At 72.6% G+C, this 55,968-nt stretch carries 52 protein-coding genes and 2 pseudogenes (1 of these 54 only partly in view); 35 read left to right on the top strand and 19 right to left on the bottom strand.

All coding sequences use genetic code 11. The annotated features are described in order from the left end of the window. Positions 1–607: the 3' portion of a dephospho-CoA kinase gene (coaE, locus tag TNCT1_RS25650; protein WP_143636265.1), read on the top strand. It extends 41 nt beyond the left edge of the window; the window shows 607 of its 648 coding nt (coding positions 42–648); its start codon lies off the left edge, out of view; the stop codon is at positions 605–607. 49 nt (positions 608–656) lie between these two features. Then, the gene (locus TNCT1_RS25645; RefSeq protein ID WP_143636263.1) at positions 657–1,037 is read left to right on the top strand and encodes a M48 family metallopeptidase; all 381 of its coding nucleotides are present in this window, start codon (positions 657–659) and stop codon (positions 1,035–1,037) included. A gap of 24 nt (positions 1,038–1,061) precedes the next feature. Here the strand turns inward: TNCT1_RS25645 and TNCT1_RS25640 are convergent, their stop codons facing one another. Beyond that, a complete protein-coding gene (locus TNCT1_RS25640) occupies positions 1,062–1,358 on the bottom strand; it encodes a DUF6343 family protein (protein WP_174266450.1) in 297 nt (98 codons plus the stop codon). A 64-nt stretch (positions 1,359–1,422) separates the two neighbouring features. Here TNCT1_RS25640 and TNCT1_RS25635 point away from each other — a divergent pair, with 64 nt between their 5' ends. The 3 genes from TNCT1_RS25635 (at position 1,423) to TNCT1_RS25625 (ending at position 3,620) form a co-directional block, all read left to right on the top strand. Then, entirely contained in the window at positions 1,423–2,331 is a 909-nt protein-coding gene (locus TNCT1_RS25635) for an acyltransferase domain-containing protein (protein WP_143636259.1), read from the top strand. 63 nt (positions 2,332–2,394) lie between these two features. Then, on the top strand, positions 2,395–3,087 hold the full coding sequence (locus tag TNCT1_RS25630) for a bifunctional 2-polyprenyl-6-hydroxyphenol methylase/3-demethylubiquinol 3-O-methyltransferase UbiG (RefSeq protein ID WP_235902891.1): 693 nt from the start codon (positions 2,395–2,397) through the stop codon (positions 3,085–3,087). An 83-nt stretch (positions 3,088–3,170) separates the two neighbouring features. Continuing rightward, positions 3,171–3,620: a DoxX family protein gene (locus TNCT1_RS25625; protein ID WP_143636257.1), complete on the top strand. Its 450-nt coding sequence runs from the start codon at positions 3,171–3,173 to the stop codon at positions 3,618–3,620. Positions 3,621–3,828: 208 nt separating this feature from the next. Here TNCT1_RS25625 and TNCT1_RS25620 read toward each other — a convergent pair whose 3' ends face one another. Then, positions 3,829–4,521: an RNA-binding S4 domain-containing protein gene (locus TNCT1_RS25620; protein WP_143636255.1), complete on the bottom strand. Its 693-nt coding sequence runs from the start codon at positions 4,519–4,521 to the stop codon at positions 3,829–3,831. A gap of 225 nt (positions 4,522–4,746) precedes the next feature. On the opposite strand from TNCT1_RS25620, the gene TNCT1_RS25615 reads away from it, so the two are divergent. Next, complete coding sequence (locus TNCT1_RS25615; protein WP_143636253.1) at positions 4,747–5,442, top strand: uracil-DNA glycosylase; 696 nt, start codon at positions 4,747–4,749, stop codon at positions 5,440–5,442. Positions 5,443–5,586: 144 nt separating this feature from the next. Here the strand turns inward: TNCT1_RS25615 and TNCT1_RS25610 are convergent, their stop codons facing one another. Both TNCT1_RS25610 and TNCT1_RS25605 read right to left on the bottom strand, forming a co-directional pair. After that, a complete protein-coding gene (locus TNCT1_RS25610; RefSeq protein ID WP_143636251.1) occupies positions 5,587–6,054 on the bottom strand; it encodes a GNAT family N-acetyltransferase in 468 nt (155 codons plus the stop codon). Beyond that, a complete protein-coding gene (locus tag TNCT1_RS25605) occupies positions 6,051–6,467 on the bottom strand; it encodes a RidA family protein (RefSeq protein WP_143636249.1) in 417 nt (138 codons plus the stop codon). Before TNCT1_RS25605 ends, TNCT1_RS25610 begins: the two co-directional genes overlap by 4 nt. A gap of 266 nt (positions 6,468–6,733) precedes the next feature. On the opposite strand from TNCT1_RS25605, the gene TNCT1_RS25600 reads away from it, so the two are divergent. The 3 genes from TNCT1_RS25600 to TNCT1_RS35900 all read left to right on the top strand — a co-directional run bounded on the left by TNCT1_RS25600 (position 6,734) and on the right by TNCT1_RS35900 (position 9,806). Further along, complete coding sequence (locus tag TNCT1_RS25600; protein ID WP_143636247.1) at positions 6,734–8,593, top strand: FUSC family protein; 1,860 nt, start codon at positions 6,734–6,736, stop codon at positions 8,591–8,593. Positions 8,594–8,783: 190 nt separating this feature from the next. After that, positions 8,784–9,428, top strand: coding sequence for a DUF899 domain-containing protein (locus tag TNCT1_RS25595; RefSeq protein ID WP_143636245.1), 645 nt, complete (start codon positions 8,784–8,786; stop codon positions 9,426–9,428). 204 nt (positions 9,429–9,632) lie between these two features. Next, the gene (locus TNCT1_RS35900; RefSeq protein WP_174266446.1) at positions 9,633–9,806 is read left to right on the top strand and encodes a hypothetical protein; all 174 of its coding nucleotides are present in this window, start codon (positions 9,633–9,635) and stop codon (positions 9,804–9,806) included. Positions 9,807–9,987: 181 nt separating this feature from the next. Here the strand turns inward: TNCT1_RS35900 and TNCT1_RS25590 are convergent, their stop codons facing one another. Further along, positions 9,988–10,428, bottom strand: a complete 441-nt coding sequence (locus TNCT1_RS25590) for a hypothetical protein (RefSeq protein ID WP_143636243.1) — start codon at positions 10,426–10,428, stop codon at positions 9,988–9,990. Beyond that, positions 10,425–11,129: an ATP-binding protein gene (locus TNCT1_RS25585; protein ID WP_373920505.1), complete on the bottom strand. Its 705-nt coding sequence runs from the start codon at positions 11,127–11,129 to the stop codon at positions 10,425–10,427. Before TNCT1_RS25585 ends, TNCT1_RS25590 begins: the two co-directional genes overlap by 4 nt. Positions 11,130–11,320: 191 nt before the next feature. On the opposite strand from TNCT1_RS25585, the gene TNCT1_RS25580 reads away from it, so the two are divergent. From TNCT1_RS25580 to TNCT1_RS25570, 3 genes are all read left to right on the top strand, one after another. Then, a complete protein-coding gene (locus TNCT1_RS25580) occupies positions 11,321–12,181 on the top strand; it encodes a helix-turn-helix transcriptional regulator (RefSeq protein ID WP_143636239.1) in 861 nt (286 codons plus the stop codon). Further along, on the top strand, positions 12,182–12,436 hold the full coding sequence (locus tag TNCT1_RS25575) for a DUF397 domain-containing protein (RefSeq protein WP_143636238.1): 255 nt from the start codon (positions 12,182–12,184) through the stop codon (positions 12,434–12,436). An 88-nt stretch (positions 12,437–12,524) separates the two neighbouring features. Next, the gene (locus tag TNCT1_RS25570) at positions 12,525–13,334 is read left to right on the top strand and encodes an SAM-dependent methyltransferase (RefSeq protein WP_143636236.1); all 810 of its coding nucleotides are present in this window, start codon (positions 12,525–12,527) and stop codon (positions 13,332–13,334) included. Between the two features lie 37 nt (positions 13,335–13,371). Here the strand turns inward: TNCT1_RS25570 and TNCT1_RS25565 are convergent, their stop codons facing one another. Both TNCT1_RS25565 and TNCT1_RS25560 read right to left on the bottom strand, forming a co-directional pair. Continuing rightward, complete coding sequence (locus TNCT1_RS25565) at positions 13,372–14,859, bottom strand: glutamate synthase subunit beta (RefSeq protein WP_143636234.1); 1,488 nt, start codon at positions 14,857–14,859, stop codon at positions 13,372–13,374. Between the two features lie 316 nt (positions 14,860–15,175). Next, entirely contained in the window at positions 15,176–15,868 is a 693-nt protein-coding gene (locus TNCT1_RS25560) for a DUF2293 domain-containing protein (RefSeq protein ID WP_143636232.1), read from the bottom strand. A gap of 68 nt (positions 15,869–15,936) precedes the next feature. Between TNCT1_RS25560 and TNCT1_RS25555 the strand changes: the two genes are divergently transcribed. Then, on the top strand, positions 15,937–16,581 hold the full coding sequence (locus TNCT1_RS25555) for a uridine kinase (protein WP_143636230.1): 645 nt from the start codon (positions 15,937–15,939) through the stop codon (positions 16,579–16,581). A gap of 83 nt (positions 16,582–16,664) precedes the next feature. On the opposite strand, the gene TNCT1_RS25550 is transcribed toward TNCT1_RS25555, so the two are convergent. Further along, the gene (locus TNCT1_RS25550; RefSeq protein WP_143636228.1) at positions 16,665–17,792 is read right to left on the bottom strand and encodes a magnesium and cobalt transport protein CorA; all 1,128 of its coding nucleotides are present in this window, start codon (positions 17,790–17,792) and stop codon (positions 16,665–16,667) included. 188 nt (positions 17,793–17,980) lie between these two features. Between TNCT1_RS25550 and TNCT1_RS25545 the strand changes: the two genes are divergently transcribed. Then, positions 17,981–18,778, top strand: coding sequence for a methyltransferase (locus tag TNCT1_RS25545; protein WP_143636226.1), 798 nt, complete (start codon positions 17,981–17,983; stop codon positions 18,776–18,778). 112 nt (positions 18,779–18,890) lie between these two features. Here the strand turns inward: TNCT1_RS25545 and TNCT1_RS25540 are convergent, their stop codons facing one another. Further along, on the bottom strand, positions 18,891–19,868 hold the full coding sequence (locus TNCT1_RS25540) for a PfkB family carbohydrate kinase (RefSeq protein ID WP_174266448.1): 978 nt from the start codon (positions 19,866–19,868) through the stop codon (positions 18,891–18,893). After that, positions 19,853–20,761, bottom strand: a complete 909-nt coding sequence (locus TNCT1_RS25535) for a pseudouridine-5'-phosphate glycosidase (protein ID WP_143636224.1) — start codon at positions 20,759–20,761, stop codon at positions 19,853–19,855. Before TNCT1_RS25535 ends, TNCT1_RS25540 begins: the two co-directional genes overlap by 16 nt. 99 nt (positions 20,762–20,860) lie before the next feature. Here TNCT1_RS25535 and TNCT1_RS25530 point away from each other — a divergent pair, with 99 nt between their 5' ends. Further along, positions 20,861–21,289, top strand: a complete 429-nt coding sequence (locus tag TNCT1_RS25530) for a VOC family protein (protein WP_143636222.1) — start codon at positions 20,861–20,863, stop codon at positions 21,287–21,289. 15 nt (positions 21,290–21,304) lie between these two features. Here the strand turns inward: TNCT1_RS25530 and TNCT1_RS25525 are convergent, their stop codons facing one another. Both TNCT1_RS25525 and TNCT1_RS25520 read right to left on the bottom strand, forming a co-directional pair. Next, a complete protein-coding gene (locus TNCT1_RS25525) occupies positions 21,305–21,859 on the bottom strand; it encodes a methylated-DNA--[protein]-cysteine S-methyltransferase (protein WP_143636221.1) in 555 nt (184 codons plus the stop codon). Between the two features lie 53 nt (positions 21,860–21,912). Beyond that, positions 21,913–22,782: a glycerophosphodiester phosphodiesterase family protein gene (locus TNCT1_RS25520; RefSeq protein ID WP_143636218.1), complete on the bottom strand. Its 870-nt coding sequence runs from the start codon at positions 22,780–22,782 to the stop codon at positions 21,913–21,915. Between the two features lie 281 nt (positions 22,783–23,063). Between TNCT1_RS25520 and TNCT1_RS25515 the strand changes: the two genes are divergently transcribed. From TNCT1_RS25515 to TNCT1_RS25490, 6 genes are all read left to right on the top strand, one after another. Then, the gene (locus TNCT1_RS25515) at positions 23,064–23,942 is read left to right on the top strand and encodes an MHYT domain-containing protein (protein ID WP_143636216.1); all 879 of its coding nucleotides are present in this window, start codon (positions 23,064–23,066) and stop codon (positions 23,940–23,942) included. Positions 23,943–23,982: 40 nt separating this feature from the next. Further along, on the top strand, positions 23,983–26,130 hold the full coding sequence (gene uvrB / locus TNCT1_RS25510) for an excinuclease ABC subunit UvrB (protein WP_143636213.1): 2,148 nt from the start codon (positions 23,983–23,985) through the stop codon (positions 26,128–26,130). A gap of 182 nt (positions 26,131–26,312) precedes the next feature. Beyond that, entirely contained in the window at positions 26,313–26,891 is a 579-nt protein-coding gene (locus tag TNCT1_RS25505; RefSeq protein ID WP_143636210.1) for a TerD family protein, read from the top strand. A 59-nt stretch (positions 26,892–26,950) separates the two neighbouring features. Beyond that, entirely contained in the window at positions 26,951–28,927 is a 1,977-nt protein-coding gene (locus TNCT1_RS25500; RefSeq protein WP_143636206.1) for a TerD family protein, read from the top strand. A gap of 221 nt (positions 28,928–29,148) precedes the next feature. Further along, positions 29,149–30,150, top strand: a complete 1,002-nt coding sequence (locus tag TNCT1_RS25495) for a TerC family protein (RefSeq protein ID WP_143636203.1) — start codon at positions 29,149–29,151, stop codon at positions 30,148–30,150. Between the two features lie 136 nt (positions 30,151–30,286). Further along, positions 30,287–31,387 (top strand): calcium:proton antiporter, encoded by a 1,101-nt coding sequence (locus TNCT1_RS25490; protein WP_143636200.1) that lies wholly within the window; start codon positions 30,287–30,289, stop codon positions 31,385–31,387. Here the strand turns inward: TNCT1_RS25490 and TNCT1_RS25485 are convergent. After that, a complete protein-coding gene (locus TNCT1_RS25485) occupies positions 31,377–32,684 on the bottom strand; it encodes an MFS transporter (protein ID WP_143636197.1) in 1,308 nt (435 codons plus the stop codon). The genes TNCT1_RS25490 and TNCT1_RS25485 overlap by 11 nt on opposite strands. 208 nt (positions 32,685–32,892) lie before the next feature. On the opposite strand from TNCT1_RS25485, the gene aroQ reads away from it, so the two are divergent. Further along, the gene (gene aroQ, locus TNCT1_RS25480; protein ID WP_143636194.1) at positions 32,893–33,366 is read left to right on the top strand and encodes a type II 3-dehydroquinate dehydratase; all 474 of its coding nucleotides are present in this window, start codon (positions 32,893–32,895) and stop codon (positions 33,364–33,366) included. Positions 33,367–33,650: 284 nt separating this feature from the next. Here the strand turns inward: aroQ and TNCT1_RS25475 are convergent, their stop codons facing one another. After that, the gene (locus TNCT1_RS25475; RefSeq protein ID WP_143636192.1) at positions 33,651–34,307 is read right to left on the bottom strand and encodes an MBL fold metallo-hydrolase; all 657 of its coding nucleotides are present in this window, start codon (positions 34,305–34,307) and stop codon (positions 33,651–33,653) included. Positions 34,308–34,352: 45 nt separating this feature from the next. After that, complete coding sequence (locus TNCT1_RS25470) at positions 34,353–35,039, bottom strand: maleylpyruvate isomerase family mycothiol-dependent enzyme (protein WP_143636190.1); 687 nt, start codon at positions 35,037–35,039, stop codon at positions 34,353–34,355. A gap of 226 nt (positions 35,040–35,265) precedes the next feature. On the opposite strand from TNCT1_RS25470, the pseudogene uvrA reads away from it, so the two are divergent. Then, positions 35,266–38,299, top strand: a pseudogene (gene uvrA, locus TNCT1_RS25465) (excinuclease ABC subunit UvrA). A gap of 90 nt (positions 38,300–38,389) precedes the next feature. Here uvrA and TNCT1_RS25460 read toward each other — a convergent pair. After that, a complete protein-coding gene (locus tag TNCT1_RS25460) occupies positions 38,390–39,301 on the bottom strand; it encodes a carbohydrate kinase (RefSeq protein ID WP_143636188.1) in 912 nt (303 codons plus the stop codon). Next, positions 39,298–40,467, bottom strand: coding sequence for a LacI family DNA-binding transcriptional regulator (locus tag TNCT1_RS25455; protein WP_143636186.1), 1,170 nt, complete (start codon positions 40,465–40,467; stop codon positions 39,298–39,300). The genes TNCT1_RS25460 and TNCT1_RS25455 overlap by 4 nt, the downstream gene beginning before the upstream one ends. A 409-nt stretch (positions 40,468–40,876) precedes the next feature. Here TNCT1_RS25455 and TNCT1_RS25450 point away from each other — a divergent pair, with 409 nt between their 5' ends. Then, complete coding sequence (locus TNCT1_RS25450) at positions 40,877–41,299, top strand: Rieske (2Fe-2S) protein (RefSeq protein ID WP_143636184.1); 423 nt, start codon at positions 40,877–40,879, stop codon at positions 41,297–41,299. A gap of 20 nt (positions 41,300–41,319) precedes the next feature. Here the strand turns inward: TNCT1_RS25450 and TNCT1_RS25445 are convergent, their stop codons facing one another. Beyond that, positions 41,320–42,267, bottom strand: coding sequence for a hypothetical protein (locus tag TNCT1_RS25445; protein WP_143636182.1), 948 nt, complete (start codon positions 42,265–42,267; stop codon positions 41,320–41,322). A 347-nt stretch (positions 42,268–42,614) separates the two neighbouring features. On the opposite strand from TNCT1_RS25445, the gene uvrC reads away from it, so the two are divergent. From uvrC to TNCT1_RS25390, 11 genes and pseudogenes are all read left to right on the top strand, one after another. Continuing rightward, a complete protein-coding gene (uvrC, locus tag TNCT1_RS25440) occupies positions 42,615–44,831 on the top strand; it encodes an excinuclease ABC subunit UvrC (protein ID WP_143636180.1) in 2,217 nt (738 codons plus the stop codon). After that, entirely contained in the window at positions 44,828–45,853 is a 1,026-nt protein-coding gene (gene rapZ, locus TNCT1_RS25435) for an RNase adapter RapZ (protein ID WP_143636178.1), read from the top strand. The genes uvrC and rapZ overlap by 4 nt, the downstream gene beginning before the upstream one ends. Continuing rightward, complete coding sequence (yvcK, locus tag TNCT1_RS25430; RefSeq protein WP_143636176.1) at positions 45,850–46,944, top strand: uridine diphosphate-N-acetylglucosamine-binding protein YvcK; 1,095 nt, start codon at positions 45,850–45,852, stop codon at positions 46,942–46,944. Before rapZ ends, yvcK begins: the two co-directional genes overlap by 4 nt. Further along, on the top strand, positions 46,935–47,924 hold the full coding sequence (gene whiA / locus TNCT1_RS25425; protein ID WP_061919442.1) for a DNA-binding protein WhiA: 990 nt from the start codon (positions 46,935–46,937) through the stop codon (positions 47,922–47,924). Before yvcK ends, whiA begins: the two co-directional genes overlap by 10 nt. Positions 47,925–48,076: 152 nt before the next feature. Then, complete coding sequence (locus tag TNCT1_RS25420; protein ID WP_174266447.1) at positions 48,077–51,031, top strand: M14 family metallopeptidase; 2,955 nt, start codon at positions 48,077–48,079, stop codon at positions 51,029–51,031. A 296-nt stretch (positions 51,032–51,327) separates the two neighbouring features. Next, the gene (gene gap / locus TNCT1_RS25415; protein WP_143636174.1) at positions 51,328–52,335 is read left to right on the top strand and encodes a type I glyceraldehyde-3-phosphate dehydrogenase; all 1,008 of its coding nucleotides are present in this window, start codon (positions 51,328–51,330) and stop codon (positions 52,333–52,335) included. A 144-nt stretch (positions 52,336–52,479) separates the two neighbouring features. After that, positions 52,480–53,691 carry a phosphoglycerate kinase gene (pgk, locus tag TNCT1_RS25410; RefSeq protein WP_143636172.1) on the top strand — a complete coding sequence of 404 codons (1,212 nt, stop codon included), beginning with the start codon at positions 52,480–52,482 and terminating at the stop codon, positions 53,689–53,691. 3 nt (positions 53,692–53,694) lie between these two features. Further along, positions 53,695–54,471: a triose-phosphate isomerase gene (gene tpiA / locus TNCT1_RS25405; protein ID WP_143636170.1), complete on the top strand. Its 777-nt coding sequence runs from the start codon at positions 53,695–53,697 to the stop codon at positions 54,469–54,471. Between the two features lie 114 nt (positions 54,472–54,585). Next, positions 54,586–54,816, top strand: a complete 231-nt coding sequence (secG, locus tag TNCT1_RS25400; RefSeq protein WP_268894183.1) for a preprotein translocase subunit SecG — start codon at positions 54,586–54,588, stop codon at positions 54,814–54,816. 210 nt (positions 54,817–55,026) lie between these two features. After that, positions 55,027–55,362, top strand: coding sequence for an RNA polymerase-binding protein RbpA (locus TNCT1_RS25395; protein ID WP_003976875.1), 336 nt, complete (start codon positions 55,027–55,029; stop codon positions 55,360–55,362). A gap of 246 nt (positions 55,363–55,608) precedes the next feature. After that, positions 55,609–55,968, top strand: a pseudogene (locus TNCT1_RS25390) (glucose-6-phosphate isomerase); the annotation flags it as partial.

Below are 55,968 nucleotides of genomic sequence, written 5' to 3'. Positions count from 1 at the left end.
GAGCGAGGTGTCGCGGCTGCTCGTGGAGCACGGGGCGGTACTGATCGACGCCGACCGCATCGCACGCGAGGTCGTCGCACCCGGCACCCCCGGGCTCGCCGCCGTGGTGGACGCCTTCGGCACGGACGTCCTCACCGCCGACGGCAGCCTGGACCGGCCCAGACTCGGCTCCGTCGTCTTCGCCGACCCCGGGAAACTGGCCGTCCTCAACGCGATCGTGCACCCCCTCGTCGGCGCCCGCTCCCGCGAGCTGGAGGCCGCCGCCGCCGAGGACGCCGTCGTCGTCCACGACGTCCCCCTGCTCACCGAGAACGGGCTGGCCCCCCTCTACGACCTGGTGATCGTCGTCGACGCCGGCCCCGCCACCCAGCTCGACCGCCTGGTACGACTGCGCGGCATGACCGAGGACGACGCCCGCGCCCGCATGGCCGCCCAGGCGACCCGCGAGCAGCGCCGGGCGATCGCCGACATCGTGATCGACAACGACGTACCGCTGGACACGCTCAGAAAGCGCGTCGCGGAAGTCTGGGACGACCTCGCGCGCCGGGCGCACGAGCCCCGCACACCGCCCCCGGACGGCGGCCCGCGGCAGGGCGGCGCGGAATAGCGGACCATGCCCGGGCGTTGAAACGCTGCAGTGAGGAAAGGACTCTGCCGTGCCCGAGACCAGTGGTTCGTCCGGACGTACCCCGGAGACGCATGTCATCGACTTCCGCGCGGCCGAACAACTGCTCAACGCGCGGGACCCGCGGGGCGCGGTGAAACTCCTCGACGGCGTCATCGCCGCACACCCCGAGAACACCGCCGCCCGCCTGCTGCGCGCCCGCGCCTTCTTCGCGGCCGCCCAACTGCGCCCCGCCGAGCTGGAATTCACCATCGTGCTGGAGCGGGAACCCGACAACGCCTACGCCCACTTCGCGCTCGCCCGCACCTACGAACGCCAGGGCCGCCCCGACCAGGCAAAACGGCACTTCCGGCTGGCCGCCGCCCTCGACCCCAACCCCCAGTACCTCAAGGCCGCCCGCTTCGACACCTGACCCCGCGCAGCCCGCCGGCACCCCTCACGGACGGCGGGACCACGGCGGCCCGGGCCCCCGGGGACCGCCCTCCGGCGGCGAGTACGGAGGAACCCCGGGCCCCGGCTGATAGTGCGGGCCCTGCCGCATGTGCCTGACGATCACCGCCAGGTCCACCGTGGCCACCAGCCACAGCACCCCGCACGCGGCCGCCCAGCCAGGACGCCCGACCAGCGAGAACACCGCCGTCCCGAAGACCGCCCAGAGCACCCCCCACAGGCTCAGCCAGAACCGCGCCCGCAGCGCACTGCGCGCGGTCACCGGCTCACTGCCCGTACGCATCCGGACCACCACTCCTGACTTGCAACGTACTCTTCGAGAGGACACACACCAAGGGGGTCACCGCGTGCTGCCGGACGCCGACGAACTGGCCGAGGAACTCCTCGACCTGGCCGTACCCCTCGAAGACGTCGACGACCTCGTGCGCATGGCCCGCCGCGTGCGCGACGACCCCGAACTGCGGCAGTCCCTCGAGAACGCCGTCGCCGGCCTGGTGCACGACCTCGGAGAGATCCGCGGCGGCGCCGACCTGCCCGACCTCGACTGGCCGGCGGGCCCGCTGCAACGCTGCTTCCCCGTCTACGTCCTCGTCGCGGCCCTGCCCCACCTCCGCCGCCACCACCGCGAGCGCGGCATCCCCGCCGACATCACCCGGCGCACCCTCGCCGACCTCGGCCGCAACATGACCACCCACCGCAGACGCCACGGCCGGGCCGGCCTCGCGGCGCCACGCTGGCTCACCCTGCACTGGCGCGGCGAGCTCTACCAGCTGGGACGCCTGCAGTTCCAGCGGGCCCCGCTCGGGCCCGGCACCGCAGCGGCACTCGCGGCGGCCGGACTGGACGTGACCGAACGGACGCCCTGCCTGAACCTCCACATACCCGCCTACACCGGCCCCCTCACACCGGCCGCCTGCGACCGCTCCCTGGCCCTGGCCGCGGACTTCTTCGCCCGCCACTACCCCGACGAGAAGCACCCGGCCGCCGTCTGCCACTCCTGGCTGCTCGACCCCCAGCTGAAGCAGTACCTCCCCGCGCACTCCAACATCGTCCGCTTCCAGGAACGGTTCCGCACCGCCCACGACGACCCCGAACCGGCCGACACCACACCCGTCAGGTTCGTCTTCGGCGACCCGGACCTGCCGATCACCGACCTGCCCCGGCACACCCCCGTAGAACGAGCGGTCGGCGACCATCTGCGGTCCGGAGGCCACTGGTACATCGGGCACGGATGGTTCCCGTTCCCCAGCACGTGACTCGAACGAGTGAACCACCGCCCCCTCAGGAACGCCCCTCCCCACCCCACCCGTTCTCCCGGCATGACAGTCGAAATGCGTGAGGGATACCAAGGAACCGGACCCGGTGCGATCACCCCGGACGGCTGCGCGGTCGAGCTGTACACACGGCTCCCTGTCGGCGCCGAACCGGACATCATCGCGGGCGCCGTACCCGCCGGAGCGCACATCCTCGAACTCGGCAGCGGAGTGGGCCGGATGACCCACGCCCTGCTGCAACGCGGCTTCACGGTCACGGCGGTGGACGAGTCCGCCGAGATGCTCGCCCACGTCCGCGGCGCACGCACCATATGCGGACCGATCGAAAAGCTCGATCTGGACGAGAAGTTCGACGTGGTCATGCTCGCCTCCTTCCTCGTCCACGCCGGGGACATCGAGGTGCGCCGGGGCCTGCTGCGCACCTGCGCCCGACACGTGGCGGAGGGCGGCTGCGTGCTCATCCAGCGAGAGGGCGAGGACTATCACACCGACATACCGAGAGAGCGGGTCGACCCGAGCGGCTTCACCGTACGGATCGCCTCCGACGAACCGGTCGGCGACGGAGTGCGCTCGGTGCGCGCCGAGTACGTGTTCCCCGACGCGGTCTGGACCCAGACGTTCCTGAGCCGGCCCCTGACCCAGGAGCAGTTCCAACAGGCGCTGGCGGAGACGGGACTGGAGGTGGACGCCTGCCTGACCCCGGACGGGACCTGGGTGAGGGCGGTATCGACGGCGTAGCGGCGAACCACCGATGAGTTCTCGGCACGGTGCCCGTCTACCTCTGTGACAGCAATCGGGACCGCTTCACACAGGAGACCACCATGTCCGAGACCGCCGCCCGCGTCGCCTCCAGCGCCTCCCCGACCGCCCGCGGTCGCTTCGCCCGGATCGCCCTGCGCTCGGTGCAGGTGCTGCTCGCCCTGTTCTACGCGATCGCGAGCGCGCTGCCCAAGCTGATCGCGCATCCGTCGGCCGTCGAGTCCTTCGACAAGATGGGCTGGGGCAGCGCGGGCATGTACGCCATCGGGGTGCTGGAACTGGCCGGTGCCGTCGCGCTGTTGGTGCCGGTCCTGCAGTCGGTGGCGGCGATGGCGCTGAGCGCGCTGATGGTGGGCGCGTTCATCGTCCAGCTCACCGCCTTCGACGGTCAGAACGCGGCGACCCCGCTAATCCTGATCGTGCCGCTCGCGCTGATCGCCTGGGCCCGGCGTGCCCACAACAAGGACCTGCTGCGACTGCTGCGGGGCGCAGGCGGCGGCCGCCAGGCGTGACCTGAGCGGCAGACGGCCAGTGACGTCGGTGAAGGGCCGCGGCCGGCACACGCCGGACGAGGCAGGCCGCACGTCCGACGTGCGGAGGCCGCGCGTCCGACGTGTGCGGGACATGGTCCGACATGCGCCGAACCTGGGCAGCGGATCGTGTACGAACGAGGGGGAGGGGTTGGGGGGGTGGGGGGGAGGGGCCCCCGCGGAGGCGAACTCACCGCCCCCGTGAACGCCCGCCCGATCCTCCGGCCCCGCCCGCCCTGCCACGCCCGCCGGTGCCCTGTGACCGTCCCGGACCACCGGGCCCACCGGGGCTACCGGGACCACCTGCTCCGCCCAGCGCCCCCGGTGCGCCAGGGGCGCCCGGTCCACCGAAGCCGCCCAGGCCGCCCAGGCCGCGCAGCCGTTCCAGCTCACGGCGGTCCCGCTTGGTGGGACGGCCGGCGCCCCGGTCGCGGAGGCCGGCCGGAGCGACGGCCTCGCGGGGCGGCGGGGGCGGGGAGTTGTCGATGTAGCACTGGACGGCCACCGGGGCGCCGACGCGTTTGCGGATCAGCCGCTTGACGATGACGACGCGCTCCCGGCCTTCGTGCCGCAGACGCACCTCGTCGCCGACGCGCACGGAGTACGCGGGCTTCACGCGCTCGCCGTTGACGTGCACGTGCCCGCCGCGGCAGGCGGTGGCGCCCAGCGAACGGGTCTTGATCAGACGGACCGCCCAGATCCAGCTGTCGATCCGTACCGTCTCGCCCTTGCCCGGACCGGCCGCCTCGGCGGCGGCCACCGCGGCGGCGATCTTGGGTTCGAGCGGCTGGGAGCCCGTGGCCCCGGCACCCTCGGCGCCTGCGGCGGGGCCCGGTTCGCCGCCGTCACGGTGCACGTTCTCGTCCGCATCCTCGGAAGCCATGCCCCGACCCTAACTCCCCGGGCAGTCAGAGCCGGGCTGGTTTTCCGGCGACAGCCCGGACCACGTACCCGCCTCCCCGCCCCGCCCCCGCGTACGTTCCCGTAGCGGCCGGCCACCCGCGGTCCGCCGGCGCGGGGCCCGTGAGCCGGACCGGCACAGGGGCCGCGGTCCGTCGGCGCCAGGCCCGTGAACCGGACCGCCACACGGCGGGCTTACGGTGGCGGCATGGACGACAGCAGCGACCTGACCCGGCTGGACCGGCGCGTCGCGGAGTGCCGGGCCTGCCCGAGGCTGGTCGAGTGGCGTGAAGAGGTGGCCCGCACCAAGCGGGCCGCGTTCGCCGACTGGACCTACTGGGGGCGGCCGGTGCCCGGCTTCGGCCCGGCCGACGCCCGGCTTGCGATCATCGGACTGGCCCCGGCGGCGCACGGGGGCAACCGCACCGGCCGTATGTTCACCGGTGACCGCTCCGGCGACGTGCTGTACCAGGCGCTGTACGACGTGGGGCTCGCCTCGCAGCCCACCTCGGAGCGGCTCGGCGACGGCCTGGAGCTGTACGGGGTCCGCGTCACCTCACCCGTGCACTGCGCCCCGCCCGCGAACAAACCCACCCCCGCCGAGCGCGACACCTGCCGGCCCTGGCTGGTGGAGGAGCTGGGGCTGCTGCGGCCGACGCTCAGGGCCGCCGTCGTGCTCGGCGCCTTCGGCTGGCAGGCCGCGCTGCCCGCGTTCGCCGAGGCGGGCTGGCCCGTGCCCCGGCCGCGCCCGGCGTTCGCCCACGGCGCCCGGGTCGCCCTCGACGGCCTGGACGTCTTCGGCTGCTTCCACGTCAGCCAGCGCAACACCTTCACCGGCCGGCTCACCGCCGAGATGCTCCGCGAGGTGCTGCGCACGGCCGCGGACACGGCCGGGCTGCCGTGACCGCTCCTCCCGGCCGCGCGGCACACGCCCGCCCGAGGAGGAACCGACCGTCCCCTGGACGAGGAGCACCGCCAGCCACCTGCCCCGCGAGAGCGACCCGCCGCCCGGCCCTGGACGCGGAGCCCGCCCGCCGCCGAACGGTCCTCAGGGCCGCCACTCGTACCGCACGTCCGGCTCCCGTTCCTCGTTGCCGCTGCCGTCCGTGTGCTCGGCGGCGACGAATCCGTGCCGCTCGTAGAAGCGGTGCGCGGGCTTGTTGACCTGGAAGGTCCACAGCGTGAGCCCCTGCGGACTGCGCTCCTTGGCGAGGGCGACGAACCGGTCCCCGACACCCCGCCCGCGCCACCCGGGATCCAGGTAGAGCTGGGACAGCGAAGTGCCGTCCAGGACCATCACGCCGACGATCCCGTGCCCTTCCTCGGTCGCCTCAGCGACCCAGGTCTCCCGCAGCGGCACCACCACGTCGCGGAAATAGTTCCGCACGTCGTCGTCGGTGCGGGGCCGGACGACCGTGGGCAGCGCGGCCGCGAACGACCGCAGCCAGACGCCGGCGGCCGCAGCGGCGTCGGCCGCCACCGCCCGCCGCAGCACGACACCGTTCCCGGACGTCATCGGTCCGCCCCCGTTTCCGGCACCACGGCCGTCGCCGTGATCTCCACGAGCTGACCGGTGTAGCCGAGGCAGGCGACACCGAGCAGCGTGGACGAGTGGGGGCCACGGCTCAGCCCGGAGGCCTCGACGACCTCCCACACCGCGGACAGCACGGAGGGCTCGGCGCTGACGACGTACACCTCCGTCCCCAGCACGTGTTCCAGACCGCTGCCGACGGAGCGCAGCTGTTCCGTCAGGTTGGCGATCACCTGCTCGGCCTGCCGCACCGGATCCCCGGGTCCGACCACCTCGCCCTTCTCGTCGAGCGGCACGGCCCCCGCCAGGAAGGCGAGCCTGGTGCCCGCCTCGACGACGGAGACATGGGAGTAGGTGGGCGGCGGGAAGAGGGCGGGGGAGGTCACTCGCCGGATCATGGCGGCTCCTGGTGTGGTGGGCGGACAACTTCCCGATCATCCGGGGGCAGCCCGGTCCCGCGCACCCGAATTTCCGCCCCGGCGGTCTCCCTGGGCGGGCCGGGTTCCGTTCATAAAGAAGCCGCCCGATCCGGGGCATATTTCACCTCGCCGAAACGTCATGGAACAGGGCCTTCGGGGTACGCCGCTTATCCTGGGAACCGCACCTCACCGCTCGGCCACTGTCGTCCGAAGGCCCAGATCGCCCTCGTATGGACAGGAGCCCCGTGTCGCGCCCCGCCGCACTGTCACTGCCGCCCTGGTTCGCGCACGCCCTGCGCACCCAGCGTGGGCCCGTCCCGTGGAGTGCGCTGATCCGCGGCGCGCTCGCCGCCGGGCCGCTGCTGCTGACCGGGATGCTCGCCGGCCGCACACCGCTGGGGGTGCTCGCCGCCATCGCCGCGATGCTCGCCGGGATCAACGACCGGCCCGGCAGCAGGCGGGCCTCCGTCGAACGGCTCGGGGTGCCCGCGCTGGCCGGGACGCTCGGGCTGCTCGTGGGCACCTGCGCCGGGCAGCAGTTGTCCGCGGTGCCGCTGACCCTGCTGTTGACCTTGCTCGGGCTGGCCGCCGGGGGCATCAGCGCCGTCGGGCCCGTCGCCTCCGCCGCCGGCACGCAATTGCTCGTCACCGCCGCCATCGGCGCCGGGATGCAAGGGGACACGAGCGCCTGGCAGCAGGGCCTGGCCTTCCTCGCCGGAGCGGGCTGGCTGCTCCTGCTGCGCCTCGCCCTGCCCACGCCCGGGTCGATCGCCGGTGACTTCCGCTTCGACGGCGAGCGGGCGGCGGTCGCCGATGTGTACGAGGCCATCGCCGGGCTGCTCGACGCCACGGGCGGCGCGGCCGCCACGGCCCGGCGGGCCGCGCTCACCGCCGCCCTGGACCACGCCCAGGACGCCCTGGCCGGACCCCGGCTGCGCCGCCGCGCCAGCTCCGCCGCCGAGCGCCGGCTGCACGCCCAGTTCACCGCCGCGCTGCCCCTCGCCGAAGCCGCCACCGCCCTGGCCTGGGCGGGCGAGCCGGTCTCCGCGCGGGCGGCCGAAGGACCCCGGCGGCTGGCCGCCGCCGTCCGCGGCAACACCGGCACCGGCCCGCTGCCCGCCCCCAACCGGTCGGCGCCCGCCCTGCGCGCCCTCGACGACGCCCTGCTGCGCGCCGCCGAGGCCTTCGACCGGGCCGGGAACGGCGTGCACCGGCTGGCCGCCCGGCGGCGCGGCGTCCGGGCCGCTGTCCGGGACGCGGTCAAGGCCGCGTTCGGCACCGGCGGCCGGGAGTACGGACTGCGGGTCGCCCTCTGCTTCGGGGCCAGCGCGGCCGTCGCCCAGGCGCTGCACGACGCCCGCTGGTACGGGCAGCACCAGCACTGGTACTGGCTGCCGGCCACGACCGTCTTCCTGGTCAAGCCCGACCTCGGTCCGCTCGCCTCGCGGGTGCTGTGCCGGGCGGCCGGAACCGTGTTCGGCGCCCTCTTGTTCGCCGGTCTCGCCGCGCTGCTGCCCCGGCCGGAGGGCCTGGTCGTCCTGGTGACGGTGTGCGGGGCGCTCGTCCCGCTCTCCACCCGGAACTTCGCGGCGCTGACCGCCGTCATCACCCCCCTGGTGCTCGCCCTGGTCATGATCGGCGGCGAGCCGCAGGCTTCGCTGAGCCGTATCGGCGAGACCCTGCTGGCCTGCGCGATCGTGCTGGTCGTCGGGCATCTGCCGATGCCCGGCGAGCGGGGCGGCGGAGTACGGGCCCGGCTCGACGCCGCGGGGAGCGCCGCGCACGCCTACCTGGTGCACGTCCTGAGCGAGCCCGGCGACCGGGCCGAACGGTGGGCGCTGCGCCGGGAGGCCTACCGCACCCTCGCCGAGGCCCGTACGGCGATCGCGGTCTCGGCCGCCGAGCTGCCCGCCCTGGCCCGGCACACCGAGGGCACGGACGGCGTCGCCGTCGTCCTGGAACGCCTCGTGGACACCACCACGGCCTGCGCGGTGCACCTCGACGACACCGGACGGCTCACCCCCCAGCACACCGGCCTGCTGCGGGACCTGCTCGACGAGCTGGAGCGGCGCGAGGGATGGGCCGCGCCGCCCGTCGCCGCGTAGCCCCGGACCGGCCGGCCCGGAGGACGCCGGCCGTCGGCCGGAAGGAGCCGGCTGCCTACGGAGGACGCGCGCCTCGCCCCGGCCGGCCGGACCGCGAGAAAAAAATCTTCGTGGGCTCCGATGAGTTCCGCGCCCGACGGCGGTCACCAACCGGAACCGACTTGGTACAGGCCGTAGGACAGGAGGGCCCATGTCGCTTCCGGAGATCGTCTCGCGCGAGCGGTGGCGCGCGGCACGGGAGGCGTTGCTGCTGAAGGAGGAGGCGGTTCGCAGAGCGCGGGAGGCGCTGGCCGCCGAGCGCCGGCGACTGCCCAGGGTGGAGGTCGACCCGGAGTACGTGTTCGAGGGCGGCGACGGCAAGGCCACCCTCCTGGACCTCTTCGAGGGCCGAAGCCAACTCGTGGTCCACCACTTCATGTTCGCCCCCGAGTGGCAGGCCGGCTGCCCCTGCTGCGCGGCCTTCCTCGACCAGGTCGGCCACCTCGCCCACCTGCACGCCCGCGACACCTCGTTCGCGGCCGTGTCCCGGGCGCCGTTCACCCGGATCTTGCCGTTCAAGGCGCGGATGGGCTGGGCGGTGCCCTGGTACTCGTCCTGCCACAGCGAGTTCAACCTCGACTTCGAGGCGACCGTGGAGCGGGACGGGGAACCGGTCGAACGCCCGGGTCTCAGTTGCTTCCTGCGGGAACGGGACCGCGTCTTCCACACCTACTCGGTCCACGACGACGCCTTGGACACACTGGGCACCACCGCCGGCCTGCTCGACCTGACCGCGCTCGGCCGCAACCCGCTGGGCGGCGACCGGCTCCGCTACCACGACGAGTACCAGGACTGACGTGTCCGCGCCGGGCGCGAGGTACTGACACGTAGAGCACGGCATCCGTCGCGGAACGTGCGGTTCGTGTCGCAAGGTGAACGGATCCTCACGGTCCGCGCTGAACGGGTGTCAAGAAGGTCTCAGTCGGGTCACTGGGCGAGGCGTTCGCCTTCCTCAGAGCGTTAACTCTCACGAGTACAACGCTTCTGGAGGTGCGAGATGGTGAACGGGCGAACAGTGCTCGAACGCTTTCCCGCAGGCGGCCCGCGAGGATCGTGGCCCGCCGAGGAGTTCGCGCACGCGCGGCGTCTCGAAGGTCTGCCCGCCGAGGTCGTCATGGATCTGGCGACGGACACGTTCCTGGTGATCGTGCGGGGCGGCGACGGTGTCGAGTGAGACGGCCGCGGCCGGCCCCGGGACCGGCGCCCTCACCTTGCGCCGCCTGGCCCGCGGCGCCCTCAGCGTGCGCCGCCCGGCCCGCGGCGCCTTCCCCGCGCTCCGCCCGGCCCGCGGCCGGTACGGCTCCATATAGCGGTCGCCTCCGGTCGGTGGTTCCCCGGGAGTGCCGAGGGGCGTGTCAGGCGGATACGGCCCGGGACCAGTCCGGAGTGGTGCCGGTCACCCGGCACAGCGCCAGGTACAGCGGGATCGGCGGGGTGTACGGGACCGTCCCCTCGGGCCGGTTGATCAGGCGCGCGGTGCCGGGGACGGGGGCGCCGGCGGCGTAGTGGGCGGGGGCGGGCCAGGGCAGGGCGTAGTCGGAGTCCGACGGGACGATCCACCACCAGTGCGTCTCGTCGGCGTACACGCAGCCCACGCGGGGCAGCCGCGGCACGATCAGGGGGCCGAGGCGGTCCGGTACGGCCACGGCGTCACAGCCGAGCGGGGCCGTCATGCCCTCGGGGACCGCCGGGCGGCGGACCTGGGCCGGGACCGGGGCCGGGGTCTGCCGGTGGCGTCCGAGCCGGACCAGGGTGTCCAGGCCGAGTCGGCGGCGGCACTCGTCGGCGCCGCTCACAGGTGCTCCCACGTCCGGCGCCGCTGCGCCGGGGCCCGGTGCCGGGCCTGCGCTTCCTCCTCGTCGCCGGGGCCTGGCTGCGGGCCGCCGGGCTTGGGGCGGGTGCCCCAGCCCAGGTCGTTGCGCGGTTCACCGGCATCGTGGGCCGCGTCGCTCTGACGGGGCAGCTCGGCCCAGACCAGCAGGCCGGGCCCGTGCTCCTGGGCGCCCCAGGCGCGGCAGAGCGCGTCCACGAGGAGCAGTCCCCGCCCGTGCTCCTCGTCGGGCCGCTGCGGTGACGGGTGGGGTTCGCCGGGTGCGCAGCCCTCGTCGTGCACGGCTATGCGCACCGTGTCGTCGTGGTCGTGCAGCTCGCACACGACCCGGCTGCTCGCGGTGTGCACGATCGCGTTGGTGACCAGCTCGGATATCACGAGGGCCGCGGTGTCGCAGGTGTCCTCGCACACCGACCAGCCGGTCAGCCGGGCGCGCGCCAGGCGTCTCGCCCGGGCGGGGGATCCCGGGTGCGCGGCCAGCTCGAAGCGGAACCGGCGGCCGGCGGCGCTCCCGTCACGGGTCGCCGCGCCACCCGCACCGGAGCCTGCCCGAGCGGGGGAACCCCCATGGGCGCCGGGCCGCAGAGGGGCTGCGGCGGCGTCTGTTCCTAAGGGCGCGGACGGAATCACGCTTGCCACTATCTCCCCGGCGTGAACACTTGGCAAGTGTCACTCTGAAAAGTGCAGAGTGCTGTGTGACGGGGTCGGCGGGCGTGGCACACTGCTCGCAACGACATTTCGTGCGGCGCCAATTGGGACCGTCGGCGATCCAGCGGATCCTCGAACGAGTCTTCGATCGGCGCCGCAGGGCTGTCGGGAATCTTTTGCCGTGGCGGACGTCGTGTCGGAGGTGGAGCGTGAGCGAACCGCGGTCCGCGCCGACCGTGGGCCAGGTGGTCCTCGGCAGGCGCCTGCTCGATCTGCGGGAACGCGCCGGCCTGAAGCGCGAGGAGGCCGCCCGCGTCCTGCGTGTCGCCCCCGCCACCATCCGCCGGATGGAGATGGCCGAGGTCGCCCTCAAGATCCCGTACCTGCAACTGCTGCTGAAGGCCTACGGCGTTCCCGACGACGAGGCCGAACTCTTCGTCCAGCTCGCCGAGGAGGCCAACCGGCCGGGGTGGTGGCAGCGGTTCCACGACATCCTCCCGGGCTGGTTCTCGATGTACGTCAGCCTCGAGGGCGCGGCCGCTCTCATCCGCTCCTACGAGCCGCACTTCGTCCCCGGTCTGCTGCAGACCGAGGACTACGCGCGCGGCGTGCTGAAGTCGGGCGCCATCGGCCAGACCAGCCCCGACGACATCGAACGCCATGTCGCGCTGCGCATGCAGCGCCAGAACCTGCTCACCCGCCCCGACGCCCCGCGCTTCTGGGCGGTGACGGACGAGACCGCCCTGCGCCGGCAGGTCGGCGGTCCCGAGGTGATGCGCGCGCAGATCGACAAGCTGCTTCAGGTCACGGAACTGCCCAACGTGACGCTCCAGGTCGCCCCGTTCGCCAACGGGCCGCACCCGGGGACGTACGGGCCCTTCGTGATCTTCCGGTTCGCCGTGCCCGAACTTCCGGACATGGTCTACAGCGAGTACCTGACCGGCGCGGTCTACCTGGACGCGCGCTCCGAGGTGGCGACCCATCTCGAGGTCATGGACCGCATGGCGGCGCAGGCCGCCACCGCACAACGCACGAAGGAGGTCCTCCTGGATCTCCGCAAGGAGCTGTGAATGGATCGCATCATGCCGCGCAGTGGCGTCTACAACGGCATGCCCGCGCGGGAGCTGGGCAGCGAGGGGTGGCACAAGCCCTGGAGCGGCGGCAACGGCGGCAACTGCCTGGAGGCGATGAAGCTCGCCGACGGCCGGATCGCCGTACGCCAGTCGACCGACCCGGACGGACCCGCGCTGATCTACACCTCGGACGAGATGACCGCCTTCATCGAGGGCGCCAAGGCGGGGGTGGCCGACTTCCTCCTCTCCTGAACCCCTGCTGATTATTGTTTGTCACTCAACTTCCTTATGGTGAGGCCGACTTGATTCCCCGACGCGTCAGACGTTTACGGAGCGCCGCATGACAGGGCAGGACCCGACGGCCGTCCAGATCGACACCAGCAGGCCGCATCCCGCGCGCATGTACGACTGGTACCTCGGCGGCAAGGACAACTACCCCGTCGACGAGCAGATGGGCCGGCAGATGCTGGCCCTCGACCCCCGGGTCCCGGTGATGGCCAGGGTCAACCGGGCCTTCATGCACCGGGCCACGACCTGGCTGGCCCGGCAGGGCGTCCGCCAGTTCCTGGACATCGGCACCGGCATCCCCACCGAGCCGAACCTGCACCAGGTCGCCCAGCGGGTCGCGCCCGACGCCCGCGTCGTCTACTGCGACAACGACCCGATCGTGCTGGCCCACGCGGCGGCCCTGCTGCGCAGCACGCCCCAGGGCGCCACCGAGTACCTGCAGGCCGACGTGCGCGACCCGGCAGCGATCGTCGACGGCGCCCGGCGGATCCTGGACTTCGACCGGCCGGTGGCGCTCTCTCTCGTCGCCCTGCTGCACTTCGTCTCCGACGAGGACGGCGCGCACGAACTGGTGGGCCGCCTGCTGGCCGAACTGCCCCCGGGCAGCTACCTGACGATGACCCACGCCACCTCCGACTTCACCCCGGAGGAGTCGGCGGCTGCCACCGAGAAGCTCAAGGCGGCCGGTGTCACCCTGGCTCTGCGCTCCCGCGAGGAGTTCGCCCGCTTCTTCGACGGCCTCGACCTCGTCGAGCCCGGCGTCGAGATCGTGCACCAGTGGCACCCCGAGCTGGGCGAGCCGGTGCCCGGCCAGGACGACGGGGTGATCCCGGGGTACGGAGCGGTGGCACGCAAGCGATAGACCCGCCGGCCGCCGGTGACGGGGTGGGGGCGTGCGGCTACGCGGTCATCGGCCGGTCGAACGCCGATATCGGCGCGGGCAGGCGTGAATCACCGGTCAGATACCGGTCGACGGCCGCCGCCACAGCCCGGCCCTCGGCTATCGCCCACACGATGAGCGACTGCCCGCGCGCCGCGTCCCCGGCGGCGAAGACACCGGGGACGTTGGTGGCGAAGCCCTCGTCCCGGGCGATCGTGCCGCGCGGCCGCATGGTGAGCCCCAACTGCTCGACGAGCCCGTCCTCCCGGTCGGGCCCGGAGAAGCCGAGGGCGAGCAGCACCAGGTCGGCGGGCAGGGTGCGTCCGGTGCCCGGCACCGGCTCCCGCCGCTCGTCCACCTCGACCAGGTGCAGCGACCGGACGTGGCCGTCGTCGTCCCCGTCGAAGCGGAGCGTCGACGCCGCGAACAGCCGGGCGTCGGCGTCCGCCGCCGGAGCCGTCCGCAGGTCTCCCGCCTCCTGGTGCGCGGGGGACAGCCGGTAGATCTTCGGATACGTCGGCCAGGGGTCGGTGTCCTCGTCGCGCTCGGCGCCCGGCTGCGCGTAGATGTCCAGCTGGCTCACGGACGCGGCGCCCTCCCGCACCGCGGTGCCCAGGCAGTCGGCGCCGGTGTCCCCGCCACCCACGATCACCACGTGCTTCCCGGCCGCGGACAGCGGCGAGAGCGCCAGGTCCCCCTCACACACCCGGTTGGCCAGCGGCAGGTACTCCATCGCCTGGTGTATCCCGTGCAGCTCCCGTCCCGGCACCGGCAGTTCCCGCCAGGCCGTCGCACCCGTCGCGAGCACCACGGCGTCGTACCGCGTGCGCAGCTCGGCCGCCGGCACGTCCCGCCCGACCGCCGTCGACGTGCGGAACTTCGTCCCCTCGGCCCGCATCTGCTCCAGCCGCCGCTCCAGGTGGCGCTTCTCCATCTTGAACTCGGGGATGCCGTAGCGCATCAGCCCCCCGAGTCGGTCGTCCTTCTCGTACACCGCGACGGTGTGACCGGCCCGGGTCAGCTGCTGTGCCGCGGCGAGCCCCGTCGGCCCGGACCCGATCACCGCGACGGTCCGGCCCGACAGCCGCTCCGGAGGCCGCGGCGGGGTGAACCCCTCCTCCCAGGCCCGGTCGGCGATCGCGCACTCGACGTTCTTGATGGTGACCGCGGGCTGGTTGATCGCGAGCACACACCCCGCCTCACAGGGCGCCGGGCACAGCCGGCCGGTGAACTCGGGGAAGTTGTTCGTCGCGTGCAGCCGGTCGCTCGCCGCCCGCCAGTCCTCCCGGGCGACCAGGTCGTTCCACTCGGGGATGAGGTTGCCCAGCGGACAGGCCTGGTGGCAGAACGGGACGCCGCAGTCCATGCAGCGGTCCGCCTGCTTGCTGATGATGGGCAGCAGCGCGCCCGGGACGTACACCTCGCCCCAGTCCCGGACCCGTTCCTCGACGGGCCGCCGCGGCCACTCCTGCCGCGGCGTGGTCATGAACCCCTTGGGATCGGCCATGGTCGTGTTCCTCGCGTACGTGTACCGGGGTGCGGGCTGTACGACGGGCCGTGCGCCATCGGCGGCACTCCTCCGGGCCACGATACGTCCGCGCCCGTCCCCGCGCAGTGCGGCGGGCAGCGCCTTTTCAGGCCTCCCGGCGGGGAGCCTGCGGCCCGCTGCGGCTCGCGATGCGGCGGCCCTCCCGGGCGGGGAGTCTGCCGCTCGCTGCGGCCCCCGGCGCGGTGCCCTCCCGGGCGGGGAGTCTGCCCGCCCGCTGCGGCCCCGGCGCGGACGCGGGCCCGGTCCCCGGGACGCGAGCCCGGCCCCCCGCCCGTCAGCCGGTGTCGGCGGCTAGAGCCCACCCCCGCAGCACCCCGGCCACTGCCGGCGCGATCCGCTGACGTGCCTCGTACCTCGGCACTCCGTTCATAAGGAGCTGGTCGTAGGGAGTGTCCACATGCCGTACGGCGGCCACGACAGCCGAGGTCACCGCGCTCTCGGTCAGCGCACGGCCGGCCGCACTCCGCCCGACCCGCCCGCTGCCCCGCGCCGACGCGTGCGCCGCGATCGCCCGGGCCCGCTCGGCCGGGCAGGCGGGAAACAGGCGCCCGATCTCCGAGGCGAACGCCGCCGCGAACCGTTCGTCCTCCGCCGCCCTGCGCCTGGCGTCCCGGGCCCGCCGCCGGCGTCGTGCCTCCGCGTCCGCCAGGCAGCGTGCCTCGGCCCGGGCCAGCGCCGGCTCCTCCACGAGCAGGCCCTGCCGTTCGTAACGGCCCTGGCGCCGGTTGAACCGCACCACCACCGCCCACAGCACGCTCTCCTCCCGCGCCCTGCGGGTCAGCGCCGTGTCCCCGCGCGGCAGCAGGACCAGGTGCCCGAGGTCGGCGCAGTCCAGACAGCGCGGCGCACCGTCCTCCAGCACGAGCAGCGACAGCGGGCCGCGCCGGCAACCCGCACAGTGCTTGCGCCGCGAGGGCTGGACCACGACAAGCCCGCCCGAGGGAAGCGGAGTTGCGGAAGCCGTCATGGGTGTTTCCTTCCCCGTCCAGGTCCACCGCTCCCGCGCCGCCCGCACACACCCGGCATCATGGCCCTGTGCGACTGGAAGCGATCACCTGGGACCGGCTCGCCGAGCTGCTGGCCGACCGGCTGCTCGAGCTGGAGCCGGCCGACGGCGGCGCCTGGCCGCGCGCCGCCTTCGACGGGGCGCCGGCCGCCCGTCCGGGGGACCTGGCCGACCGCGTCGCCGAAGCGCTGCGCGTGCGCGGGCGGCCCGCGCTGGTCGTCGGTGCGGAGGGCTTCCTGCGCCCGGCCTCCCTCCGGCTGGAGCACGGCCGACGGGACACCGAGTCGTACTACAGCGGCTGGTTCGACACCGGCGCCCTGTGGCGGGAGGTGTTCGGCCCGCTCGACCCCGGCGGCAGCGGCCGCGTCCTGCCCGACCTGTGGGACCCGGTCACCGACCGCGCCACCCGCAGTCCGTACGTCCGACTCCCGCCCGGCGGCGTCCTGTTGCTGCACGGCCCCCTCCTGCTGCGCCACTGGTTCCCGTTCGACCTGAGCGTCCACCTCCTCCTCTCCCCGGGCGCCCTGCGCCGCCGCACCCCGGAGTCCGACCACTGGACCCTTCCCGCCTTCGAGCGCTACACGGCCGAGGCCGCCCCCGCGGACGCGGCCGACGTCCTGGTGCGCGCCGACGACCCACGGCATCCCGCCTGGAACGGCCGGGCGAGCGGCTGAACCGCCCGGCCGGCAGGCCTCCCCGCCCGGCTGTCCCCCCTGCCGGCCGCGCCCCCCTGCCCGCGCCGGGCCGGCGTGCCGGGTCAGAGCCAGCCGTTGCGCCGGAAACCCCGGTACAGCACGAGACAGGCCATCGCCGTCACACCCATGACCAGTGGATATCCGAGACGCCAGTGCAGCTCCGGCATGTACTTGAAGTTCATGCCGTAGACCCCGCACACCATCGTCGGCACGGCGACCACCGCCGCCCAGGCCGTGATCTTCCGCATGTCCTCGTTCTGCGCGACCGTCACCTGCGCCAGGTGTGCCTGCAGGATCGAGTTGAGCAGTTCGTCGAAAGCGGCTATCTGGTCCTTGGCCCGCATCAAGTGGTCGGACACGTCCCGGAAGTACGCCTGTATCTCCGGTGCGACCACCCGTATCGGCCGGGTCGCCAGATCCTCCACCGGACGCCCGAGCGGCACCACCGCGCGCTTCAGCTCCAGCAGTTCCCGCTTGAGCTGGTAGATGCGCCCCGGGTCGGCCCGCGCGCCGCCCTCGGAGAACACATCCGTCTCGACCTGCTCCACGTCGGCCTGCACCGCGTCCGTGACGCTCAGATACTCGTCGACGACATGGTCGGCGATGGCGTGCAGCACCGCCGCCGGGCCCTTGGCGAGCTGCTCCGGATCCGCCTCCAGCTCCTCGCGCAGCGGCCCCAGTGACCCGTGCCTGCCGTGCCGGACCGTGATGACGAAGTCCTCGCCGACGAACACCATGATCTCGCCGGTGCCGACCACCTCGCTGGTCGCCGTCAGCTGCTCGTGCTCCACGTAGCAGACGGTCTTGAACACGGCGAACAGGGTTTCCGCGTACCGCTCCAGCTTCGGGCGCTGATGGGCCTCCACCGCGTCCTCCACCGCCAGCGGATGCAGGTCGAAGAGCCGGGCGACGTCGGCGAACTCGCCGTCCGTCGGCTCGTGCAGCCCAAGCCAGACGAACCCCTCGCCGCTCCTGCGCACCCTGGCCACGGCGTCCACCAGGTCGGAGCACCCCGGAACCCGAACCCCGTCCTGGTACGTAACGCAGTTCACCACCGACGAACCCAGGGGCGACCGGGCCGGATGGCTCAGGTCCACGCGCGGCCGCCGTCTCGTCAGCCGCGCCACCTTGCGCAGCCCGCCGGCCCTGCCCAGTCCCGTGACCTTCCGCAGGTTCCCTGCCATGGACATCTGGATCTCCTCGGGTGGATCTCCTCGGGTGGATCTCCTCACACGACGCCTTCGCGTCCTGCCCGGCAAGTGTGCCAGCCCCGCGGAAGGTCCGTGCGGGCCTGTGGGAACGGCCACTTCCGGTTTGTTCCCGCCTGTGGACGGCGCCCTCCCCGGCGGTCCGCCCCGCCGGATGCGATGCTCGCGGCATGACATCATCCGGCGGATATCTCCTGGACAACCAGCAGGACGAGGCGGAGGAGCGCTTCCACGCCTTCACCTCCCTCTTCGATCCGACGACGTTCCGGCACCTCGAAGCCCTCGGCGTCGGACCGGGCGCGCGGTGCTGGGAGGTCGGCGCGGGCGGCACGTCCGTGGTGTCATGGCTCGCCGAGCGGGCCGGCCCCACCGGCAAGGCCGTCGCCACCGACATCGACACCTCCCGGCTCGCCGCCGCGGCCGGGCCCACGGTCGAGGTGCGCGTCCACGACGTGGGCGCGCAGGAGCCGCCGGGCGAGGGCTTCGACCTGGTGCACGCCCGGCTGGTCCTCGTCCATGTCCCGGACCGCGACAGGGCGTTGCGGTCCATGATCGACGCGCTGCGGCCCGGGGGACGGCTGCTGATCGAGGACGCCGACCCGGCCCTCCAGCCGCTGCTCTGCCCCGATGAGCACGGCCCTGAGCAGCGGCTCGCCAACCGCCTGCGGCACGGGTTCCGCAGCCTGCTCGCCGATCGCGGCGCAGACCTCTCGTACGGCCGCAGGCTGCCGCGCCTGCTGCGTGAGGCCGGACTGCACGAGGTGGAGGCCGACGCCTTCTTCCCCGTGGCCTCGCCGGCCTGCACCGCCCTGGAGTCCGCCACAGTCCGTCAGATCCGTGGCCGGCTGGTGGCCGCGGGCCTCGCCACCGACGAGGAGATCGACCGTCACCTCGCCAACGTGCGCGCGGGCGGCATGGACCTGGCCACCGCGCCCATGATCTCCGCGTGGGGACGCAAGGGCGGCTAGCGGACCGCGGCGACCACCGCTGCCGATGCCGGGGGCGCGGATGCCGGCCATCGGCGTGGCGAGACGCGGCACCGGACGTCCCACGGGGCGATCCGTACGAGAGAGGCCGCGGTCAGCCAGGTTCGGCCGCTCCGCCGGTGCCCCGGCGCGGCGGTCTGCCGCCCACCTGCCGCACCGCCAACGCGCCTGCCCCGCAGCCCTTCGCGGCCGCCTCCTCAGCGGTGGCGCCCGCGAGCAGGGCGGCCAGGAACGCGCCGGTGAAGGCGTCGCCGGCGCCGGTCGTGTCCACCGGATCGGCCGGTGCGGCCGGAACCCGGGCCACCACGGTCCCGGAACGCGCCACCAGTGCCCCGGCCGCACCCGACTTGGCGACCACCAGCGGGACCAGCCGGCTCAACTCGGCGGCCGCGTCACCGGGTTCGGACAGCCCCGTCAGCAGGCACGCCTCGTCACGGCTCGGCAGCAGCACATCGAGACCCGCCGCGAAGGCCAGGAAGCGGTCCACGCCGAAACGCATCAGGAAACCGGCAGACGCCGGATCCAGACTGACCGGGACACCGCGCGCGCGTGCCGCGGCGAGGGCCACCCCGGCGAGCTCCCGGCTCCGCTCCGAGAACAGCAGGTAGCCCGACAGGTGCAGCCGGGCGACCCCGTCGAGCAGCGCGTCGGACCAGTCGGCGGGTTCGAGCCGCAGCGACGCCCCGCTGTCCGTGAGGAACGTGCGCTCGGCCGAGGCGCCGCCGTCGACGAGGCAGATCACCGTTCCGGTCGCCGCCTCCCCGTCGATCACCAGCCGGGGCCGCACCCCGGCCGCCGCCAGTTCCCGCTCGTGCCACCGCGCCGCGTCCGCGCCCACCCGGCCGAGCAGCCGCACCTCCGCACAGCCCGCATGCGCCGCCCAGCAGGCCACGTTGGCCCCCGCTCCGCCCGGCAGGGCCCGGATCGCGGCGGCCGTGTCGGTGCCGGCCGCCAACGGCCCCCGGTGCCGCGCGACGACATCGGTGACGACGTCCCCGACGACCAACAACGCGGCACCGCCGCCCGCGTCCGGCCGGGCCCGGTCCCCGCCGGAGCTCACCCCTCGGCCCACGCCGTGGCGATCCGCGCCGCCAGGCGGACGTTGCCGCGCACCGCCGCGAGGTTGGCGCTCAGCGAGGCCCCGTCCGTGTGCCGCACCAGGTGGTCGAGCAGGAACGGCGTGACGCCCTGCCCGGTCACCCCGGCCTCCTCGCAGGCGCGCAGTGCCTCGGCGAGCACGCGCGCGTGCAGTTCGGGATCGAGCTGCTGCTCCGGCGGGACGGGGTTCGCGACGATCAGCGCGGAGTCCGGCGCGTCCAGCGCGTCCTGCGCCCGCATGACCCGCGCGACCTCCCGCGGGCTCTCCAGCGTCCAGTCGACCGGATGCCCGGAGTCGGACAGATAGAAGCCGGGGAACCGGCCGGTGCGGTACCCGGCGACGGCCACGCCCAGCGTCTCCAGCCGCTGCAGGGTGGCCGGCACGTCCAGGATCGACTTCACGCCCGCGCACACCACGGTGATCCTGGTCCGGGCCAGCAGACCCAGGTCGGCCGACTCGTCCTGGGTCACCGTCCACTCCCGGTGCACCCCGCCCAGCCCGCCAGTGGCGAACACGCGGACGCCCGCCAGCGCCGCGAGCTGCGCCGTGGCCGACACCGTGGTCGCCCCGCTCGCCCCCGCCGCCACGGCCAGAGGCAGGTCGCGGTGGCCCAGCTTGCGGATGCCGGCCTCGTTCGCGACCCGCTCCAACTGCTCCTTGCCGAGGCCGACATGGGGCTTCCCGTCCAGCACGGCGACGGTCGCGGGGACGGCGCCCGTCTCCCGGACCACATCCTCCAGCTCCACCGCCACCCGCAGATTGCGGGGACGCGGCAGCCCGTGCGCGATGATCGTGGACTCCAGGGCGACCACCGGCCGCCGTGCGTCGAGCGCGTCCCGGACCTCTTCCGACACCACCAGCACCACGTGCCCGCCTCCTGTCCGTCGGTCCCCTCTCATCCCTGGCGGGCGCCGAACCCGGATAAACGCTTGCGGTCTGTGGGGGACACCACCAGCCTGGGCCGCATGACCGACCACACCACGCGTCTCGACCACGTCGTCCTGTGGGTCGCCGACCCCGTGGCGGCCGCCGCCTTCTACGAGAGCACCGTCGGACTCGAGCCCCTGCGAGTCGCCGAGTACGGCGAGGGAAAGGCGTCGTTCCCCTCCGTACGCGTCAACGAGGAGACGATCCTCGACCTCGCCCCGCGGTCCTTCGCGGAGCGCATGAAGATGCTCCCCGGCGCCGCCGACAGCGCCGGCCACCCCGTCAACCACGTCTGCCTGTCCCTGCCGTCCGCCGGCTTCGACGCCCTGCGCGCCCGCCTGGAGGAGCGGTCCGTCCCGCTGACCGACATCGGGTACGGCTCCTTCGGCGCCCGCGGCGAGGCCACGCGCAGCTTCTACTTCCAGGACCCCGACAGCAACGTCATCGAGGTCCGGCACTACGGATAGCCCCGCCGGACACCGTCAGAACAGCGGTTCGGGCAGCACGCCCTCCAGGGCGAGCAGCTTCCGCTTGGTCTCCAGGCCGCCCCCGAAGCCGCCGATCCCGCCGTCGCTCTCCACCACCCGGTGGCACGGCACGACGACCGGCAGCGGATTGGCGCCCATCGCGGCGCCCACCGCCTGCGCGCCGCCGGGCTGCCCGACCCGCCCGGCCAGATCCCCGTAGCCGACCACCGTGCCGTACGGCACGGAGGAGGCCAGTTCGCGCAGCACCTGCCGGTTGAAGCCGGAGATCAGCGACCAGTCCAGGGGCAGGTCGAAATCGTGCCGCGCGCCGGCGAGGTACGCCTCGAGCTGCCGTATCGCCTCCTCCAGCAGTGGCGAGCGCGGGTCCTCGACGGGCTGGGCGCCCATCCGGGCGGCCAGCCGCTCCAGGGCCCGCTCACGCACCCCTTCTGTGGCGTGGAAGACGACGTTGACCAGTCCCTCGCCGGTCGCCGCCAGCATCAGCGGACCGATGCGGGTGTCCACGACGGCCCACACGACCCGCTGCCCGTCCTGCCCATGACTGTCCATGCCGTCACCGTACGACCCGGCACCGACAACGCCCCTCGCGCGGCGGCCCCCGCTCAGTCCGCGTCCAGTGCCGCCCGGACCACGTCGGGCTTGTTCGAGATGACGCCGTCGACGCCGTAGCCCGCGGCCTTCCGGGCCGTGGCCGCGTCGTCCACCGTCCAGGCGTACACCCCGAGCGGCCGGTCGTGCGGCCCGTCGAAGGTGTGCACGGCGGCCACGTAGCTCGCGGAGATGGACCCGTACGAGGGATTGATCAGGTCGGCGAAGCGCGCGTACCGCTGCAACTGCGCCACGGACGGCCTGCCGAGGTAGGCGGTGGTGAGCGCCGGCTTCAGCTCGTGCACCGTGCGCACGCTGTCCGCGCTGAAGCTCTGCACGACCAGCCGGCCGAGGTGCGCCCGGTTCAGCCAGCCCTCGTTGCCGAGCAGCTTCAGCGTCTGCCGCTCGATCCCCGGGTACAGCTCAGGGTTCTTGATCTCCAGGAGCAGCTTCTCGTGATTGTGTTCCACCCGGCGCATGTACTGCTTCAGGGTCGGCACGCGCGTGCCCGCGTACGCGGCGGAGAACCAGCTGCCCGCGTCCAGCCGGGCGATCTCCGCGGCGGTGAAGTCCTTCACCTTCCAGGGCGCCCGGCCGGGGAAGACCTTCTCGGCGTTCGTGGTGCGCCGCAGGCTGTCGTCGTGGATCACGACCAGCTCGCCGTCCTTGGTGCGCTGGACGTCGTTCTCGACCCAGGTGAATCCCAGGCCGGCCGCCTTGTCGATGGACGCCAGGGTGTTCTCGGGGGCGTAGGCCGAGGCGCCGCGGTGGGCGACCACCACGAGACCGGCCGCCTCGCCCGCCCGGGCGTCGGACGTGGGGGCCAGCAGGGCTGCCGCCCCCAGGATCGTGACGGCCGTGGCGGCGACTGCGCGCGCGTGCATGGGCGGACTCCTCGCGTCGTGCGAATACCGACAGCACCAGAGTGACAGCACCGAGTCAACGGCACCTGGGCGCGGGACGGCCACACCATGAACGAGGACGGCGGGACCCGCTCACGGGTACCGCACATCTGCGGCAAGGGCGTGTTTCTTTGCCGGAAAATCGTTCGACCATTCCGGTTCGGGTCATACTCTCTGCGTCAACCCTGACCGCCCGCGCGGTCTCGGGACGGGGGCGCATTTCAGATAATCCGGGACGCAACAGGGCGGAAGGGCTGCCGCGGATGCAGGGCACGGTCGACGATTACAGCTACGGGGTCGTCACCCCGCTGGTGGCCTTTGTGATGGCCTGCCTGGGCGGTGCGCTCGGACTGCGCTGCACCACCCGCGCCCTGCTGGTCACGCACTCCCGGCGCCGCGCCTGGCTGGCCCTCGGCTCTGCTGCCATCGGTTCCGGCATCTGGACCATGCACTTCGTCGCGATGCTGGGGTTCCGCATCGAGGGGGCGGCCATCCAGTACGACCAGCCCATCACCTACGCGAGCCTCGGACTCGCCATCGTGATGGTGGGCGTCGGGCTGTTCATCGTCGGCCACCGGGGAGCCACCGGTACCGCCGTGTTCACCGGCGGCACGATCACCGGACTGGGCGTCGCCTCGATGCACTACCTCGGGATGGCGGGCATGCGCTTCGACGGGCGGTTCACCTACAGCACCGCCACCGTGGCGGCCTCCGTCCTCATCGCGGTCGTGGCCGCCACCGCCGCCCTGTGGGCAGCCGGACGCGTCCGGGGCCTGCTGTGGAGCGTCGGCGCGAGCCTGGTGATGGGGCTCGCCGTCACCGGCATGCACTACACCGGCATGGCCGCCCTGCGCGTCCACCTGCACAGCGCCTCCGCGGGCGCCGAAGGCGGTCCGTCGGTCTCGGTGCTGGTGCCCATGATGATCGGCCCGCTCGCCTTCCTGCTGCTCGCCGGCGTCGTCATGATGTTCGACCCGCTGATGGTCATGGGCCGGCCGGCCCAGGCGCCCGTCGAGGACAAGCCGGGCGTGCCGGCCGCCGCCGTCGCCTCCCACCTGGCCCGGCACGCACAGCTCCACCCCGGCCGCCGGCCGGCCGGCCAGCCGCGGCCTCACGTCTCCAGGACCCCGCAGAACCGCTGACCGCGACCCGTTGTCAGTGGGTGGTCGTACGGTTGATGGCATGCGGCCCGTCTCCCACATCGAACGCACCGTGGCGCCCATCGAGGTCGTCAGCCCCTACCAGCCCAGCGGCGACCAGCCGGCGGCCATCGCCGACCTGGCCAAGCGCATCGAGGCCGGTGAGAAGGACGTCGTCCTGCTGGGCGCGACCGGCACCGGCAAATCCGCCACCACCGCGTGGATGATCGAGAAACTCCAGCGCCCCACCCTGGTGATGGCGCCGAACAAGACGCTGGCCGCGCAGCTGGCCAACGAGTTCCGCGAACTCCTGCCCAACAACGCGGTCGAGTACTTCGTCTCGTACTACGACTACTACCAGCCCGAGGCCTACGTCCCGCAGTCGGACACCTACATCGAGAAGGACTCCTCGATCAACGAGGAGGTCGAGCGGCTGCGCCACTCGGCGACGAACTCGCTGCTCACCCGCCGCGACGTCGTGGTGGTCGCCTCGGTGTCCTGCATCTACGGCCTCGGCACCCCGCAGGAGTACGTGGACCGGATGGTCCCCCTCCGGGTCGGCGACGAGATCGACCGCGACGAGCTGCTGCGCCGCTTCGTCGACATCCAGTACACACGCAACGACATGGCCTTCTCCCGGGGCACCTTCCGCGTCCGCGGCGACACCATCGAGATCTTCCCGGTCTACGAGGAGCTGGCCGTCCGCATCGAGATGTTCGGCGACGAGATCGAGGCGCTGTCCACGCTGCACCCGATCACCGGCGAGATCATCAGCGACGACCGGCAGCTCTACGTCTTCCCGGCCTCCCACTACGTCGCCGGACCCGAGCGCATGGAGCGGGCCGTCAACGACATCGAGAAGGAGCTGGGGGAGCGCCTGGCCGAGCTGGAGAAGCAGGGCAAGCTCCTGGAGGCGCAGCGCCTGCGGATGCGCACCACGTACGACCTCGAGATGCTCCGCCAGATCGGCACCTGCTCCGGCGTGGAGAACTACTCGATGCACTTCGACGGCCGCTCGCCCGGCTCACCGCCGAACACCCTGCTGGACTACTTCCCGGACGACTTCCTGCTCGTCATCGACGAGTCGCACGTGACGGTCCCCCAGATCGGCGCCATGTACGAGGGCGACGCCTCCCGCAAGCGCACCCTGGTCGACCACGGCTTCCGGCTGCCCTCCGCCCTGGACAACCGGCCCCTGAAGTGGGAGGAGTTCCAGGAGCGCATCGGGCAGACCGTCTACCTGTCGGCGACCCCGGGCGCCTACGAGCTGTCCCGCGGGGACGGGGTCGTGGAGCAGATCATCCGCCCGACCGGCCTGGTCGACCCGGAGGTCGTGGTCAAGCCCACCGAGGGGCAGATCGACGACCTGGTGCACGAGATCCGCAAGCGCACCGAGAAGGACGAGCGCGTCCTGGTCACCACGCTCACCAAGAAGATGGCCGAGGACCTCACCGACTACTTCCTGGAACTCGGCATCCAGGTGCGCTACCTGCACAGCGACGTCGACACCCTGCGCCGTGTCGAGCTGCTGCGCGAGCTGCGCTCCGGCGAGTTCGACGTGCTGGTCGGCATCAACCTGCTGCGCGAGGGCCTCGACCTGCCCGAGGTGTCCCTGGTGGCCATCCTCGACGCGGACAAGGAGGGCTTCCTGCGCTCCGGCACCTCGCTGATCCAGACCATCGGCCGCGCGGCGCGCAACGTCTCCGGACAGGTCCACATGTACGCGGACAAGATCACCCCGGCGATGGAGAAGGCCATCGAGGAGACCAACCGGCGCCGGGAGAAGCAGGTCGCCTACAACAAGGCCAACGGCATCGACCCGCAGCCGCTGCGCAAGAAGATCAACGACATCGTCGCGCAGATCGCCCGCGAGGACGTCGACACCGAGCAGCTGCTCGGCTCCGGCTACCGCAAGCTGAAGGACGGCAAGGGCGCCAAGGCTCCCGTCCCCGCGCTCGGCGACAAGGCGGCCAGGGGCGCGAAGGCGGGCAAGGGCGCCAAGTCCGCCAAGGGCAAGACGGTGCCCACGGACCGTCCGGCCGCCGAACTCGCCGAGCAGATCGAGGAGATGACGGAGCGCATGCGCGCCGCCGCCGCCGAGCTGCAGTTCGAGATCGCCGCCCGGCTGCGTGACGAGGTGTCCGAGATGAAGAAGGAGCTGCGGCAGATGCGTGAGGCCGGGATCGCCTAGGGCAGGCCCTGCGCGACCGCCGCCCCCGACTCCCCAGTGGTGCCGGACCTCGGCATACGCGCCAAGTGTTGCAACACCGACACAAAGCGCGAGCCGGGGTTCGGCACTGTCAGTGCCGCTGCGTAGGGTTCTGGCAACCGCGCAGTGCGCGGCAACCGGGGAACACGAGAGGGGAATCAGCCGTGACCGTCAACTTGTCCAAGGGTCAGGCCATCAGCCTGGAGAAGAAGGACGGGGCCAGCCTGAGCGCGGTCCGCATGGGTCTCGGCTGGCAGGCGGCGCCCCGCCGCGGCCTCTTCGGCTCGCGCACGCGGGAGATCGACCTCGACGCCTCCGCGGTGCTGTTCGCGGACAAGCAGCCGGTCGACGTCGTCTTCTTCCGGCACCTGGTGAGCGACGACGGCTCGGTGCGGCACACCGGCGACAACCTCGTCGGCGGTGCGGGCCAGGGCGGCGACGACGAGGCGATTCTGGTCGACCTCCAGCGCGTCCCGGTCCACGTCGACCAGATCGTCTTCACCGTGAACTCCTTCACGGGCCAGACCTTCCAGGAGGTGCAGAACGCCTTCTGCCGCCTCGTCGACGAGACCACCGGCCAGGAACTCGCCCGCTACACGCTGGCGGGCGGCGGCGCGTACACCGCGCAGATCATGGCGAAGGTGCACCGGTCCGGCTCGGGCTGGACGATGACCGCCCTGGGCGAGCCGGCCAAGGGCCGCACCTTCCAGGACCTGATGCCGGCGATCATGCCGCACCTGTAGGACCGCCGCCGGACGCGGCGCGGCGCGCACGACATCACGACCACAGGGGGGCGACGGCGATGACGGCCGAGCTGGTGCGGGGGCAGAACCACCCGCTGTCCCAGGTCCGGCTGGAGATCCGGATCTCGGCCGGATCGCCGGTTCTCGCGGCTGCCACGCTCGGCGACGAGCACGGCACGGTGCCCGGCGCCGACCGGGTGGCCCATCCCGGCGCCCCCGCGCTGCCGGGGATCGAGGTGTCCACGCAGGCGGCCGCCGACCACCGGCTGGCCGTCGACCTCGCCGCGCTGCCGGAGACGGTGCACCGCGTCACCGTGCTGCTCGCCCTCCCCGAGCGGCCACGAGGGCCGCTCAGGTTCGGCGCGGTGGCCGCCCCGAGAGCGGCGGTCACCGGTCTCGACGGCACTGAGATCGTCCGCTTCGCGCTGACCGGCCTGGACGCCGAGTCGGCCGTGGTCGCCCTGGAGCTGTACCGGCGGCAGGGCGCCTGGAAGGTGCGCGCGGTGGGCCAGGGCTACGCCGGCGGCCTCGCCGCCCTCCTCGCCGACCAGGGCCTGCCCTCGGCCGCGGCACTGGCCGCCGAGGTCCAGGAGGCGGTGGCCCGGAGCCAGGCGCGGGCGGTACCGGCGCCGCCGCCGGACACCTCGGGACCCACCGGTCCTGAGGAGCCCCGGCCAGCCGGAGCGCGCGGCAGCCACGACGCGGCCGGTGCACGCGGCAGCCACGACGCGGCCGGTGCACGCGGCAGCCACGACGCGGCCGGTGCACGCGGCAGCCACGACGCGGCCGGTGCGGCGGCGCCGGGCGGCCCGATCGACTACACCCACCCCGGACGCCGCCGGCACGCCGCTCCGCCGCCCGCCGCGCCGCAAGCCGCGCCCTCCGCCGCCTCCGACGGGCAGCCGCCGCGACCCGTCGCGGGCGACGCGGTGGGCTGGTCGCTGGAGGAACGGCTCTACAACCAGGTCTGGGGCATGTTCGAGGACCTGGCCCGCGCGACGGCCGCGTACCGCAGCGCCGTCGACTTCGCCGACTCCCGGCTGGAGAAGGAACTCGACCAGGCCCTCGCCGACCCCCGTGTCCGCCTGGGCGCGGCGGGGGACGCCGCGCGGGAGGCGGCACAGACCCGGCACGCCCAGCTCGTCGACCAGGCCCGGGCCGCGTTCGACCGCGACCTCGCACAGCTCACCGCCGAGTCCGAGGTGGTGGAACCGGCGCTCCCACCCGCCTGTGCCCGCTGGGACAACCCCGTCTGGCACGGCTACCGGGTGCCGGCCGCGCCCCCGATGGCCCTGCGGCTCGGCGACCTCCACCTCCCGGAGAGCGCCCCGCTGCGCATACCGCTGCTGGCCAGGCTTCCGCTGGAACGAGGCCTGTGGATCGACAGCGGTCCCGCGCCCGGACCCGATGACGTCTTCCTGGACTCGGCGGACACGCGCCGGCTCGCCATGGACGCCGCGGTGGCCCTCGCCGTCCGGCTGCTCGCCGTCCATCCGGCGGGGGAGCTCACCGTCCACGTCCTCGACCCGGCCGGTTCGGGGGCCCAGGCGCTCCTGCCGCTGACCCGAACCGGAGCCGTCACGGTGCCGTCCAAGGCCGGCGCGGCGGGCGTGGCGGACGTCCTCGGCCGGCTCACCGGGCGGGTCGACCTGGTGCAGATGGCGCTGCGCGGCGGCGCGGAGGAGTCGCTGCCGCCCGACTTCGACACGGCCCGGCAACTGCTGATCGTCAACGACTTCCCGCACGGCTTCGACGACCGGGCGGTGAACCAGTTGCGCTACCTCGCCGACGAGGGGCCGGCCGTCGGCGTCCACCTGCTGATGGTCGCGGACCGCGAGGACGCGGCGGCCTACGGCCCGTTGCTCGACCCGCTGTGGCGTTCGCTCCTGCGACTCACCCCCGTGCCCGACGACCACCTCGCCGACCCCTGGGTGGGGCACACCTGGACGTTCGAGCCTTCGCTCGTGCCGCTCGGCAGCGGGATCCTCCAGCAGGTGCTCACCGAGGTGACAGCGGCCCGCACCAAGCGTAAGTAAAGAGCCCCTGACCAGCCTACTTGGGGCGTCTTTTACCAATTGCTTTACCTTTCCTTGGTGATTGGGGTACTGTTTTCCGTGCGGAGGGGAGTACTCCCTGACTGCGGCGCACCCGTCAGTACGGACCGTTACGGATCCCGGGGCGTCGGCCCACGCGGGTGGAAGAGACCTCCGGCAATGACAACGCAGATGTGTTTGCCATGACCTATGCCGGAGGTGCAGTGGAAGTCTCCCCGACCCTGTGGGTCCTCACCATCGTGGGCCTCGCCGTCCTCATCGCGGTCGACTTCTTCATCGGGCGCAAGCCCCATGACGTGTCGATCAAGGAAGCGGGCGTCTGGACCGTCGTCTGGATCGCCCTCGCCGGGCTCTTCGGTCTCGGTCTGTTCCTCTTCAGCGGCGGCGGGCCTTCCGGCGAGTTCTTCGCCGGCTTCATCACCGAGAAATCCCTGAGCGTCGACAACCTCTTCGTCTTCGTCCTGATCATGGCGAAGTTCGCGGTGCCCTCGCAGTACCAGCAGCGGGTGCTGCTCGTCGGCGTCCTCATAGCCCTGGTGCTGCGCGCCGTGTTCATAGCCGCCGGTGCCGCGATCATCGCCAGCTTCTCCTGGGTGTTCTACCTCTTCGGCGCCTTCCTGATCTGGACCGCCTGGAAGCTCGTCCAGGACGCGCGGGCCGGCGAGGAGGAAGAGGAGTTCGAGGAGAACAAGCTCCTGAAGGCCGCCGAGCGCAGGTTCGGCGTCGCGGACCGGTACCACGGCACCAAGCTGTGGATCCGGGAGAACGGCAAGCGGGTCATGACCCCGATGCTGGTCGTGATGCTGGCCATCGGCACCACCGACGTGCTGTTCGCGCTCGACTCCATCCCCGCGATCTTCGGCCTGACCCAGGACCCGTACATCGTCTTCACCGCCAACGCCTTCGCCCTGATGGGACTGCGGCAGCTCTACTTCCTCATAGGCGGCCTGCTCAGGAAGCTGGTCCATCTGTCGTACGGCCTGTCGATCATCCTGGGCTTCATCGGCGTCAAGCTGGTGCTGCACGCGCTGCACGAGTCCGGAGTCCACGTCCCCGAGATCGGCATCCCGGTGTCGCTCGGCGTGATCTGCGCGGTCCTCGCCGTCACCACCGTCACCAGCCTGATGGCCTCCCGGAAGCAGGCGGCGGCCGAAGCGGCGCGGCCTGGGAGTGACGAGACGGCGAAGCGCGGCGTCGACGCCTGACCGACCCGGCGCGCGAACCATCACCGAACCCGTGGGGCACCGGCCGCACCGTGACCGGTGCCCCACGCAGGAAGGATGACGAGGGATCCGAAAAGAACGTAATGCGAATCCTGTACCTGTCTGTCACGATCGCAACATGATCGCTCGGCTCAGACCGCTCACCACCCAGTGGACGTTCCTCGTGCCGGTCCTCGCGGTCGTCCTGCTCATCCTCACCTGGGGCCGCAGTCTCCCCGGCCCGCTCGTCGTGCTGGTCACCCTGATCCTCGCCGGATCCGTCCTCGCCGCGGTGCACCACGCCGAGGTGGTCGCGCACCGGGTGGGCGAGCCCTTCGGCTCCCTGGTGCTGGCCATCGCCGTCACGATCATCGAAGTGGCCCTGATCGTCACCCTCATGGCCGACGGCGGCGACAAGAGCGCCACCCTGGCCCGGGACACCGTCTTCGCCGCCGTCATGATCACCTGCAACGGCATCGTCGGACTGAGTCTCCTCGTGGCCTCCCTGCGGCACGGCACCGCGGTCTTCAATCCCGAGGGCACCGGTGCCGCCCTGGCCACCGTGGCGACCCTCGCCACGCTCAGCCTGGTGCTGCCGACCTTCACCACCAGCAAACCCGGCCCCGAATTCTCCACCGTCCAGCTCACCTTCGCCGCGCTGTCCTCACTGATCCTGTACGGCCTGTTCGTCACCACCCAGACCGTGCGGCACCGTGACTACTTCCTGCCGATCACCCGGCAGGGTGACGTGATCACCGGGGACGACCACGCCGGACCGCCGTCCGCGCGCACGGCGCGGATCAGCCTCGGCCTGCTCGGCCTCGCGCTGATCGGTGTGGTCGGACTGGCCAAGGGGGTGTCGCCGACCATCGAGTCCGGTGTGGAGGCGGCCGGCCTGCACCAGGCGGTCGTCGGCGTGATCATCGCCCTGCTCGTGCTGCTGCCCGAGACCATCGCGGCGCTGCGCGCGGCGCGCCGGGACCGGGTGCAGACCAGCCTCAACCTCGCGCTCGGCTCGGCGATGGCCAGCATCGGCCTGACCATCCCCGCCGTCGCCCTGGCCTCCATCTGGCTGTCCGGACCGCTCGTCCTCGGCCTCAGCGCGACCCACATGCTGCTGCTGGCGCTGACCGTGGTGGTCAGTTCCCTGACCGTGGTGCCGGGCCGGGCCACACCGCTGCAGGGCGGTGTGCACCTGGTGCTGTTCGCGGCCTACCTGGAACTCGCGATCAACCCATAGGGCTCGTCCGGGCCCGCGCCGGCCCTCCTGGGCTGCCCGTGGCCGGTTCGGCCGCCGGCGCGGGCCGCGTCTCCGGCAGCAGCGCGAAGCAGGCCAGGCTCACCAGTGCGACCCCCGTGAGGTACGCGCCCACACCCCACGGCACCCGCCCGCCGTGCTCCGCCAGCGCCGTCGCCACGATCGGGGTGAGCGCGCCGCCCAGGACCCCGCCGAGGTTGTAGCCGACCGCGGCGCCCGTGCAGCGCACCCGCGCCTCGTACAGCTCCGGCAGGTACGCGGCGATCACCGCGAACATGGCGATGAAGGCGATCAGCGCACCCAGGATGCCGAGGAACATCAGCAGCGGTTCGCCGGTCCCCAGCAGCGCGACCATCGGGAGCATCCACAGCGCGCAGCCCGCGCACCCCGCCAGGCACAGCGGGCGGCGGCCGTAGCGGTCGCCGAGCAGCGCCATGACGGGCGTCAGCGCCCCCTTCACCACCACCGCGGCCATGACACAGCTCAGCATCACGGTCCGGCTCACCCCGAGCCGCCCGGTGGCGTACGCCAGCGACCATGTCGTCACCGCGTAGAACACCGCGTACCCGACGGCCAGCGCCCCGGCCGTCAGCAGCACCAGCCGCCCGTGGCACCGCACGACCTCCGCGAGCGGCAGGCGCGCGTGGTCGTCGATCTCCAGGAACCGGGGACTCTCGGGCAGCGAGGCCCGCAGCCACAGCCCGGCCAGCGCCAGCGCCCCGGCCGCCCAGAACGGCACCCGCCAGCCCCACTGCGCGAAGCGGTCGTCGGGCAGGGCGGCCGACAGCGCGAGCATGACCCCGTTGGCGAGCACGAAGCCGACGGCGGGCCCCACCTGGGGAAAACTCGACCACAGGGCACGGCGTTCCGCGGGCGCGTGCTCGGCGGTCAGCAGCACCGCCCCGCCCCACTCGCCGCCGAGCCCCAGCCCCTGCAGGAAGCGCAGCAGGAGCAGCAGCACCGGGGCGGCCGCCCCGATCGTGCCGTAGGCGGGCACGCAGCCGACCGCGACCGTCGAGGCGCCGGTCAGCAGCAGGGAGACGACCAGCACCGGCCGCCGTCCGCGCCGGTCGCCGAGGTGTCCGAAGAGCACCGAGCCGAGCGGCCGGGCCACGAATCCCACCGCGAACGTCCCGAACGCCGCGAGCGTCCCGGCCAACGGCGAGAACGTCGGGAAGAACAGCGGCCCCAGCACCAGGGCGGCCGCGGTGCCGTAGACGAAGAAGTCGTAGAACTCGATCGAGGTCCCGGCGAGCGAGGCGGCCGCCAGCCGCGGCATGGAAGGCGCCCTCACGGGGCGTACGGGCTGCATACCGCGTCAACCATCCGTAGTGATCTTGGGTTACGGGGGCGCGCGGAGCTGACCGGAGCCCCGCGGCGCCGCCCGGAAGGACCGGCGTACGCGCCCCTCGGCCGCTCGCCCTGCCGTGATAGACCGGGGCGACAAGCGGTCGTGAACACACCGCCCAGAACGGACCGGAGGAACCGTGCCCCGCACCCTGGCCAACGCCCCGATCATGATCCTCAACGGGCCCAACCTGAACCTCCTCGGCCTGCGCCAGCCAGAGATCTACGGCACGGACACGCTCGCCGACGTCGAGGCGATGTGCGCCGAGGCCGCGGCGGCGCACGGCGGCACGGTGGACTTCCGGCAGTCCAACCACGAGGGCGAGCTGGTCGACTGGATCCACGAGGCCCGGACGAACCACTGCGGCATCGTCATCAACCCCGGCGCCTACTCCCACACCTCGATCGCGATCCTGGACGCGCTCAACACCTGCGACGGGATGCCGGTGCTGGAGGTGCACATCTCCAACATCCACCAGCGCGAGTCGTTCCGGCACCACAGCTACGTCTCGCTGCGGGCCGACGGCGTGATCGCGGGCTGCGGGGTGCAGGGCTACGTGTTCGGCGTGGAGCGGGCCGTCGCGCTGGTGGGAGCGGCGCGGGCCGACGCGTAGCCCACCGCGGCGCCGGGCGGCCGTCCGGGCGCGAACACGGCGGGCGCCGCACACACTCCGGCCCGGGCCGCCGGCCGAGGGCGGGGTTGGTGACCGGCGGCCCATACCGCTCAGGTGCCGTCGTCCTGGGCGGGGCTGCCACCAGTTGACCGCGTGTCACGGGATCCGGGGAGCGCGCACGCGTACCCGGCGCGTGTGAAGAGTTCACACGGGGCGCACGCCACGTGGCACGCGCCGGGCGCGCATCGAGGGCGTACGCCCGGCGTGGGTCGGGCCCGCGCGGCCTACCAGCCGCGCGCGTGCCACTCCGGCAGGTGCGGCCGTTCCGTGCCGAGGCTGGTGTCGTTGCCGTGGCCGGGGTAGACCCAGGTCTCGTCCGGCAGCGCGGCGAAGATCTTCGTCTCGACGTCGTGGATCAGGCTGGCGAACGCCTCGGGATCCTTGTGGGTGTTGCCGACACCCCCCGGGAAGAGGCAGTCGCCGGTGAAGACGTGCGGGTGGCCGTGCGGGTCGTCGTAGACCAGGGCGATGGAGCCCGGGGTGTGCCCGACGAGGTGGCGCGCGGTGAGCTCCACCTGCCCCACCCGGATGACGTCGCCGTCGTCGACGAGGACGTCGGTGCTCACCGGGATCCCGGGGGCGTCCTCGCGGCCGGCGTACGTCCGGGCGCCCGTGGCGGCGACGACCTCGGCGAGCGCCTGCCAGTGGTCGCCGTGCCGGTGGGTGGTGACGACGGACGCGATGCCGTCGTCACCGATCATGCCCAGCAGCGCCCCGGCGTCGGCGGCGGCGTCGATCAGCAACTGCTCGTCGGTGGCCCGGCAGCGCAGCAGGTAGGCGTTGTTGTCCATCGGGCCGACCGCGATCTTGGTGATCATCAGGTCCTTGAGCTCGTGCACGTCCGCGGGCCCGCCGACCCTGACCTCTCCGCTGTACGTCATGGTGATCAGCCTATAGCGGGCCGGCGCCCGGGGACCCGTGTCGCGCTACAGCGGAGGCAGCTTCGGCAGCGTGCCGCCCGTCACCTCCAGCGCGGTCCCCGGGCGGCGGCCGGCGAGCCAGCCCAGCAGGTCGGCCGGCGCCCCGCTCACCGTGACCTCGGTCACGGCCGCCTCGCGGCCGGTGCGCCACTCGCGCGTGCCGTCCGTGACCCGGGTCGCCGGGATCTCCGGGTGCCCGGCGAAGCGGTCGGCGAGGAAGCCGCTCTCCCGCTGCGTGAACTCCGCCGGAAGGTCCTCCAGCTCGTATCCGATCCCGAGGTCCACGTGGTGCAGGTCGACCTCGGCCCACCGCCTGAACGGCAGCCGGGCCGCGGCGTCGGTGACGCCGTTGCGCAGCTCCACCGTGCGCGTCCAGTCCGCCGGCACGGCCCCCGCCCGCTGGAACCGGGCGGCGCTCTCGCGCACGTCCGTGAGCTGGGCGTCCAGCGTGCGCCGGGCGTCCCGCTCGATGTCGGCGTCCCGCGCCTCGGCGCTCTCGTACATGGGCCGGCCCTCCAGGACGTTCACGAGGGCGTCCGCGTTGCGGGCGAGATGGGCGAGGACGTGTCCGCGCGTCCAGCCGGGCAGCCGTGACGGCTCGGCCTGTGAGGCGTTGTCCAGCTTGGCGACAGCGGTGAGGAGCCGCTCGGTCGCCTCCCGTACACATGCCAGGTCATGAGCGTGATCAATCATGCGCCCGACCCTAGTAGCGCCACCCCTTCGGGTGAAGGTGGTGAAGCTCGCCCGTAAATCGAAAGCACGTGCTATATCGTCGAAGGCGGCACCGGGCATGCCTGAGGGCTCGGGATTGTTATGCATCCCGGAATCCGACCGGCGCTGTCAGTGGCTCCCCCTAGTCTCGGAAGAAGCACGGGGGCCCCGGCCCCTGTCACTTCTCTCAAGAAAGGTGCGGACCGGCGTGGCCGACCGTCTCATCGTCCGTGGAGCGCGCGAGCACAACCTGAGGAATGTCTCGCTCGACCTCCCGCGCGACTCGCTCATCGTCTTCACGGGCCTGTCGGGGTCGGGCAAGTCCTCGCTGGCCTTCGACACCATCTTCGCCGAGGGGCAGCGGCGGTACGTGGAGTCGCTCTCCTCGTACGCCCGGCAGTTCCTCGGCCAGATGGACAAGCCGGACGTGGACTTCATCGAGGGCCTGTCCCCGGCGGTGTCCATCGACCAGAAGTCGACCTCGCGCAACCCGCGCTCGACGGTCGGCACCATCACCGAGGTCTACGACTACCTGCGTCTGCTCTTCGCGCGCATCGGCAAGCCGCACTGTCCCGAGTGCGGCCGCCCGATCTCGCGCCAGTCGCCGCAGGCCATCGTCGACAAGGTCCTGGAGCTGCCGGAGGGCAGCCGTTTCCAGGTGCTGTCGCCGCTGGTGCGCGAGCGCAAGGGCGAGTTCGTCGACCTCTTCTCGGACCTCCAGACCAAGGGCTACTCCCGCGCCCGCGTGGACGGCGAGACGATCCAGCTCTCCGAGCCGCCCACGCTGAAGAAGCAGGAGAAGCACACCATCGAGGTGGTCGTGGACCGCCTCACGGTGAAGGACTCCGCCAAGCGCCGGCTCACCGACTCCGTCGAGACCGCCCTCGGCCTGTCGGGCGGCATGGTCGTGCTCGACTTCGTCGACCTCCCCGAGGACGACCCCGAGCGCGAGCGCATGTACTCGGAGCACCTGTACTGCCCGTACGACGACCTGTCCTTCGAGGAGCTGGAGCCGCGCTCCTTCTCCTTCAACTCGCCCTTCGGCGCCTGCCCCGAGTGCACCGGCATCGGCACGCGCATGGAGGTCGACCCCGAGCTGATCGTCCCGGACGAGGACAAGTCCCTCGACGAGGGCGCCATCCACCCCTGGTCGCACGGTCACACCAAGGACTACTTCAGCCGTCTGATCGGCGCCCTCGCGGACGCCCTCGGCTTCCGCACCGACATCCCCTTCGCGGGCCTGCCCCAGCGCGCGCGGAAGGCCCTGCTGTACGGCCACAAGACCCAGATCGAGGTCCGCTACCGCAACCGGTACGGCCGCGAGCGCGTCTACACCACCCCCTTCGAGGGCGCGGTGCCGTTCGTCAAGCGCCGGCACAGCGAGGCCGAGAGCGACGCCAGCCGTGAGCGGTTCGAGGGCTACATGCGCGAGGTGCCCTGCCCCTCCTGCGAGGGCACCCGCCTGAAGCCGATCGTCCTGGCCGTGACGGTCATGGAGAAGTCCATCGCGGAGGTCTCCGCGATGTCGATCAGCGACTGCGCGGACTTCCTGGGCGAGCTGAAGCTGAGCGCACGCGACAAGAAGATCGCCGAGCGGGTCCTGAAGGAGGTCAACGAGCGGCTGAGGTTCCTGGTCGACGTCGGCCTCGACTACCTCTCGCTCAACCGCGCGGCCGGCACCCTCTCCGGCGGCGAGGCCCAGCGCATCCGTCTCGCCACGCAGATCGGCTCCGGTCTGGTCGGCGTGCTGTACGTGCTGGACGAGCCGTCCATCGGCCTGCACCAGCGGGACAACCACCGGCTGATCGAGACGCTGGTCCGACTGCGCGACATGGGCAACACACTCATCGTCGTGGAGCACGACGAGGACACCATCAAGGTTGCCGACTGGATCGTGGACATCGGCCCCGGCGCCGGTGAGCACGGCGGCAAGGTCGTGCACAGCGGCTCCCTGAAGGAACTGCTCGCCAACACCGAGTCCCAGACCGGCCAGTACCTCTCGGGCCGCAAGTCGATCCCGCTGCCCGACGTACGGCGCCCCCGCGACCCGTCCCGGCAGCTCACCGTGCACGGCGCGCGGGAGAACAACCTGCAGGACATCGACGTGTCCTTCCCGCTGGGGGTGTTCACCGCCGTGACCGGCGTGTCCGGCTCCGGCAAGTCGACGCTGGTCAACGACATCCTGTACACGCACCTGGCACGCGAGCTGAACGGCGCGCGCAACGTCCCCGGACGGCACACGCGCGTCGACGGCGACGACCTGGTCGACAAGGTCGTGCACGTCGACCAGTCGCCCATCGGCCGCACCCCGCGGTCCAACCCGGCGACCTACACCGGCGTCTTCGACCACATCCGCAAGCTGTTCGCCGAGACCACCGAGGCGAAGGTCCGCGGCTACCTGCCCGGCCGCTTCTCCTTCAACGTCAAGGGCGGCCGCTGCGAGAACTGCGCGGGCGACGGCACGATCAAGATCGAGATGAACTTCCTGCCGGACGTGTACGTCCCGTGCGAGGTCTGCCACGGCGCCCGGTACAACCGGGAGACCCTGGAGGTCCACTACAAGGGCAAGTCCATCGCCGACGTGCTGAACATGCCGATCGAGGAGGCGACCGACTTCTTCGAGGCCGTCCCCGCCATCTCCCGGCACCTGCGCACGCTGAAGGACGTCGGCCTCGGCTACGTCCGGCTCGGCCAGTCCGCGACCACCCTGTCCGGCGGCGAGGCCCAGCGCGTGAAGCTCGCCAGCGAGCTGCAGAAGCGCTCCACCGGCCGCACGGTCTACGTCCTGGACGAGCCGACCACCGGTCTGCACTTCGAGGACATCAGCAAGCTGCTGAAGGTCCTCTCCGGCCTGGTGGAAAAGGGCAACACGGTCATCGTCATCGAGCACAACCTCGATGTGATCAAGACCGCCGACTGGCTCGTCGACATGGGCCCGGAGGGCGGCGCGGGCGGCGGTCTCGTGGTCGCCGAGGGCACGCCCGAGGAGGTCGCCGGGGTCCCGGCCAGCCACACCGGCAAGTTCTTGCGCGAGATCCTCGGCGCCGACCGGATCAGCGACGCCCAGCCGGTGAAGGCGCCGCGCGGCACTGCGTCCAGGAAGCCGGTCGACGGCGCGGAAGACGGTGACGGCCAAGGCCGACGGCACGGCCGGCGGAAAGACGGCCGCCGCCGCAAAGAAGGCGGCACCGGCCAAGAAGGAGGCACCGGCCAAGAAGACGACGCGGGCCCGCAAGGCCTGACGTCACCGACGGCGTCCTGACGCGCCGTCGGGCGGGCGGCGCCCCGCGGGAACTCCCCGCAGGGCGCCGCCCGCGCGTCGTGGGACGGGGTCACGGCCCGTCCAGCTCGGCCGCGAACGGCGGCTCCGCCCCCGCCCGGGAACAGGTGATCGCCGCGGCGCGCGCCGCGAACCGCAGCAGCCGCCGCCAGCCGTCCGGTCCCAGTGCCGCCAGTGCCCCGGGCGACAGGGCGTCCTGGGCGGCCAGTCCGTGCAGCAGGGCCGCGTTCACCGTGTCACCGGCGCCGATGGTGTCCACCACCTCGACCTTCTCGCCTGGTACGGAGTACTCCGCGCCGTTCCGGGTGTGGACGGTGAGGCCATCGCCGCCCCGCGTGACCACTACGGCCGACGGGCCCGCGGCCAGCCACTCCCGTGGGGTGCCGCCGAGCCACTCGGCGTCCTCCTCGGACAGCTTCAGCAGCGTGACCGAGGGCAGCCAGTCGCCGAAGCGCCTCCGGTAGGCGTCCGCGTCCGGGATCAGACCGGTGCGGATGTTGGGGTCGAGTGCGGTGAACAGGCCCTGTGCGGCCGCTTCGCGCATCAGCTTCTCGTAGGCGCTCGCCCCGGGCTCCAGGACGAGTGAGCAGGTGCCGAAGGACACCGCGCGGGTTCCCGCGGGAAGGGACGCGGGGACGGTGAAGAGGCGGTCCGCGGTGCCGTCCACGTAGAACGAGTAGGCGGCCGAGCCGCCGGTGTCGAGCGTGGCGACGGCGAGGGTGGTCGGCTCGGGGCCGCGCTGCACGTCCGTCACCTCCACCCCCGCCCGCCGCAGCCCGTCGAGCAGGGCCTCCCCGAAGGCGTCCTCGGAGGTGCGCGAGCAGAAGGCGGTGGGGGAGCCGAGACGGCCGAGCGCCACGGCGGTGTTGTACGGGCCGCCGCCCGGCGCCGGCTTCAGGTCGGCCAGGGCGCCCGGGCCGCGCGGGACCAGGTCGATCAGTGCCTCTCCGGCGACGACGATCACGAGGCGGTTCCCCTCTCGGAAGGCGCGGTCAGTTCTGTCGTCCCGGGGGACGGTTCGGTGTGGCCGACGACGGGCCCGGCCGGCGGGCGGCCAGCGGCCCCGTCCCGGCGACCCGGGGCGGCGTCCCGCTGTTCAGGGCAGCCGCAGGAGGTGCGGTGGACGAAGGCGCAGGGCAGCCGGATCGTCCTCGTGGGCCTGCCGGGGGCCGCCAGCCGCTCCAGGAGCACGCGGACGGCCTCGGCGCCGAGCGCCCTGCTGGGCTGGGCGACGACGGTGAGCCGGGGTGAGAACAGGTCGGCCCAGGCGAAGTCGTCGAAGCAGCACAGCGCGAGGTCGCCCGGCACGGCCAGAGCCCGCTCGCGCAGGGCGCGCAGGGCGCCGATGGTCATGGCGTTGTTCGCCGTGACCAGCGCGGTGGGCGGAGCGGGCAGGGCGAGCAGCTCGGCCGTCGCCCGCTCCGCGCCGGCCGACTCCGAGTGACCGGACACCACGAGGCCGGCGTCGAAGGCCAGCCCGGCGGCGGCCAGGGCCCGCCGGTAGCCGGCGACCCGTTCCTCGGTGGTGCTGAGCCCGGGCAGCCCGGCGACCAGGCCGATCCGGCGGTGGCCCAGCCCGGCGAGGTGGCCGACGAGGTCCGCCATCGGGCCGCTGTTCTCGGCGCACACCTGGTCGAAGGGGGCGCGGTATGGGGCAGCCGCGCCTGCGAGGTGGCCGTCGGCCGGGAGCACCCGGTCCAGGAACACGGCCGGCACGGCATGCCGGCCGAGATAGGCCACCAGGTCCCGCGGCTGGGCGGACGGGGCGACGATCACGCCGTCGACCCGGCGTTCGTGGAGGAGCTGGACGACCTTGCGCTCGTGAACCGGGTCGTCGTGCGGATCGGCGATGAGCAGGCCGTAACCCGCGTCCAGGGCGGCGGCCTCCACCCCCTGGAGGATCTCCGTGAAGTACGGATTGCTGATCGCCGACACCGCGAGGCCGATGGAGCGGGTGCGGGACGTCACCAGTGAGCGGGCCAGGGTGTTGGGCGTGTAGCCGAGCGCGTCGACGGCGTCCAGCACGGCCCGGCGGGTGTGGGGCAGTACCGGGCGCGTGCCGTTGAGCACGTGGGAGACGGTCGCCACGGAGACACCGGCGCTGCGGGCCACGTCGGCCATGGTGGGCATCGCGGCGTCCCTTCTCCAGCGGTCGGTGAGCCCGAGGCGTCCGAGCCGTACGCCCTGCCGTCGGCAGCCGTTGGCAGCCGTCGGCAACCGCGGCAGCCGTCGGCAACCGCGGCAGCCGTAGGCGATCCAGCGGCGGCACCCGGCGGCCGCCGGAGCCCGTTCGGTGGCCCTTCGGCCGGGAAGGTATCCCATCCGCCCAGCCCGCGTAAACGCTTGCGCAAGCGTTTACGCGCCCGACGACCGACTTCTCCGCCACCACCCGTCCCCCGAACCGCCCCACCCCCGGCCCTCAGGACCCGCCGCCCAGCCAAGCCCCCGCCCCAGCCCTCGGCCCCCAGCCCCGCCCCCGACCCTCCGGCCGGCCCCGGGTATCGTCGGGCTGCACTTCCTCTGACCAGTGGAGATCCTGATGCCCGCCCGACCGTCAGCGAGTCGTCGTACCGTCCTTCGCGGAGCCGCGGTGGTCCCGGCAGCGGGGCTGGGGCTCGCCGCCTGTTCCCCGGGCGGCGACTCGGCCGACGCGACCCCCACCACGCCGGTCGACCTCGGCGCCGAGGACGAGGTCGCCAAGGGCGGCGCGAAGCTCTACCGGGACCGGAACGTGGTGGTCAGCCGGGACGCGGGCGGCGCTCTGAAGGCCTACAGCACGGTCTGCACGCACGCGGGCTGCGTGATCAACAAGCTGCGGGGCACGACGCTGGTCTGCCCCTGCCACGGCAGCGAGTTCGACGCGGTGACCGGCAAAGTGCTGCAGGCCCCGGCGACCGAGCCGCTCGGCGAACTCCCGGTCCGCGTCTCCAAGGGACGGATCGTCGCCGGCCCCGGCGCCTGAGCGGGGCCGTTCCCGCGGGTTCACTCCCACTCCCACGCGATGCCCACCAGCCCCGGCCTGATCCGGGGTTCGACCACGTGGACGCTGCGGTGCGGCGCGCTGATCCGCAGCTCCTGCCGGCCGCCGCGCGGGGCGGCCGGGGTGTGCTGGGTGAAGCGGTGGCAGCGGGCCGGCAGCGCGGCACCGTCGAAGCTCACCTGGAGCGCGTACTGGCCGCCCGGGAAACCGGACCGGTGGACGTACTCGCCGCAGACCCCGGCCGTGCCGTCCTCGACGCCGTAGCGGAAGAGGAACGTGTCGCCGGAGCGCAGCCGGGTGCCGAACAGCAGCTCCGCCACCAGCACACCGGTGTCCTGGTCCCAGCGGACCCGGCCGGTGCGGCAGTTCTCCAGGGCGTGCACCGTCATCCCGCCCGGACTGCAGCCGGGGTCGCCGTGGTGCACGGCGACGAAGCGGTCGGCGCCGTCGAGGTGCGCCCGCACGATGTGGTGGGACTCCAGCCCGGCCAGTTCGCGCCGGGCGCCGATCCGGACGCGCTCGTGCCGGCCCAGGGTGTGCAGCCCCCCGTCCAGGGACCAGTCCAGGTCGGCGCGGAGCCGGTTCCCGGCGTCGCACGCCGCGGCCAGGGAGCGGTAGGAGCGGGCCGGGCGGCGGCCGCCCGTCGCGGGCTCGCCGGACTCGGTGAGCAGCCGGATCAGCGACTCCTCCGGCAGCCGCAGGATCTCCTCCAGCGCCCGTACCGCGCGCAGCGACTCCGGGCGCTGCGGGCGTCGGGCCCCCTGCTGCCAGTAGCTCAGGCTCGTGATGCCGACCCTGACCCCGTGCCGCGAGAGGTGGTGCTGCACGCGCTGCAGCGGCAGTCCGCGCGCGGCGATCGCGGCGCGCAGCGCCACGTGGAAGGGGCCGCCCCGCAGGGCCGTGTCCAGTTCGGGGGTGGGGACGTCCGCGTGCTCTGTGGCGTGCCGCATGGACAGAGGCCTTTCTGTGAGGTGTCACAACGGCTGGTCGGACCGCTGGCGCCGGCGCGGCTGCCACCCCCGTGGGCACCCGGGCAGGCCCATGTCCGCGCACGTCGCGTCCGTGCCCGGTGGCACGGTCCCGAGTTCCCACGCATTGAAGCGTGTTGACCATGCCCCGACAACACCGCGGACCGGCCGGTGTCCGCTCCGGCCGGGTCACGGCCCCCCTCACACGCCGTTTCCGGCCCGTCCGCCCGCCCGCCGAGCGACCGCCCGGATCCCTCCCGGGAGCGGCCGCCCGGTGCGCCGTCCACAGGCCCGACGCGGTGTCGGTGCTCGCCAGTAGGGTGTGAAGCATGGCCGATCCCTCCAGCTACCGCCCCAGGCCGGGTGAGATCCCGGACTCTCCCGGGGTGTACAGGTTCCGTGACGAGCACCGCCGGGTGATCTACGTCGGAAAGGCGAAGAGCCTGCGCCAGCGCCTGGCGAACTACTTCCAGGACCTGGCGGGCCTGCACCCCCGCACCCGGTCGATGGTGACCACCGCCGCGTCCGTGGAGTGGACCGTGGTGTCCACGGAGGTCGAGGCGCTGCAGCTGGAGTACTCCTGGATCAAGGAGTACGACCCCCGGTTCAACGTCAAGTACCGCGACGACAAGAGCTACCCGTACCTCGCGGTCACCATGAACGAGGAGTTCCCGCGCGTTCAGGTGATGCGCGGTCACAAGAAGAAGGGCGTCAGGTATTTCGGCCCGTACGCGCACGCGTGGGCCATCCGGGACACCGTCGACCTGCTGCTGCGGGTCTTCCCGGTGCGCACCTGCTCGGCCGGTGTCTTCAAGAACGCCGCCCGCACGGGCCGTCCCTGCCTGCTCGGCTACATCGGCAAGTGCTCCGCCCCCTGCGTCGGCCGGATCTCCCCTGAGGACCACCGGGAGCTGGCCGAGGAGTTCAGCGACTTCATGGCCGGCCGCACCGGCACCTACCTCCGCCGCCTGGAGAAGCGGATGACCCAGGCCGCGGAGGAGATGGAGTACGAGCGGGCCGCCCGCCTGCGCGACGACATCGGGGCCCTGAAGAAGGCCATGGAGAAGAGCGCGGTCGTGCTCGCCGACGCGACCGACGCCGACCTCATCGCCGTCGCCGAGGACGAGCTGGAGGCGGCGGTGCAGATCTTCCACGTGCGCGGCGGCCGGGTGCGCGGCCAGCGCGGCTGGGTGACGGACAAGGTCGAGGAGGTCAACACCGGCGCCCTGGTCGAGCACGCCCTGCAGCAGCTCTACGGCGAGGAGAGCGGGGACGCCGTGCCCAGGGAGGTGCTGGTCCCGGCCCTGCCGGAGCCGGTCGAGCCGGTCCAGGAGTGGCTGGCCGGCCGCCGCGGGGCGAACGTCTCGCTGCGCGTGCCGCAGCGCGGCGACAAGAAGGCGCTCATGGAGACCGTGCAGCGCAACGCCCAGCAGTCCCTTGCCCTGCACAAGACCAAGCGCGCCTCCGACCTGACCACGCGTTCGCGCGCGCTGGAGGAGATCGCCGAGGCCCTGGACCTGGACAGCGCCCCGCTGCGCATCGAGTGCTACGACATCTCGCACCTCCAGGGCGACGACGTGGTCGCCTCCATGGTCGTCTTCGAGGACGGGCTGCAGCGCAAGAGCGAGTACCGGCGCTTCCAGATCAAGGGCTTCGCCGGGCAGGACGACGTCCGCTCCATGCACGAGGTGATCAGCCGCCGCTTCCGGCGCTACCTCGCCGAGAAGGAGCGCACGGGGGAGTGGGCCGACGGCGAGGAGACCAGCGCCGACGGAGGGACCACGCGCACCGGCGACGGAGCCGTTCCGGCGGGCGGAGGGGCCGTTCCGGCGGGCGACGGAGCGGTTCCGGCAGGGGGAGTGGCCGGGCTTGCCGCTGAAGCCGCCGCGCCGGCGGGCGGCAGCACGGTTCCGCTCACCGCCACGGAGGTGATCGACGGCGCCCTCAAGGACGAGGACGGCCGCCCGCGGAAGTTCGCCTACCCGCCCCAGCTCGTGGTCGTCGACGGCGGACAGCCGCAGGTCGCCGCGGCCCGGCGGGCGCTGGACGAGCTGGGCATCGACGACATCGCCGTGTGCGGCCTCGCCAAGCGCCTGGAGGAGGTGTGGGTGCCCGGCGAGGACGACCCGGTGGTCCTGCCGCGCACCAGCGAGGGCCTGTACCTGCTCCAGCGCGTCCGCGACGAGGCCCACCGTTTCGCGATCACCTACCAGCGCACCAAGCGCGCCAAGCGTTTCCGGGCCGGCCCCCTGGACGACGTGCCCGGCCTCGGCGACACCCGCAAACAGGCGCTCATCAAGCATTTCGGCTCGGTGAAGAGGCTGCGGTCCGCCACAATCGAACAGATCCAGGAAGTGCCCGGGATAGGCCGGAAGACGGCCGAGACGATCGCCGCGGCCCTCGCCGGGGCGGTCCCGGCCGGACCCGCCGTGAACACGGCGACCGGAGAGATCATTGAGGACGAGGAACCCGGTACGACGGCGGGTTCCGCGGGAGAGCCCGTGACCGCGGGCCTCCCGGACGAACGACGGGGGCAGGAGACATGACCGAGCACGACGAACACCCCACGGCACAGCGAGAACAGGCGCACGGGGAAGCGGGCGGGAACCAGCCGCGGCAGGCGGCCGGCGGACACCCGCGGCAGCCGGTTCAGGACAACGGAGCAAAGGTGAGCACGGACGTCACACCGGCCGGCCCCGCCGAGGCGGCCATCCCCGAACTGGTGATCATCTCCGGCATGTCCGGAGCCGGCCGGTCGACGGCGGCGAAGTGCCTGGAGGACCTCGGCTGGTTCGTCGTCGACAACCTCCCGCCGGCCCTCATCCCCACCATGGTCGAGCTGGGCGCCCGCTCCCAGGGCAACGTGGCGCGGATCGCGGTCGTCGTCGACGTGCGCGGCCGCCGCTTCTTCGACAACCTGCGCGAGTCCCTCGCCGACCTGGAGGCCAAGCACGTCACCCGGCGGATCGTCTTCCTGGAGTCCTCCGACGACGCCCTGGTGCGCCGTTTCGAGTCGGTGCGCCGCCCGCACCCCCTGCAGGGCGACGGCCGGATCGTCGACGGCATCGCCGCCGAGCGCGAGCTGCTGCGCGAGCTGCGCGGCGACGCCGACCTGGTGATCGACACCTCCAGCCTGAACGTGCACGAGCTGCGCGCCAAGATGGACGCCCAGTTCGCCGGCGAGGAGGAGCCCGAGCTGCGGGCCACCGTCATGTCCTTCGGCTTCAAGTACGGCCTCCCCGTCGACGCCGACCTGGTCGCGGACATGCGCTTCCTGCCCAACCCGCACTGGGTCCCGGAGCTGCGCCCGTACACCGGCCTCAACGAGGAGGTCGCGGCGTACGTCTTCAACCAGCCCGGCGCCAAGGAGTTCCTCGACCGGTACGCCGAGCTGCTGCGCCTCGTCGCGGCCGGGTACCGGCGCGAGGGCAAGCGGTATGTGACCATCGCCATCGGCTGCACCGGGGGCAAGCACCGCTCGGTGGCCATGTCGGAGAAGCTCGCCGCGCGCCTCGTGGCCGAGGGCGTGGAGACGGTGGTCGTGCACCGGGACATGGGACGGGAATGACGGAACGTACACGGCGGCTGAGCCGGCTGCGCCGGCAGGTGCCTGACAGCCGCTCGAGCCGCACCACGGCCGACGGCCGGGCGGTCCGCCCGGTGGAGGCCCGCGGCGGCCGGCCCCGCAGACGCGGGGCCCAGCCCAAGGTCGTCGCGCTCGGCGGCGGCATGGGCCTGTCCGCCTCGCTCGCCGCGCTGCGCCGGATCACCGGCGACCTCACCGCGGTCGTCACGGTGGCCGACGACGGCGGCTCCAGCGGGCGCCTGCGCGACGAGCTGGGCGTGCTGCCGCCCGGTGACCTGCGCAAGGCGCTGGCCGCGCTGTGCGGGGACGACGACTGGGGCCAGACCTGGGCCCGCGTCATCCAGCACCGCTTCCAGTCCCAGGGCGACCTGCACGACCACGCCGTCGGCAACCTGCTGATCGTGGCGCTGTGGGAACAGCTCGGCGATCACGTCCAGGCCCTGGACCTGGTCGGCAAGCTGCTCGGCGCGCACGGGCGGGTGCTGCCCATGTCCGCCGTGCCGCTGGAGCTGCAGGCCCTGGTCAAGGGGCACGACCCGGAGCGCCCCGAGGACGTGGACACCGTCCGCGGCCAGGCCACGGTGGCCCTCACCCCGGGCGAGGTGCAGTCGGTGCACGTCGTGCCGCACGACCCGCCCGCCGTCCCGGAGGCCGTCGCCGCCGTCCTGGACGCGGACTGGGTGGTGCTCGGACCTGGCTCCTGGTTCTCCTCGGTGATCCCGCACCTGCTCGTGCCCGAGCTGCTGGACGCCCTCACCGCGACCAAGGCGCGCCGTGTACTGTCGCTGAACCTCGCCCCGCAGCCCGGAGAAACCGACGGCTTCTCCCCGCAGCGTCATTTGGAGGTTTTGGGGCGACACGCCCCTAAACTCGCCCTGGACGTGGTGCTTGCCGACGAGGCCGCCGTGCCCGACCGTGACTCGCTCACCGAGGCCGCCAAGCGGCTCGGAGCCGCGGTCGAGCTGGCCCCGGTGGCCCGGACCGACGGAAGCCCCCGGCACGACCCGGAGCTGTTGGCCGCCGCGTACGACCGTATTTTTCGGATGCATGGAAGGATCGGCCCATGGCGATGACGGCAGCGGTGAAGGACGAGATCTCCCGGCTCCCCGTCACCCGGACCTGCTGCAGGAAGGCGGAGGTCTCCGCCATTCTGCGGTTCGCCGGCGGCCTTCACCTGGTGAGCGGGCGCATCGTGATCGAGGCGGAGCTGGACACCGCGATGGCCGCCCGCCGGCTCAAGCGGGACATCCTGGAGATCTTCGGCCACAGCTCGGAACTGATCGTGATGGCGCCCGGAGGCCTGCGTCGCGGCTCGCGCTACGTGGTGCGCGTGGTGGCGGGCGGCGACCAGCTCGCCCGGCAGACCGGGCTCGTCGACGGCCGCGGCCGTCCCATCCGCGGCCTGCCCCCGCAGGTGGTCTCGGGGGCCACCTGCGACGCGGAGGCCGCCTGGCGCGGAGCGTTCCTGGCGCACGGCTCGCTGACCGAGCCGGGCCGCTCCTCCTCCCTGGAGGTGACCTGCCCCGGTCCGGAGGCCGCGCTCGCCCTGGTGGGTGCGGCCCGTCGGCTGTCCATCGCCGCCAAGGCCCGCGAGGTGCGCGGGGTGGACCGGGTGGTCGTGCGCGACGGTGACGCGATCGGCGCCCTGCTGACCCGGCTCGGCGCGCACGAGTCCGTGCTGGCCTGGGAGGAGCGCCGGATGCGGCGCGAGGTGCGGGCCACCGCCAACCGGCTCGCCAACTTCGACGACGCCAACCTGCGCCGCTCGGCCCGCGCCGCCGTGGCCGCGGGCGCCCGGGTGCAGCGGGCCCTCGAGATCCTCGGCGAGGAGGTGCCCGAGCACCTTGCCGCCGCCGGGCGCCTGCGCATGGAGCACAAGCAGGCCTCCCTGGAGGAGCTGGGCGCGCTCGCCGACCCGCCGCTCACCAAGGACGCGGTCGCCGGACGTATCCGCCGGCTGCTGGCGATGGCCGACAAGCGCGCCTCCGACCTGGGCATCCCGGGCACGGAGGCCAACCTCTCGGAGGAGCTGGCGGACAACCTGGCCGGCTGATCTCTTCCGCGTCAACTCGCCGGTGCCGGCGCCCACTTGGGGTCGCCGGCACCGGCGTTTGCCTGTCCATGAGGCGCCCTTGACTCGATCATGGAGTGACATGAACCTGGCAGCCTGGTCGCCGCTGTGGCGGTCAGGTCCGAGGGGGGTTCATGAGACACAGAGCGAGATCGGTCCTCGCCGTCGGCGCGCTCCTCGCCGCGGCGGCGAGCCTCACGCCCGTCGCCCAGGCCCGCAGCGCGGACTCCGCCCCGTCCCGCCCCGACGAGGTGAAGGTCTACCGCTCGGAGGTCACCCGCCGGCAGGTGCCCCTGCTCCTCGCGGCCGGCCAGGACGGCCGTGAGCTGTCCGGGCAGGCCGCCGCGGGCGGCCGGACCGCCGTCGAGGTCTATCTGACCGAAGGGCAGGCGCGGACGCTCGAACGGCAGGGCGTCCGGCTCACCGAGCACACCCTGCCGGACCGGACCGCGGCCCGCCTGAAGAGCGCCGCGCAGGGCGTGTTCCGCCCGTACAGCGGCAAGGGCGGCCTGAAGGAGGAGATCCTGCGGACGGCCCGGGCCAACCCCGGCCTCACCAAGGTCGAGTCCATCGGCCGGACCGTGGACGGCCAGGACATCCTCGCCCTCCGGCTGACCAGGGACGCCAGGAAGACGAAGGACGGCTCCCGGCCCTCCGTGCTGTACATGTCCAACCAGCACGCGCGCGAGTGGATCACGCCGGAGACGACCCGCCGGCTGATGCACTACTACCTGGACAACTACCGGACCGACCGGCGGATCAGGCGAATCGTCGACACGACCGAGCTGTGGTTCGTCCTCTCCGCCAACCCCGACGGTTACGACCACACCTTCAAGAGCCCCGCCAACCGCCTGTGGCGCAAGAACCTCCGCGACAACAACGGCGACGGTGTCATCAGCACCGGCGACGGCGTCGACCTCAACCGGAACTTCGCCTACAAGTGGGGCTACGACGACGAGGGTTCGTCCCCCAGCCCCACCAGCCAGACCTACCGCGGCCCGAGCCCCGGCTCCGAGCCCGAGACCAGGGCCGTCGACGCGCTGGAGAAGCGGGTCGGGTTCAGGTACGCCGTCAACTACCACTCCGCGGCCGAACTCCTGCTGTACGGCGTCGGCTGGCAGGTGGCCACCCCCACCCCCGACGACGTCCTCTACCGGGCGCTCGCCGGCACCCCCGCCCGGCCGGCCGTCCCGGGCTACCGCTCCCAGCTCTCCTCGGAGCTGTACACCACCAACGGCGAGGCGGACGGCCACGCCTCGAACGTCAACGGTGTCTCGATGTTCACCCCCGAGATGTCGACCTGCCAGACCGCGTCGGCCGTCGACCCGGACGACGCCTGGAAGCCAGAGGACTGCCAGTCGGTCTTCAACTTCCCCGACGACGAGAAGCTGATCCAGCAGGAGTTCGCCAAGAACGTCCCGTTCGCGCTCTCCGTCGCCGAGACTGCCGCCCACCCGGACCGGCCGGTCTCCCCGGTCGGGCTCGACGCCCCCGACATCAGCCCGGCCGCGTTCAGCACGTCGTACTCCCGCGGCGACGGCCAGCAGGTCTCCGCCGTCGTCCGCAGGGCGGTGCGCGGCAAGGAGCTGAAGTACCGCGTCAACGGCGGCCGTACGCACGAGCGGCCGCTGCGGCCCTGGAAGGGCGGCCGGACCTACGGCGGCGAGGACAACCTCTACTTCGACGAGTACCGGGCCACAGTGCCCGGCGGCAGGCCGGGCGACCGGGTCGAGGTGTGGTTCACCGGCGCGACCGGCAGGGGCGCAAGGGCCACCGGCCCGCACTTCACGTACACCGTCGCCGAGCGGCCCCCGGCGGACACCCTCGTCGTCGCCGAGGAAGGCGCGACGGCCACCGAGGCGCGGACGTACGTGGACGCGCTACGGGCGGCCGGACGCCGCGCGGTCGTGTGGGACGTGGCCCGCCAGGGCGCCCCGGACGCCCTCGGCGTGCTCAGCCACTTCCGCACCGTCGTGCACTACTCGGGCGCGAGCGGACCGGCCAACGCCACCCAGCTCCAGCTGCGCGCCTACCTCAACGAGGGCGGCAGGCTGATCGAGGCCGGCGAGCTGGCCGGCGGCGGCGTCGACCTCGGCGACGGCACCCTGTCCGACGACTTCAGCCAGTACTACCTGGGCGCCTACAGCCGTACCTCGACCAAGGGGGCCACCGGTTTCACCGGCTCCGGCGCCCTCGCCGGCTACAGCGGCGCCCTCGGCGACGCGCCCGGCAATCCGCTGGATCGGGCCGGCACCTACGGCGTCACCTCCGACGAGCTGCCCCCCTCCACGTACCCGCGGTTCAGGAGCGAGGGCGCGGGCCGGTTCGCAGGCACCGTCAACCCGTACGGCCCGTACAGCGGCACCGCCATGGCCGCCGCGGTGCACACCGACGACGCCTACAAACGCCTCACCCGCACCATCGACCTCACCGGTGTCGCCGCGTCCGACCGCCCCACCCTCTCCGCCCGGCTGCTGTGGGACACCGAACCCGGCTACGACCACGCGGTGATCGAGGCGCACACAGCGGGCGCCGACGACTGGACGACCCTGCCGGAGACGGGCGGGGCCACCACGGACTCGGTGCCGGCCGAGTGCGGGGCCGGTTTCCTGATCGGCGAGCACCCGTGGCTCGGGCACTACCTGACGCTCGACGGCGGCACCTGCACCGCGACCGGCGCCACCGGCTCGTGGCACAGCCTCACCGGCAGCTCCGGCGGCTGGCGGCAGACCCGCTTCGACCTCAGCGCCTACGCCGGCCGGACCGTGGAGGTCTCCATCGCCTACGTCACCGACCCGGGCAGCGGCGGGCACGGCGTCCTCGCCGACGACGCCTCCCTCGTCGTCGGGGGCACGGCGAGGGAGACCGAGGGGTTCGAGTCGTCGCTGGGCCCCTGGAAGGCGTCCGGGCCGCCCCCGGGCAGCCCGGCGGTGCTGAAGGACTGGACGCGCGCCGGAACCCTGTTCCAGACCTACGGAGCGGTCACCACCGACCACACGGTGCTGATCGGATTCGGCCTGGAACAGGTGCCGTCGGCCGCCGACCGGGCAGCCGTGACGAGGAAGGCGCTGGCCGCGCTCGACAGGTGAGCGGAACCCCTTCTCAACAGTGCGGCGGAGCATGGTCATCAGGTGAGCCGACCCGCTCACGAACGAGTGAAAAAAACGCCGGCGGGCACTCGCAGTCCGTGACAAATGGGAGTGAAACGAACGTCGATCCGGGAGGGTCCGTACCCTACTGACGGGTACGGACCGCCTGCCCGTGTATGCGGCATCTCGATGTCACCCCGGGGCCCCCGGAGCGGTAGGGTCGGGGGTGGTCGGGGACATCCCAAATACAGCTCGCCGGCACCGCATGGCCGGCGTACCAACGAGGAGATCGGTTCGTGACGATCCGCGTAGGCATCAACGGCTTCGGCCGTATCGGCCGTAACTACTTCCGGGCGCTGCTGGAGCAGGGTGCGGACATCGAGGTTGTGGCTGTCAACGACCTGGGTGACACCGCCACCACGGCGCACCTGCTCAAGTACGACACGATCCTGGGCCGCCTCAAGCAGGAGGTCTCGCACACCGCCGACACGATCACCGTCGACGGTCACACCATCAAGGTCCTGTCCGAGCGCAACCCGGCCGACATCCCCTGGGGCGAGCTGGGCGTCGACATCGTCATCGAGTCGACCGGCATCTTCACCAAGAAGGAAGACGCCGAGAAGCACATCGCGGGCGGTGCGAAGAAGGTCCTCATCTCGGCTCCGGCCAAGAACGAGGACATCACCATCGTGATGGGCGTCAACCAGGACAAGTACGACCCGGCGAACCACCACGTCATCTCCAACGCCTCCTGCACCACCAACTGCGTGGCGCCGATGGCCAAGGTGCTCGACGAGAACTTCGGCATCGTCAAGGGCCTGATGACGACGGTGCACGCGTACACGAACGACCAGCGCATCCTCGACTTCCCGCACAAGGACCTGCGCCGCGCCCGTGCCGCCGCCGAGAACATCATCCCGACCACCACCGGTGCCGCGAAGGCCACCGCGCTGGTCCTGCCGCAGCTCAAGGGCAAGCTGGACGGCATGGCCATGCGCGTCCCGGTCCCGACCGGCTCGGTCACCGACCTGGTCGTCGAGCTCGGCCGCGAGGTCACCAAGGACGAGGTCAACGCCGCCTTCCAGAAGGCCGCCGAGGGCGAGCTGAAGGGCCTGCTGGACTACACCGAGGACCCGATCGTCTCCTCGGACATCGTCAACGCGCCGGCGTCCTGCACCTTCGACTCGTCCCTGACCATGGTCCAGGACGGCAAGAACGTGAAGGTCATCGGCTGGTACGACAACGAGTGGGGCTACTCCAACCGCCTCGTCGACCTGACGGTCTTCGTCGGCAACCAGCTCTGATCGCCGCAGATCACAGCAGCAGGACCTGGAAGTGAGAGCAGGGCTCGGGCAGCGCACCGTCGCGCTGTCCGGGCCCTGTCTCGCGTACGGACCACGCCCCCATACGATCAGGGGCATCAAGAGCCCTCCTCAGGAGTCCACCGCATGAAGACGATCGACGAACTTCTCGCCGACGGCGTGAGCGGCAAGCGGGTCTTCGTCCGCGCCGACCTCAACGTGCCGCTCGCCGACGGGACCATCACCGACGACGGCCGCATCCGCGCCGTCCTGCCCACCGTGAAGGCCCTCGCGGACGCGGGCGCCAAGGTGGTCGTCGCCTCGCACCTGGGCCGCCCCAAGGGCGCCCCGGACCCGGCCTTCTCCCTCGCCCCGGCCGCCTCCCGCCTGGGTGAACTCCTCGGCTCCGACGTGGCCTTCGCTGCCGACACCGTGGGCGAGTCCGCCCAGGAGACCGTCGCGGGCCTCGCCGACGGCCAGGTCGCCGTCCTGGAGAACCTCCGCTTCAACCCGGGCGAGACGGCCAAGGACGACGCCGAGCGCGGCGCGTTCGCCGACCGGCTCGCCGCCCTCGCCGACGTCTACGTCGGCGACGGCTTCGGCGCGGTGCACCGCAGGCACGCCTCCGTGTACGACCTTCCGGCCCGCCTGCCGCACTACGCCGGCCACCTCATCGCCACCGAGGTCGGCGTCCTCAGGAAGCTGACCGAGGACGTCAAGCGCCCCTACGTCGTCGCGCTCGGCGGGGCCAAGGTCTCCGACAAGCTCGCCGTCATCGACGAACTGCTCGGCAAGGCCGACCGCCTCCTCATCGGCGGCGGCATGGCCTACACCTTCCTCAAGGCCAAGGGCTACGAGGTCGGCATCTCCCTGCTCCAGGAGGACCAGGTGCCGGCCGTCACCGAGTACATGGAGCGCGCCGAGAAGCAGGGCGTCGAGCTGGTGCTCCCCGTCGACGTCGTGGTCTCCCCGGAGTTCCCGGACCTGAAGGCCAAGGCCCCCACCGAGCACACCGTGGTCGACGCGGACAAGATTCCCGCCGACCAGGAGGGCCTGGACGTCGGCCCGAGGACCCGCGAGCTCTACGCCTCGAAGCTCGCCGACGCCGCGACCGTCTTCTGGAACGGTCCCATGGGCGTCTTCGAACACCCCGACTACGCCGAGGGCACCAAGGCGGTCGCCCAGGCTCTCCTCGACACCGACGGCTTCACCGTCGTGGGCGGCGGTGACTCCGCCGCCGCCGTGCGTACGCTCGGCTTCGACGAGAACGCATTCGGCCACATCTCGACCGGTGGCGGCGCCTCCCTCGAATACCTCGAGGGCAAGACGCTCCCCGGCCTCGCCGCACTGGAGGACTGACCTTTGAGCACCCGCACGCCGCTGATGGCGGGCAACTGGAAGATGAACCTCAACCACCTCGAGGCCATCGCGCACGTCCAGAAGCTCGCCTTCGCCCTGGCCGACAAGGACTACGAGGCCGTCGAGGTCGCCGTCCTGCCGCCCTTCACCGACCTGCGCTCCGTGCAGACCCTGGTCGACGGCGACAAGCTCAGGATCAAGTACGGCGCCCAGGACCTGTCGGCGCACGACTCCGGCGCCTACACGGGCGAGATCTCCGGCTCGATGCTGGCCAAGCTGAAGTGCACGTACGTGGCGGTCGGCCACTCCGAGCGCCGGCAGTACCACGACGAGACCGACGACATCGTCAACGCCAAGGTCAAGGCCGCCTACAAGCACGGCCTCACCCCGATCCTGTGCGTCGGCGAGGAGCTGGACGTGCGCGAGGCGGGCGACCACGTCGCGCACACCCTCACCCAGGTCGAGGGCGGTCTGAAGGACCTCCCGGCCGAGCAGGCCGAGACGGTCGTGATCGCCTACGAGCCGGTGTGGGCCATCGGCACCGGCAAGGTCTGCGGCGCCGCGGACGCCCAGGAGGTCTGCGCCGCCATCCGCGCCAAGCTCGCCGAGCTGTACTCCCAGGAGCTGGCCGACAAGGTCCGCATCCAGTACGGCGGCTCCGTGAAGTCGGGCAACGTCGCCGAGATCATGGCGCAGGCCGACATCGACGGCGCCCTGGTCGGCGGCGCCTCGCTGGACGCCGACGAGTTCGTGAAGATCGTTCGGTTCCGCGATCAGTGATCAGGGCTGTGAGTAGGCGGTAACGGCGATTCGTCGTACCCTTGCGGGGGCACGGCCCAGGTGCTGTGCCCCCGTCGTCCATCCGATTCCGAGGAAGTTGGTCCAGCCGTGGTTCTGGGGTTCTCGATCGCCCTGATCGTCTTCAGCCTGCTGATGATGCTGCTGGTGCTGATGCACAAGGGAAAGGGCGGCGGCCTCTCCGACATGTTCGGTGGCGGCATGCAGTCGTCCGTCGGCGGCTCCTCGGTCGCCGAGCGCAACCTGGACCGGATCACCATCGTGGTCGGCCTGCTGTGGTTCGCCTGCATCGTCGTCCTCGGCCTGCTGATGAAGTCGAACGGCTGATCCGCGCCGCCCGGGTACGTCCATTCCGCACGTAAGGCCCCATGTTGGGTACGCGCTCCTGTGCGCGGCCTATCATGGGGCTTGCGTCTAGGTGCGGGGCCGGTAACTCCAATCACTGGACGCGCGTTGGGCCTTACGTAGACTGAGGCGCTCGCAGCGAAGCGAAACGCCGACTCGCTTTGCGGCACCATCACGCAGGGAGTTACGACCGTGGCAAGTGGCAACGCGATCCGAGGTAGCCGGGTCGGGGCGGGGCCGATGGGCGAGGCCGAGCGCGGCGAGTCCGCGCCGCGTCTGCGCATCTCCTTCTGGTGCTCCAACGGGCATGAGACCCAGCCCAGCTTCGCCAGCGACGCGCAGGTGCCCGAGACCTGGGACTGCCCGCGCTGCGGCTTCCCGGCCGGCCAGGACCGGGACAACCCGCCGGACCCGCCCCGCACCGAGCCGTACAAGACGCACCTCGCGTACGTACGGGAGCGGCGCAGCGACGCGGACGGCGAGGCGATCCTCGCCGAGGCCCTCGCCAAACTGCGCGGCGAGATCTGAGACTTGCGACGGCCGGGCGCCCACGGGCGCCCGGCCGCGGTCGTCGCGGGACGCCCGCGCGCGGCCGCCTTCCGCCTTCCTGCCGCCGTCGCGCCGACACCTGCCCGCAAGCCGGACGTACCTGTTGTTGCCCGCGTGGACGACGCGCATGAGCGCTCGTCCGTCGTGCTGATCAACTAGGTTGGGACCGGCAGCGGGGCAAGGCGCACAACAGGACAGGTCGCAGGAAAGAAGGCTGACGTCGAGATGAACGCAGACGCCCGTACCGGGCTCGACCGGACACCCGAGTGGCGAGCTCTCGCCGAGCACCGTCAGGAGCTGGCCGGCAGCCATCTGCGGGACCTGTTCGCCGCCGATCCGCAGCGCGGCGCCGGGTACACGCTGCAGGTCGGTGACCTCCACATCGACTACTCCAAGCACCTGGTCACCGACGACACGCTGCGGCTGCTGCGCGAGCTGGCCGCCGCGAGGGACGTCTTCGGCCTGCGGGACGCCATGTTCCGTGGTGAGCGGATCAACGTCACCGAGGACCGGGCGGTGCTGCACACCGCGCTGCGGGCCGCGCCGGACGCGGTGGTCGAGGTGGACGGGGAGAACGTCGTGCCC

Origin of the sequence: Streptomyces sp. 1-11, assembly GCF_007176755.1 — a bacterium.
GTDB lineage: Bacteria > Actinomycetota > Actinomycetes > Streptomycetales > Streptomycetaceae > Streptomyces.
The sequence above is the reverse complement of the archived record's forward strand: the minus strand, read 5'-3'. Positions and strand labels throughout refer to the sequence as shown.

Excerpts from the sequence above, each read along its gene's own strand:
- TNCT1_RS25640 (WP_174266450.1), bottom strand. The coding sequence starts at position 1,358 with ATGCGTACGGGCAGTGAGCCGGTGACCGCGCGCAGTGCGCTGCGGGCG.
- TNCT1_RS25630 (WP_235902891.1), top strand. The coding sequence starts at position 2,395 with ATGACAGTCGAAATGCGTGAGGGATACCAAGGAACCGGACCCGGTGCG.
- TNCT1_RS25625 (WP_143636257.1), top strand. The coding sequence starts at position 3,171 with ATGTCCGAGACCGCCGCCCGCGTCGCCTCCAGCGCCTCCCCGACCGCC.
- TNCT1_RS25620 (WP_143636255.1), bottom strand. The coding sequence starts at position 4,521 with ATGGCTTCCGAGGATGCGGACGAGAACGTGCACCGTGACGGCGGCGAA.
- TNCT1_RS25615 (WP_143636253.1), top strand. The coding sequence starts at position 4,747 with ATGGACGACAGCAGCGACCTGACCCGGCTGGACCGGCGCGTCGCGGAG.
- TNCT1_RS25610 (WP_143636251.1), bottom strand. The coding sequence starts at position 6,054 with ATGACGTCCGGGAACGGTGTCGTGCTGCGGCGGGCGGTGGCGGCCGAC.
- TNCT1_RS25605 (WP_143636249.1), bottom strand. The coding sequence starts at position 6,467 with ATGATCCGGCGAGTGACCTCCCCCGCCCTCTTCCCGCCGCCCACCTAC.
- TNCT1_RS25595 (WP_143636245.1), top strand. The coding sequence starts at position 8,784 with ATGTCGCTTCCGGAGATCGTCTCGCGCGAGCGGTGGCGCGCGGCACGG.
- TNCT1_RS25575 (WP_143636238.1), top strand. The coding sequence starts at position 12,182 with ATGGATCGCATCATGCCGCGCAGTGGCGTCTACAACGGCATGCCCGCG.
- TNCT1_RS25570 (WP_143636236.1), top strand. The coding sequence starts at position 12,525 with ATGACAGGGCAGGACCCGACGGCCGTCCAGATCGACACCAGCAGGCCG.
- TNCT1_RS25565 (WP_143636234.1), bottom strand. The coding sequence starts at position 14,859 with ATGGCCGATCCCAAGGGGTTCATGACCACGCCGCGGCAGGAGTGGCCG.
- TNCT1_RS25560 (WP_143636232.1), bottom strand. The coding sequence starts at position 15,868 with ATGACGGCTTCCGCAACTCCGCTTCCCTCGGGCGGGCTTGTCGTGGTC.
- TNCT1_RS25550 (WP_143636228.1), bottom strand. The coding sequence starts at position 17,792 with ATGTCCATGGCAGGGAACCTGCGGAAGGTCACGGGACTGGGCAGGGCC.
- TNCT1_RS25545 (WP_143636226.1), top strand. The coding sequence starts at position 17,981 with ATGACATCATCCGGCGGATATCTCCTGGACAACCAGCAGGACGAGGCG.
- TNCT1_RS25530 (WP_143636222.1), top strand. The coding sequence starts at position 20,861 with ATGACCGACCACACCACGCGTCTCGACCACGTCGTCCTGTGGGTCGCC.
- TNCT1_RS25525 (WP_143636221.1), bottom strand. The coding sequence starts at position 21,859 with ATGGACAGTCATGGGCAGGACGGGCAGCGGGTCGTGTGGGCCGTCGTG.
- TNCT1_RS25520 (WP_143636218.1), bottom strand. The coding sequence starts at position 22,782 with ATGCACGCGCGCGCAGTCGCCGCCACGGCCGTCACGATCCTGGGGGCG.
- TNCT1_RS25515 (WP_143636216.1), top strand. The coding sequence starts at position 23,064 with ATGCAGGGCACGGTCGACGATTACAGCTACGGGGTCGTCACCCCGCTG.
- uvrB (WP_143636213.1), top strand. The coding sequence starts at position 23,983 with ATGCGGCCCGTCTCCCACATCGAACGCACCGTGGCGCCCATCGAGGTC.
- TNCT1_RS25500 (WP_143636206.1), top strand. The coding sequence starts at position 26,951 with ATGACGGCCGAGCTGGTGCGGGGGCAGAACCACCCGCTGTCCCAGGTC.
- TNCT1_RS25490 (WP_143636200.1), top strand. The coding sequence starts at position 30,287 with ATGATCGCTCGGCTCAGACCGCTCACCACCCAGTGGACGTTCCTCGTG.
- TNCT1_RS25485 (WP_143636197.1), bottom strand. The coding sequence starts at position 32,684 with ATGCCGCGGCTGGCGGCCGCCTCGCTCGCCGGGACCTCGATCGAGTTC.
- TNCT1_RS25475 (WP_143636192.1), bottom strand. The coding sequence starts at position 34,307 with ATGACGTACAGCGGAGAGGTCAGGGTCGGCGGGCCCGCGGACGTGCAC.
- TNCT1_RS25470 (WP_143636190.1), bottom strand. The coding sequence starts at position 35,039 with ATGATTGATCACGCTCATGACCTGGCATGTGTACGGGAGGCGACCGAG.
- TNCT1_RS25455 (WP_143636186.1), bottom strand. The coding sequence starts at position 40,467 with ATGCCCACCATGGCCGACGTGGCCCGCAGCGCCGGTGTCTCCGTGGCG.
- TNCT1_RS25450 (WP_143636184.1), top strand. The coding sequence starts at position 40,877 with ATGCCCGCCCGACCGTCAGCGAGTCGTCGTACCGTCCTTCGCGGAGCC.
- TNCT1_RS25445 (WP_143636182.1), bottom strand. The coding sequence starts at position 42,267 with ATGCGGCACGCCACAGAGCACGCGGACGTCCCCACCCCCGAACTGGAC.
- uvrC (WP_143636180.1), top strand. The coding sequence starts at position 42,615 with ATGGCCGATCCCTCCAGCTACCGCCCCAGGCCGGGTGAGATCCCGGAC.
- rapZ (WP_143636178.1), top strand. The coding sequence starts at position 44,828 with ATGACCGAGCACGACGAACACCCCACGGCACAGCGAGAACAGGCGCAC.
- yvcK (WP_143636176.1), top strand. The coding sequence starts at position 45,850 with ATGACGGAACGTACACGGCGGCTGAGCCGGCTGCGCCGGCAGGTGCCT.
- whiA (WP_061919442.1), top strand. The coding sequence starts at position 46,935 with ATGGCGATGACGGCAGCGGTGAAGGACGAGATCTCCCGGCTCCCCGTC.
- TNCT1_RS25420 (WP_174266447.1), top strand. The coding sequence starts at position 48,077 with ATGAGACACAGAGCGAGATCGGTCCTCGCCGTCGGCGCGCTCCTCGCC.
- pgk (WP_143636172.1), top strand. The coding sequence starts at position 52,480 with ATGAAGACGATCGACGAACTTCTCGCCGACGGCGTGAGCGGCAAGCGG.